The sequence below is a fragment of the Streptomyces pseudovenezuelae genome (assembly GCF_029892565.1).
In the GTDB taxonomy this organism is placed as follows: Bacteria; Actinomycetota; Actinomycetes; order Streptomycetales; family Streptomycetaceae; genus Streptomyces; species Streptomyces pseudovenezuelae_A.
In genome coordinates this window covers 111104-167478 of sequence record NZ_JARXVH010000011.1, presented here as the reverse complement: position 1 = coordinate 167478, position 56375 = coordinate 111104, and the positions used below count along the sequence as shown (strand labels likewise).

55 protein-coding genes and 1 pseudogene (2 of these 56 running past the window's edge) are annotated in these 56375 nt (G+C 71.9%); 31 read left to right on the top strand and 25 right to left on the bottom strand.

Annotated elements, in window-relative coordinates:
• The 3 genes from M2283_RS31830 to M2283_RS31820 form a co-directional block, all read left to right on the top strand.
• A protein-coding gene (locus tag M2283_RS31830; RefSeq protein WP_280879905.1) for an RNA-guided endonuclease InsQ/TnpB family protein crosses the window boundary here: on the top strand, positions 1-499 show its 3' end. The gene continues 695 nt to the left of window position 1, outside the view; only the last 499 of its 1194 coding nucleotides appear in the window; its start codon lies beyond the left edge, outside the window; the stop codon is at positions 497-499.
• Positions 500-582: 83 nt separating this feature from the next.
• Entirely contained in the window at positions 583-771 is a 189-nt protein-coding gene (locus M2283_RS31825) for a chaplin (protein WP_280879904.1), read from the top strand.
• A 238-nt stretch (positions 772-1009) separates the two neighbouring features.
• The gene (locus M2283_RS31820; RefSeq protein WP_280879903.1) at positions 1010-1930 is read left to right on the top strand and encodes an SGNH/GDSL hydrolase family protein; all 921 of its coding nucleotides are present in this window, start codon (positions 1010-1012) and stop codon (positions 1928-1930) included.
• Positions 1931-2046: 116 nt separating this feature from the next.
• Here M2283_RS31820 and M2283_RS31815 read toward each other — a convergent pair whose 3' ends face one another.
• Both M2283_RS31815 and M2283_RS31810 read right to left on the bottom strand, forming a co-directional pair.
• On the bottom strand, positions 2047-2856 hold the full coding sequence (locus M2283_RS31815; protein WP_432423155.1) for a class I SAM-dependent methyltransferase: 810 nt from the start codon (positions 2854-2856) through the stop codon (positions 2047-2049).
• A 21-nt stretch (positions 2857-2877) separates the two neighbouring features.
• Entirely contained in the window at positions 2878-4011 is a 1134-nt protein-coding gene (locus M2283_RS31810; protein WP_280880058.1) for a methyltransferase, read from the bottom strand.
• A 67-nt stretch (positions 4012-4078) separates the two neighbouring features.
• Here M2283_RS31810 and M2283_RS31805 point away from each other — a divergent pair, with 67 nt between their 5' ends.
• The 3 genes from M2283_RS31805 to M2283_RS31795 are packed head-to-tail and all read left to right on the top strand — an operon-like array spanning position 4079 to position 6483.
• Positions 4079-4729, top strand: coding sequence for an alpha-ketoglutarate-dependent dioxygenase AlkB family protein (locus M2283_RS31805; protein ID WP_280879901.1), 651 nt, complete (start codon positions 4079-4081; stop codon positions 4727-4729).
• A gap of 35 nt (positions 4730-4764) precedes the next feature.
• Complete coding sequence (locus tag M2283_RS31800) at positions 4765-6003, top strand: ROK family protein (protein WP_280879900.1); 1239 nt, start codon at positions 4765-4767, stop codon at positions 6001-6003.
• 24 nt (positions 6004-6027) lie between these two features.
• Positions 6028-6483, top strand: a complete 456-nt coding sequence (locus tag M2283_RS31795; RefSeq protein ID WP_280879899.1) for an RpiB/LacA/LacB family sugar-phosphate isomerase — start codon at positions 6028-6030, stop codon at positions 6481-6483.
• Between the two features lies 1 nt (position 6484).
• On the opposite strand, the gene ilvY is transcribed toward M2283_RS31795, so the two are convergent.
• Complete coding sequence (ilvY, locus tag M2283_RS31790) at positions 6485-7354, bottom strand: HTH-type transcriptional activator IlvY (protein WP_280879898.1); 870 nt, start codon at positions 7352-7354, stop codon at positions 6485-6487.
• An 88-nt stretch (positions 7355-7442) separates the two neighbouring features.
• Between ilvY and M2283_RS31785 the strand changes: the two genes are divergently transcribed.
• From M2283_RS31785 to M2283_RS31775, 3 genes are all read left to right on the top strand, one after another.
• Positions 7443-8909: a ketol-acid reductoisomerase gene (locus M2283_RS31785; protein WP_280879897.1), complete on the top strand. Its 1467-nt coding sequence runs from the start codon at positions 7443-7445 to the stop codon at positions 8907-8909.
• Between the two features lie 131 nt (positions 8910-9040).
• Positions 9041-9499 (top strand): hypothetical protein, encoded by a 459-nt coding sequence (locus M2283_RS31780; RefSeq protein ID WP_280879896.1) that lies wholly within the window; start codon positions 9041-9043, stop codon positions 9497-9499.
• A gap of 1 nt (position 9500) precedes the next feature.
• The gene (locus M2283_RS31775) at positions 9501-9974 is read left to right on the top strand and encodes a pyridoxamine 5'-phosphate oxidase family protein (protein ID WP_280879895.1); all 474 of its coding nucleotides are present in this window, start codon (positions 9501-9503) and stop codon (positions 9972-9974) included.
• Between the two features lie 25 nt (positions 9975-9999).
• Here the strand turns inward: M2283_RS31775 and M2283_RS31770 are convergent, their stop codons facing one another.
• Genes M2283_RS31770 through M2283_RS31760 form a run of 3 tightly spaced genes read right to left on the bottom strand, consistent with a single transcriptional unit; the run spans position 10000 to position 12058 of the window.
• Positions 10000-10908 (bottom strand): phosphotriesterase family protein, encoded by a 909-nt coding sequence (locus tag M2283_RS31770; RefSeq protein ID WP_280879894.1) that lies wholly within the window; start codon positions 10906-10908, stop codon positions 10000-10002.
• Positions 10905-11489, bottom strand: coding sequence for a DUF4865 family protein (locus tag M2283_RS31765; RefSeq protein WP_280879893.1), 585 nt, complete (start codon positions 11487-11489; stop codon positions 10905-10907). Before M2283_RS31765 ends, M2283_RS31770 begins: the two co-directional genes overlap by 4 nt.
• An 11-nt stretch (positions 11490-11500) precedes the next feature.
• Positions 11501-12058: a TetR/AcrR family transcriptional regulator gene (locus tag M2283_RS31760; protein WP_280879892.1), complete on the bottom strand. Its 558-nt coding sequence runs from the start codon at positions 12056-12058 to the stop codon at positions 11501-11503.
• 192 nt (positions 12059-12250) lie between these two features.
• On the opposite strand from M2283_RS31760, the gene M2283_RS31755 reads away from it, so the two are divergent.
• From M2283_RS31755 to M2283_RS31745, 3 genes are read left to right on the top strand one after another with little or no spacing between them, the layout of a single operon-like run.
• Positions 12251-12547: an SHOCT domain-containing protein gene (locus M2283_RS31755; protein ID WP_280879891.1), complete on the top strand. Its 297-nt coding sequence runs from the start codon at positions 12251-12253 to the stop codon at positions 12545-12547.
• Positions 12544-13296 carry an ABC transporter ATP-binding protein gene (locus M2283_RS31750; protein WP_280879890.1) on the top strand — a complete coding sequence of 251 codons (753 nt, stop codon included), beginning with the start codon at positions 12544-12546 and terminating at the stop codon, positions 13294-13296. The genes M2283_RS31755 and M2283_RS31750 overlap by 4 nt, the downstream gene beginning before the upstream one ends.
• Complete coding sequence (locus M2283_RS31745; RefSeq protein ID WP_280879889.1) at positions 13293-15854, top strand: ABC transporter permease; 2562 nt, start codon at positions 13293-13295, stop codon at positions 15852-15854. The genes M2283_RS31750 and M2283_RS31745 overlap by 4 nt, the downstream gene beginning before the upstream one ends.
• Positions 15855-15905: 51 nt before the next feature.
• Here M2283_RS31745 and M2283_RS31740 read toward each other — a convergent pair whose 3' ends face one another.
• Together M2283_RS31740 and M2283_RS31735 are read right to left on the bottom strand one after the other, a co-directional pair.
• Entirely contained in the window at positions 15906-16436 is a 531-nt protein-coding gene (locus M2283_RS31740; RefSeq protein ID WP_280879888.1) for an ATP-binding protein, read from the bottom strand.
• A gap of 228 nt (positions 16437-16664) precedes the next feature.
• Positions 16665-16988: a hypothetical protein gene (locus M2283_RS31735; protein WP_280879887.1), complete on the bottom strand. Its 324-nt coding sequence runs from the start codon at positions 16986-16988 to the stop codon at positions 16665-16667.
• 346 nt (positions 16989-17334) lie between these two features.
• Between M2283_RS31735 and M2283_RS31730 the strand changes: the two genes are divergently transcribed.
• Positions 17335-18459, top strand: coding sequence for a PLP-dependent cysteine synthase family protein (locus M2283_RS31730; RefSeq protein ID WP_280879886.1), 1125 nt, complete (start codon positions 17335-17337; stop codon positions 18457-18459).
• Between the two features lie 3 nt (positions 18460-18462).
• On the opposite strand, the gene M2283_RS31725 is transcribed toward M2283_RS31730, so the two are convergent.
• Both M2283_RS31725 and M2283_RS31720 read right to left on the bottom strand, forming a co-directional pair.
• Positions 18463-18933, bottom strand: coding sequence for an SRPBCC family protein (locus M2283_RS31725; RefSeq protein WP_280879885.1), 471 nt, complete (start codon positions 18931-18933; stop codon positions 18463-18465).
• Positions 18934-19064: 131 nt separating this feature from the next.
• Entirely contained in the window at positions 19065-19883 is an 819-nt protein-coding gene (locus M2283_RS31720; protein ID WP_280879884.1) for a DeoR/GlpR family DNA-binding transcription regulator, read from the bottom strand.
• 401 nt (positions 19884-20284) lie between these two features.
• Between M2283_RS31720 and M2283_RS31715 the strand changes: the two genes are divergently transcribed.
• Complete coding sequence (locus tag M2283_RS31715) at positions 20285-22552, top strand: hypothetical protein (protein ID WP_432423154.1); 2268 nt, start codon at positions 20285-20287, stop codon at positions 22550-22552.
• Here the strand turns inward: M2283_RS31715 and M2283_RS31710 are convergent.
• From M2283_RS31710 to M2283_RS31695, 4 genes are all read right to left on the bottom strand, one after another.
• Positions 22522-24948: a right-handed parallel beta-helix repeat-containing protein gene (locus M2283_RS31710; RefSeq protein ID WP_280879883.1), complete on the bottom strand. Its 2427-nt coding sequence runs from the start codon at positions 24946-24948 to the stop codon at positions 22522-22524. The two genes, M2283_RS31715 and M2283_RS31710, sit on opposite strands and share 31 nt — an antisense overlap.
• 108 nt (positions 24949-25056) lie before the next feature.
• Complete coding sequence (locus M2283_RS31705; RefSeq protein ID WP_280879882.1) at positions 25057-25662, bottom strand: Rv1733c family protein; 606 nt, start codon at positions 25660-25662, stop codon at positions 25057-25059.
• Positions 25663-25863: 201 nt separating this feature from the next.
• Positions 25864-26688 carry an MOSC domain-containing protein gene (locus tag M2283_RS31700; protein WP_280879881.1) on the bottom strand — a complete coding sequence of 275 codons (825 nt, stop codon included), beginning with the start codon at positions 26686-26688 and terminating at the stop codon, positions 25864-25866.
• A 43-nt stretch (positions 26689-26731) separates the two neighbouring features.
• Positions 26732-27166 (bottom strand): DUF6643 family protein, encoded by a 435-nt coding sequence (locus tag M2283_RS31695; protein WP_280879880.1) that lies wholly within the window; start codon positions 27164-27166, stop codon positions 26732-26734.
• Between the two features lie 298 nt (positions 27167-27464).
• Here M2283_RS31695 and M2283_RS31690 point away from each other — a divergent pair, with 298 nt between their 5' ends.
• Positions 27465-28742, top strand: coding sequence for a TerD family protein (locus M2283_RS31690; RefSeq protein ID WP_280880056.1), 1278 nt, complete (start codon positions 27465-27467; stop codon positions 28740-28742).
• Positions 28743-28757: 15 nt separating this feature from the next.
• Here the strand turns inward: M2283_RS31690 and M2283_RS31685 are convergent, their stop codons facing one another.
• Complete coding sequence (locus M2283_RS31685; protein ID WP_280879879.1) at positions 28758-29939, bottom strand: glycosyltransferase; 1182 nt, start codon at positions 29937-29939, stop codon at positions 28758-28760.
• Positions 29940-29996: 57 nt separating this feature from the next.
• Between M2283_RS31685 and M2283_RS31680 the strand changes: the two genes are divergently transcribed.
• Together M2283_RS31680 and M2283_RS31675 are read left to right on the top strand one after the other, a co-directional pair.
• Positions 29997-30782: a glutamate racemase gene (locus M2283_RS31680; protein WP_280879878.1), complete on the top strand. Its 786-nt coding sequence runs from the start codon at positions 29997-29999 to the stop codon at positions 30780-30782.
• Between the two features lie 106 nt (positions 30783-30888).
• Positions 30889-31425 carry a hypothetical protein gene (locus tag M2283_RS31675; RefSeq protein WP_280879877.1) on the top strand — a complete coding sequence of 179 codons (537 nt, stop codon included), beginning with the start codon at positions 30889-30891 and terminating at the stop codon, positions 31423-31425.
• 8 nt (positions 31426-31433) lie between these two features.
• On the opposite strand, the gene M2283_RS31670 is transcribed toward M2283_RS31675, so the two are convergent.
• On the bottom strand, positions 31434-32504 hold the full coding sequence (locus tag M2283_RS31670) for an O-antigen ligase family protein (RefSeq protein WP_280879876.1): 1071 nt from the start codon (positions 32502-32504) through the stop codon (positions 31434-31436).
• Positions 32505-32734: 230 nt separating this feature from the next.
• On the opposite strand from M2283_RS31670, the gene lnt reads away from it, so the two are divergent.
• Positions 32735-34345 (top strand): apolipoprotein N-acyltransferase, encoded by a 1611-nt coding sequence (lnt, locus tag M2283_RS31665; RefSeq protein ID WP_280879875.1) that lies wholly within the window; start codon positions 32735-32737, stop codon positions 34343-34345.
• Positions 34346-34413: 68 nt separating this feature from the next.
• The gene (locus tag M2283_RS31660; protein ID WP_280879874.1) at positions 34414-34893 is read left to right on the top strand and encodes an NUDIX hydrolase; all 480 of its coding nucleotides are present in this window, start codon (positions 34414-34416) and stop codon (positions 34891-34893) included.
• A 16-nt stretch (positions 34894-34909) separates the two neighbouring features.
• On the opposite strand, the gene M2283_RS31655 is transcribed toward M2283_RS31660, so the two are convergent.
• Positions 34910-35872, bottom strand: coding sequence for a GlxA family transcriptional regulator (locus tag M2283_RS31655; protein WP_280879873.1), 963 nt, complete (start codon positions 35870-35872; stop codon positions 34910-34912).
• A 105-nt stretch (positions 35873-35977) separates the two neighbouring features.
• Here M2283_RS31655 and M2283_RS31650 point away from each other — a divergent pair, with 105 nt between their 5' ends.
• A complete protein-coding gene (locus M2283_RS31650) occupies positions 35978-36616 on the top strand; it encodes an HD domain-containing protein (RefSeq protein WP_280879872.1) in 639 nt (212 codons plus the stop codon).
• 44 nt (positions 36617-36660) lie between these two features.
• On the opposite strand, the gene M2283_RS31645 is transcribed toward M2283_RS31650, so the two are convergent.
• Positions 36661-37527, bottom strand: a complete 867-nt coding sequence (locus M2283_RS31645) for a LysR family transcriptional regulator (protein WP_280879871.1) — start codon at positions 37525-37527, stop codon at positions 36661-36663.
• Between the two features lie 234 nt (positions 37528-37761).
• Between M2283_RS31645 and M2283_RS31640 the strand changes: the two genes are divergently transcribed.
• Together M2283_RS31640 and katG are read left to right on the top strand one after the other, a co-directional pair.
• Positions 37762-38199 carry a Fur family transcriptional regulator gene (locus tag M2283_RS31640; protein ID WP_280879870.1) on the top strand — a complete coding sequence of 146 codons (438 nt, stop codon included), beginning with the start codon at positions 37762-37764 and terminating at the stop codon, positions 38197-38199.
• A gap of 33 nt (positions 38200-38232) precedes the next feature.
• Positions 38233-40446 (top strand): catalase/peroxidase HPI, encoded by a 2214-nt coding sequence (katG, locus tag M2283_RS31635; RefSeq protein ID WP_280879869.1) that lies wholly within the window; start codon positions 38233-38235, stop codon positions 40444-40446.
• Positions 40447-40737: 291 nt separating this feature from the next.
• Here katG and M2283_RS31630 read toward each other — a convergent pair.
• From M2283_RS31630 to M2283_RS31615, 4 genes and pseudogenes are all read right to left on the bottom strand, one after another.
• Positions 40738-41046, bottom strand: a pseudogene (locus M2283_RS31630) (FAD-dependent monooxygenase); the annotation flags it as partial.
• A gap of 22 nt (positions 41047-41068) precedes the next feature.
• On the bottom strand, positions 41069-41485 hold the full coding sequence (locus M2283_RS31625) for a hypothetical protein (protein ID WP_280879868.1): 417 nt from the start codon (positions 41483-41485) through the stop codon (positions 41069-41071).
• A 121-nt stretch (positions 41486-41606) separates the two neighbouring features.
• On the bottom strand, positions 41607-43178 hold the full coding sequence (locus M2283_RS31620) for an AbgT family transporter (RefSeq protein ID WP_280879867.1): 1572 nt from the start codon (positions 43176-43178) through the stop codon (positions 41607-41609).
• Between the two features lie 5 nt (positions 43179-43183).
• The gene (locus tag M2283_RS31615) at positions 43184-44467 is read right to left on the bottom strand and encodes a metal-dependent hydrolase family protein (protein WP_280879866.1); all 1284 of its coding nucleotides are present in this window, start codon (positions 44465-44467) and stop codon (positions 43184-43186) included.
• A 123-nt stretch (positions 44468-44590) separates the two neighbouring features.
• On the opposite strand from M2283_RS31615, the gene M2283_RS31610 reads away from it, so the two are divergent.
• Positions 44591-45670: an Lrp/AsnC family transcriptional regulator gene (locus M2283_RS31610; RefSeq protein ID WP_280879865.1), complete on the top strand. Its 1080-nt coding sequence runs from the start codon at positions 44591-44593 to the stop codon at positions 45668-45670.
• A 12-nt stretch (positions 45671-45682) separates the two neighbouring features.
• Here M2283_RS31610 and M2283_RS31605 read toward each other — a convergent pair whose 3' ends face one another.
• Together M2283_RS31605 and M2283_RS31600 are read right to left on the bottom strand one after the other, a co-directional pair.
• Positions 45683-47134 (bottom strand): purine-cytosine permease family protein, encoded by a 1452-nt coding sequence (locus M2283_RS31605; RefSeq protein ID WP_280879864.1) that lies wholly within the window; start codon positions 47132-47134, stop codon positions 45683-45685.
• A 114-nt stretch (positions 47135-47248) separates the two neighbouring features.
• Entirely contained in the window at positions 47249-48703 is a 1455-nt protein-coding gene (locus M2283_RS31600; protein ID WP_280879863.1) for a glyceraldehyde-3-phosphate dehydrogenase, read from the bottom strand.
• Between the two features lie 171 nt (positions 48704-48874).
• Here M2283_RS31600 and gndA point away from each other — a divergent pair, with 171 nt between their 5' ends.
• Both gndA and M2283_RS31590 read left to right on the top strand, forming a co-directional pair.
• The gene (gene gndA / locus M2283_RS31595) at positions 48875-50314 is read left to right on the top strand and encodes an NADP-dependent phosphogluconate dehydrogenase (protein WP_280879862.1); all 1440 of its coding nucleotides are present in this window, start codon (positions 48875-48877) and stop codon (positions 50312-50314) included.
• A gap of 80 nt (positions 50315-50394) precedes the next feature.
• Complete coding sequence (locus M2283_RS31590; protein WP_280879861.1) at positions 50395-50877, top strand: hypothetical protein; 483 nt, start codon at positions 50395-50397, stop codon at positions 50875-50877.
• A 24-nt stretch (positions 50878-50901) separates the two neighbouring features.
• On the opposite strand, the gene M2283_RS31585 is transcribed toward M2283_RS31590, so the two are convergent.
• On the bottom strand, positions 50902-51096 hold the full coding sequence (locus M2283_RS31585; protein ID WP_280879860.1) for a PLDc N-terminal domain-containing protein: 195 nt from the start codon (positions 51094-51096) through the stop codon (positions 50902-50904).
• Between the two features lie 158 nt (positions 51097-51254).
• Here M2283_RS31585 and M2283_RS31580 point away from each other — a divergent pair, with 158 nt between their 5' ends.
• The 6 genes from M2283_RS31580 to M2283_RS31555 form a co-directional block, all read left to right on the top strand.
• Positions 51255-52760 (top strand): purine-cytosine permease family protein, encoded by a 1506-nt coding sequence (locus M2283_RS31580; protein ID WP_280879859.1) that lies wholly within the window; start codon positions 51255-51257, stop codon positions 52758-52760.
• Positions 52757-53311 (top strand): cysteine hydrolase family protein, encoded by a 555-nt coding sequence (locus M2283_RS31575; RefSeq protein ID WP_280879858.1) that lies wholly within the window; start codon positions 52757-52759, stop codon positions 53309-53311. Before M2283_RS31580 ends, M2283_RS31575 begins: the two co-directional genes overlap by 4 nt.
• Positions 53308-54015: a GntR family transcriptional regulator gene (locus tag M2283_RS31570; RefSeq protein ID WP_280879857.1), complete on the top strand. Its 708-nt coding sequence runs from the start codon at positions 53308-53310 to the stop codon at positions 54013-54015. Before M2283_RS31575 ends, M2283_RS31570 begins: the two co-directional genes overlap by 4 nt.
• A gap of 23 nt (positions 54016-54038) precedes the next feature.
• Complete coding sequence (locus M2283_RS31565) at positions 54039-55043, top strand: ADP-ribosylglycohydrolase family protein (RefSeq protein ID WP_280879856.1); 1005 nt, start codon at positions 54039-54041, stop codon at positions 55041-55043.
• Positions 55040-55966 (top strand): PfkB family carbohydrate kinase, encoded by a 927-nt coding sequence (locus M2283_RS31560; RefSeq protein ID WP_280879855.1) that lies wholly within the window; start codon positions 55040-55042, stop codon positions 55964-55966. The genes M2283_RS31565 and M2283_RS31560 overlap by 4 nt, the downstream gene beginning before the upstream one ends.
• A 78-nt stretch (positions 55967-56044) precedes the next feature.
• Positions 56045-56375: the 5' portion of a peptidase E gene (locus M2283_RS31555; protein ID WP_280879854.1), read on the top strand. The gene runs 401 nt beyond the window's last position; only the first 331 of its 732 coding nucleotides appear in the window; it begins with the start codon at positions 56045-56047; its stop codon lies beyond the right edge, outside the window.

Sequence of the window (56375 nt, the reverse complement as noted above, 5' to 3'; positions counted from 1 at the left end):
CCGGCAGAAGGCCCGCGAGCGGGTTGCCCGCGTGCATGCGCGGATCGCCGACCGGCGCCGCGACCACCTGCACAAGCTGTCGACCCGGCTCGTCCGTGAGAACCAAACGGTCGTGATCGAGGACCTCACCGTCCGCAACCTGCTGAACAACCACACACTGGCGCGCGCCATCTCGGATGCGTCGTGGAGGCACCTGCGGTCGATGCTGGAGTACAAGTGCGCTTGGTATGGGCGTGAACTCGTCGTGGTCGACCGCTTCTTCCCCAGCAGCAAGCTGTGCGGGAACTGCGGCACGGTCGCGGCGAAGCTGGCGCTGAATGTCCGCGCGTGGACGTGCGACACCTGTGGTGTCGTGCACGACCGCGACATCAACGCGGCACGCAACATCAAGGCGGCCGGGCTGGCCGTCTCGGCCTGTGGAGCCGGTGTAAGACCTCACGGGAGCACTCCTGGCGGGCAGCCGGCGTCGAAGCAGGAACCCCTACAGCGCGAGCCGTAGGAATCCCCCTCCTTCAGGAGGGGGAAGAAGTCAAGAGGAAGCGTCTGACGGCAGCAGCGGTCGGTCTGGCGGGTGCGGCGTTGATGCTGTGTGCCGGTACGGCGAGCGCGGACCCGGACCCTTCGGGAGTCGCCACCGACAGCCCGGGCGTCCTCTCCGGAAACGTCGTACAGGTGCCCGTGGACCTGGACCTGAACGTGTGCGGCAACTCGATCGACATCATCGGTCTGCTCAACCCGGCGGTGGGCAACCACTGCGAGGACGCGGACTGACGAGCCGTACGGACACCGTCGGCACTCACGCCTGACAACGAGCCGTGGGCTTCGCGCCCACGGCTCGTTGTGCGTGTCGTGGGGCGCCGGGCGGACGGCCTTCCGCCTCTACGTTCGAATTTATTGCTGCCGACCCCTGGCCCCCGGGACTTACCGACCGGTATACAAGCTCAGTTGAATGAGCGAGGACTTCACCGGGCCCGTCCCGTTGTGTCGACTCGGATCAGGGGGGATCTTCATGACGCGTGAGCTGAATCCGGCCGCAACGGCAGCCAGTCGCCGCAGGGTTGTGGCGGCCGCGGCGGCGGTCAGTGGTTGCGCGCTCGTCGTCGCTTCCGCGGCACCCGCGGCGGCGCACGGTTCGGGCCACGACCGTCATACGCGGTACGTGGCGCTCGGCGACTCCTACACCGCGGGCCCGAACATCCCGACCCAGGTGGACGCCAACTGCGCCCGCTCCGACCACAATTACCCCTCGCTGGTGGCGGCGGACCGCCGAGGGACGGTGCTCAAGGACGTGAGCTGCAGCGGTGCGACCACCGAGGAGATGTGGAAGGCGCAGGGCACGAACGCCCCTCAACTCAACGCGGTCCAGCGCGACACCGATCTGGTGACCGTCCAGATCGGCGGCAACGACATCGGATTCAGCACCATCATCGGCACCTGCGCCAAGCTCAGCTCCACGGACCTGACGGGCAATCCGTGCCAGAAGTACTACACCTCGTCCGGGTCCGACCAGTTGGTGCTGAACATCCTCAACACCGCGCCGAAGGTCACCCGGGTACTCCGGGCCATCCACGCGAAGGCACCGCACGCGCGCGTGCTCGTCGTCGGCTACCCGGACCTCCTGCCCGACGACGGCAGCGGCTGCTATCCCTCCGTGCCCTTCGCCGCCAAGGACTTCGCCTACCTCCGGGACACCGGGAAGCGGCTCAACCTGATGCTGCGCCTGGTGGCCGGGCTGAACCGGGCGGAGTACGTCGACACGTACAAGCCGACCGTCGGCCACGACATGTGCAAGTCGCCGGCGGACCGCTGGATCGAGCCGCTGCAGCCGGCCTCCCCGGCGGCTCCCGCACACCCCAACGCCAAGGGCGAGGCTGTCATGGCGGGTGCCGTGCTGAAGCGCCTGGAGGGCCGGCACGGGCACGGGCGCTGACGTAGCGGAGGGGCGACGAGAACGCGGGTGGTGACGGTGTCCCGTCCATGGGTCTCGGCGAGCTCGTCGCCATCGGCACAGCGCTGCCGGTGCTGAACCTGGTGTCCGCGGGGCGATCATCGTGCTGGCCTTCGCGCTGTTCGCCGTCGCGCGGTGAGAACGGGCTGGTAGTAGCCGCCGGCCGCGGGAGCGTGCCACTCGACGTCCACGAAACCGGCCGCCTCCACGAAGTGCGTCAACTCCGCCCGTGTCAGCGCCCAGTAGGTCGTCCGCCGCACGCGCACCGCCCACCCCGCGCCCTTCGGCACGAGCTGGAAGTGCTCCAAGTCGTAGCGCTCGCCGTCCTCGTGCCAGTGCCACAGCTGGAAGGCGATCGTCCTGCCGTCGGAGGTCTCCGAGACCTGCGGCGGCGCGGCGGCGGGCCGGGACCGGCGGGTCTCGGCGTAGTCCCGGACGGTGAGAACCAGCAGCCCGTCGTCCCGCAGCACGCGCCGCATGCCCGCGAGTGCCGCCTCGACGTCCGGGCCGGTCAGCAGGTGGGGGAGCGCGTTGTCGGCGCAGAGCACGACGTCGAAGGCGGCGGGCGCGAACGGCGGCCGGCGCATGTCGGCCACGGCCACCCGGAGTCGGGCGCCCCGAGCCGCGCCCTCGGCCGCCGCCCGTGCGGCGGCCACCGGGCTCAGGTCGCTGCCCACGACCCGGTGCCCGGCCCGGGCCAGCCCGATCGCCTGGGTCCCGATCCCGCACGCGCAGTCCAGCACCCGGTGCGGTCCCGACCCGAGGCGACCGCGGACGAGCGCGTCCAGCACCGTCGCCTGGTGCGCCATGCTCGCGTCCCAGTCGCCGAAGATCCGGTGGTAGTCGGGAGCCAGCGCGTCGTAGAAGTCCCGCACGGACGAAACGTCGGAGTCGGACACGCGCCTCACGCTAGCGCCCCCGCTCCCGGCCTACTCCTTGACCGCCCTCAGCACCACGAACTTCGGGTCACCGGCGACGAGTTCACAGTTGCCGAACAGTCGCTTCAGCTTTGCGTGGTACCCCAGGTGCCGGTTGCCGATCACCCACAGTTCGCCACCCGGCCCGAGCACCCGCTGAGCCCCGGTGAACATCCGCCAGGCCGTCGCGTCCGTGGTCGCCTGGTGCGAGTGGAAGGGCGGGTTGTTGAGCACGAGGTCCACGCTGCCGTCGGCCACTCCGGTGAGCCCGTCCCCGACGCGGAACTCGGCGTGTCCGGGCACCCCGTTCGCCTTGTACGTCGCTTCCGCGGAGGCGACGGCCTGGAACGACTCGTCGACGAACAGCACTTCGGTGTCCGGATCGGCGAGCGCCATCGCCGTACCGACGACACCGTTCCCGCAGCCCAGGTCCACCACGCGGCGGGCGCCGCTCCCGGTGGGCAGGTGGCGCAGGAAGAAGCGTGTTCCGATGTCGAGCCGGTCGGCGCAGAAGACGCCCGCGTGGTTGACGACGGTGTGCCCGGACACCGCGCCGACGCCGTCGGGCAGCGCGTAGCTGTACGGCCAGGGGTTGGTCCCGCGCCTCAGGGACGGATCGGGCGTGCAGAAGATCAGGCGGGCCTTCTTGTCCGCGAGGGAGGTGCGGGTCGGTCCGAGGATCCGCTCGAACAGGCGCAGCGTCGAGGTGTGGATCTCCTTGACCATGCCGGTGCCGACGACCACCGTGCCCGCGTGCACCCCGGGCGCCAGCCGGTGCAACTGGTCCTCCAGGAGTGCCAGGCTCTTCGGTACCCGCACCAGGAGCACGTCGACCCGGTCGGGCGGCGGATCCTGGGTGGTGAGCAGCTGCACGGCACCGATCCCGACCCCGGCGCGGCCCAGGTTGGCCCGGGTCGCCTCCCGGGTGAGGAAGGAGTCGGTGACCTGCACGGGTTCGTACTCCGCGAGGGCGGTGACCAGGGCGCCCCAGCGGTCGCCCACGACCACGACGGTGCCGGACAGAGAGGTGCCCTCTTCCGCGAGGTGCCTGAGCAGATACTCGTCGGAGGCGTCCCAGGCACGGAGCCGGTCACGCGGGTCCTCGGGGAAACGGGCCAGCTCGCGCTCGCCCCACGGCGTCGTCATACGGTCGTTCATTGTCCTCAAGGCTAGCGGAGCCGCAGCTCAGGCCCGTTCGGGCAGGATGGAGGCCATGGACGAGGCCGAGTTGTTCCCCCGCGAGCGCACCGAAGTCGCGCCGGGCGCGGTCCACGTACCGCACTGGCTGGACCCCCGTGAGCAACGCGAGCTGGTGGAGGCGTGCCGCGTCTGGGCCCGCCCGCCGGCCGGTCTGCGCACCGTCCGCACCCCCGGCGGCGGCACGATGACCGCCCGCCAGGTCTGCCTCGGCCTGCACTGGTATCCGTACGCCTATGCCCGTACGGCCGTCGACGGTGACGGCGCTCCGGTGAAGCCGTTCCCTGCCTGGCTGGGTGAGCTGGGCCGACGGGCCGTGACCGACGCGCTCGGGCCGCAGCCGACGCCTGCGGACTACGACATCGCCCTGATCAACTTCTACGACGGCGATGCCCGCATGGGCATGCACCGTGACGCCGACGAGAAGTCGGACGCCCCGGTGGTGTCCCTGAGCCTGGGCGACACCTGCGTCTTCCGCTTCGGCAACCCCGAGACCCGTACCAAGCCGTACACGGACGTCGAACTGCGCAGCGGCGACCTGTTCGTCTTCGGCGGACCGTCCCGTCTCGCGTACCACGGGGTGCCCAGGGTGCACCCGGGTACCGCGCCACCGGACCTGGGGCTGACAGGGCGGCTGAACATCACGCTCCGGGTCGGCGGCCTGTAGCCGCCGCACCTGCGGATCATGGGAGACTCGCCTTCATGAGCGGCAAGGCTGACCCCCGGCCGGCGGGGGAAGGGACCACCTCGAGAGCGCGGTTGGACCGCGGGCGCGGTGCGCTCGGGCCTGCGCTGGAGCTCGTACACACCGGGCGTGCGCCGACCAGGGCGGTGCTCACCGCCGAGCTGGGCGTGACGCGGGCGACGGCCGGCGCGGTCGCCGCGGAGCTGGAGGCGCTCGGGCTGATCCGGGTCGATGCCCGGCCCGGTGCGGCGGCCGGTTCGCAGGGCCGACCCTCGCACCGGCTCGCCGTCGCGGACGACGGGCCCGTCGCGCTGGCCGCGCAGGTGCACGCCGACGGGTTCCGAGCGGCCCTGGTCGGCCTCGGCGGCCGGATCGTCGCCACCGCGCCCGGCTGCGAGACCGTCGACGCCGACCCGGCCAAGGTGCTCGGCTCGGTAGTGGAGGCGGGCGCCGAACTGCTGCGCGAGACGGGCCTGCGATGCGTCGGCGCGGGTCTCGCCGTGCCCTCGGCGGTCGCCGAACCGGAGGGCCTGGCCCTCAACCCGCTGCACCTGGCCTGGCCCGCGGGCGCACCCGTGCGCCGGATCTTCGCGGAGTGCGTGCACGCCGCGGGCATCACCGGACCGGCGTTCGCGGGCAACGACGTGAACCTGGCCGCGCTCGCCGAACACCGGCACGGAGCGGGCCGCGGCGCCCGGGACCTGCTCTGCGTGGCCACCGGGCACCGGGGTGTGGGCGGGGCGCTGGTGCTGGACGGCCGTCTGCACACGGGCAGTTCGGGCCTGGCCCTGGAGGTCGGCCACCTCACCGTCAATCCCGAGGGCCGCCCCTGCCACTGCGGCAGCCGCGGCTGCCTCGACGTCGAGGCCGACCCGCTGGCCTTCCTCACCGCCGCCGACCGCGACCCCGGCCCCGTGGTGTCGCTCCTCCAGCAGGCCATCGACCTGATCAGCAACCACTACGACGACCCGTCGATCCGCACGGCCACCGAGACCCTCATCGACCGCCTCGGCCTCGGCCTCGCCGGCCTGGTGAACATCCTCAACCCCGACCGCATCATCCTCGGCGGCCTGCACCGCACGCTCCTGGACGCCGACCCCGAGCGGCTGCGCGCGGTCGTCGCCGACCGCAGCCTGTGGGGCCAGAGCGGCGGCGTCCCCATCCTGCCCTGCACCCTCGACCACAACAGCCTTGTCGGAGCGGCCGAGTTGGCCTGGCAGCCGGTCCTGGACGACCCGCTGGGAGCCCTTGCCTAGGGCCGGTCGCGTAGGCTCCGGGGCATGCGGATCTCCGTTTCCTCGGACATGGACGAACCCGTGGCCCGCGCCCTCGTCGCGGAGCTGCGCAAGCGCGGGCACGAGGTGGTGGCCCACGGGGCACTGGCCCCCGGGGACGACCCGCAGTGGGCCGCGTGCTCGTCGGCCGCCGCCCAGGACGTCGCCGCCGGGACCTCCGACCAGGCCGTCGTGTGCTGCTGGACCGGCACCGGCGCGTCCATCGCCGCGAACAAGGTGCCGGGCGTACGGGCGGCCCTGTGCACGGACGCCTACACGGCGGACGGCGCCCGCCGCTGGAACGACGCCAACGTGCTGGCGCTCAGCCTGCGCCTGACGTCCGAACCGCTGCTCGGGGAGATCCTCGACGCCTGGTTCGCCGGCCAGGCGAGCGAGGACACCGAGGACCGGCGGAACGTGGAGCGCGTCGAGCGGCTCGACCTGGGCAGGGCCACGCCCTGAGTCACCGGCGCAAAGTCACCGGCACGGGCACGGGCATCCACAGGGCCGCCACCGACGGCCGCCGCAGATCCGCCCTCCGCACGCACAGCCCGATCGGGAACGGCTCCGGTGCCGGATCGGCGGGCAGCACCGCCAGCCGGTCCCGCACCGCACTGTGGTCGAGTACGAGCCGGGGGACCACGCCCGTGCCGCAGCCCAGCGCGACCAGCGTCAGCAGCCCCTCGTGGCCGTCCGGCTCGCACGCCACCTCGGGCGTTCTGCCACGGGCACGGAACCACCGGTCGGCCGCGTCGCGCACCAGGCCGCGGTGGGGCAGGACGAAAGGCCCGTCGAGACCGGGGTCCGGCCGGTCCCGGGCCGTGACGAGGACCAGCTCGGTCACCGCCACCGTGCGGCTCACCAGCGCCTCCGGCAGCCGCGCCGGGATCCCCGCGACGGCCGCGTCCACCTCACCCTCGTCCAGCCGGGCCAGGGCGGCCGCCGCGTCGCCGGTCCGCAGGTCGAGCCGGACCTGCGGGTGGGCGGCCCGGAACGGCGCCAACAGGTCGGGCAGCAGCGCCTGGCAGGCGGTCACCGTGGCGAACACCGCGAGACGGCCGGTGAGTTCGGCCGGCGCGGGATGCTCCTCGCGGTAGGAGCGCCACAACTCCAGTGCCTGGACGGCGTATTCGCGATACCGGTGACCCTCGGCGGTCAGCGACACCCCGCGCGGTCCCCGCTCGAACAGCCGATGACCCAGGTCCGCCTCCAGCCGCTGCACCGTGCGCGTGAGCGTGGCCGGACTGACATGGCAGTCGAGGCTCGTCCGCCCGAAATTCAGGGTCTGCGCCAGATGCAGGAAGAGACGCAGCTCCTGATGATCGTCCCGCATCCCCTGACCTCGCCGTTTCACCTCACGCAACGACGCGCTGCACAAGTTGCGCTTGCTGCAACACCTGCCCGGAGCCTACAACTCGACCATGACCACCACGTACACCTCCCACGTCTTCCCCCTCGAAACGATGGACGTGCCCGGAGGCACGGAGACCGTTCTGCGCGGCGGACGGCACCTCTTCCCGCTGCTCCCTCAGGCCTTCGCCGGGGTTCGCCGCGTCGGCGTCCTCGGCTGGGGTCCGCAGGGCCGCGCCCAGGCGCTCAACCTCAGGGACTCGCTGGCCGGTACGGACATCCAGGTGGCCGTCGGACTGCGCCCGGGCTCCGCGTCGGCCGCCGACGCACGGACCCAGGGCTTCACCGAGGAGGACGGCACGCTCGGCGACTGGCTCGCCGTCGCCGCCGACAGCGACCTCGTCGTCCTGCTGATCGCGGATGCCGCGCTCGCGGCGCACCATGAGGAGATCTTCGCCGTCCTCAAGCCCGGGGCCGTGATCGGTCTCTCGCACGGCTTCCTGCTCGGCCATCTCCGGGTGACGGGCGGGGAGTTCCCGCCCGGACACGGGGTGATCGCCGTGTGCCCCAAGGGCATGGGCGACTCGGTACGGCGGCTGTACCGGCAGGGCGAGGAGATCAACGGCGCCGGCATCAACAGCAGCTTCGCCGTGCAGGCCGACCCCGACGGACGCGCCACGGACCTCGCGCTCGGCTGGTCGGTGGCGCTCGGCTCGCCGTACACCTTCCGGACCACCCTCGACAGCGAGTACCGCTCGGACATCGTCGGCGAACGCGCCATCCTCCTCGGCGCCGTCCACGGCATCGTCGAGAGCCTCTACACCCGCTGCCGCCTCGCCGGGGACGACCCCGTCACCGCCTACGAGCGCTCCTGCGAGAACATCACCGGCCCGATCGCCCGCACCATCTCCCACCGGGGCCTGCGCGCCGTACGCGAGAACCTCGACCCGGCCGGCCGTGACGTCTTCGACCGCGCCTACACGGCCACGTACGGTCCGGCCCGCGAGATCATCGCCGAGATCTACGACGAGGTCGCCGACGGCACCGAACTGCGCAGCGTGATCCTCGCCGAACGCCGGCTCGGCAACCGTCCGATGAGCGCGATCGGCGGCTCCCCGATGTGGTCCGTGAGCGACCGGGCGCACGCCCGCCGTGCCGAACACGACGTGCCCGTCGACCCGTTCACCGCCGGCGTGTTCGTCGCCACCATGACCGCCCAGATCGACGAGTTCGCCGAACGCGGCCACCCTTGGTCGGAGATCGTCAACGAGTCCGTCATCGAGGCCGTCGACTCCCTGCTGCCCTACATGCACGCACGGAACGTGGCCTTCATGGTCGACAACTGCTCCCGCACGGCCCGCCTCGGCACCCGCCGCTGGGGCCCCCGCTTCCAGGCTGCCTTCGAGCAGATCGCCTACCCGGCGGCCGAACTCCCCGCGGACGAAGCCCTGTTGACGGCCTTCGACACCCACCCGGCCCACGAGGCCCTGTCGGCGGCGGCGAAGCTGCGGCCGTCGGTGGACATCTCCGTGGCGTAGGTGTTCGGTCCCGCACGCCTCCCTCTCCACCGGCGCCACACACCGGCACCGATGAGTTTCGCTCGCAGCCGCCGTCCTACACGTGACGAGCGCGGACGATCGATGCGATCAAGGAGAGGGAGGTGTGCGCGGTGAACGGACCGGCACGGCAGGAGGCTCTGACGCGATTGGACGTCCTGGTCGGCGAGTGGGAAATCGAAGCGGACTTCCCCGGCCGAACGGCGCCCAGGGGCCGCAGCGTGTTCGAGTGGACCCTGGACGGACGATTCCTCGTGCAGCGCAGCGAGGTGCCGGTCGCCGAGGCGCCGGACACCATGTCCGTCATCGCGGCCGACCCGGAGACCGACGGATACACACAGCACTACTTCGACAGCCGCGGTGTTGTCCGGGTGTACGCGATGACCTTCGTCGACGGGCTGTGGCAACTGGTGCGGGAGACCCCGGACTTCACACCTCTGTCGTTCCGCCAGCGGTTCACCGGGCAGTTCAGCGCCGACGGCAACACCATCCGTGGCGCATGGGAGACCGCGAAGGACACCTCGGCCCCCTGGGAGCACGACTTCGCCCTCACCTACCACCGGAGCCGCTGACATGCCCGCCACCGCAACGCCCGCAGAGATCGCGCGCGGCATCGTCGAGAAGAGCCTGTACATGGTGCTGGCCACGGCCGACCAGGACGGACGGCCGTGGAGCACGCCCGTCTACTTCGCGCACGTGGACTGGCGGGAGTTCATCTGGGTCTCCTCACCGCAGGCCACGCACTCCCACAACATCGCGGTACGCCCCGAGGTGGGCATCGCGGTCTTCGACTCCTCGGCCCCGATCGGCACCGGTCAGGGCGCGTACATGTCCGCCGTCGCCGCGCAGGTGGTGGACGAGTCCGAGATCGAGCGCGCGATCGACGTCTTCTCCCAACGCTCGGTCCACCACGGCGGTTTGGTCTGGACAGCGGCCGACATGGGGGAAGCCTTCGGGCTCACGCTGTACCGCGCGGTCGCCGACGCCCACTGGATCCTGGCCAAGGACGGCACCCCGGACCACCGCATCCCGGCCCACCTCACCTGACCCCGGCAGCTGTCCCCGCCGGCACTCACCGCCACTCGACGGCGAAGGCACCGGCCGGGTTCTCCGTCAGAATCCGGTTCGTCAGGTCCTCACCCAGATCCAGCACGAGGCGCGGTCGTACCCGCCTCAGCAGATACGGCATCCCCGGCCCGCCGTCGACCGACCGCGCCCCGGCGACCACCGTGTCCCCACCGAGCAGCAGCCGGTCGCCGAATCCGGCCTCGGCGAGGGCCCGTACGGCGTCCGGCATACGCCAGTCGGTCGCGTGATGGCTGCGGGACGGGCCGTCGAAGGCCAGCCAGCAGCCGGACTCGGCGGCCCGGCGCTGGACCACGAGATCGGGGGAGCGGTTGAGGTGGCCGAGGATCACCCGGTGCGGCGGCACGCCCAACTCCCCGCAGAGCAGGTCGAGTACGTCGAGCGCGCCCGTGCCCAGCTCCAGGTGAACGGCGATGGGCGCGTCCGTCGCACGCTGGGCCTCGGCCGCCGCCGTCATGGTCCAGCGAGCGTGCGCGTCGAGCGCGTGGAAGCCGCCGGCCACCTTGATCAGCCCCGCCCGCACCCCCGACGTGCCGATGCCGTCGGTGAGTTCGGCGACGAAGACGTCGGCCAGCTTCCCGCGCAGCGCCTTCAGCAGCTCCGGCGCGTAGTGCGCGGCCTGGTGCAACCCCGTCGCGCAGACGATGTGCACCCCGGCGGCCCGGGACAGCTGTGGCAGGTCGGCGACCCGCCGCCCCATCCCGTACGGCGTCCACTGCACGACAGCCGACCCACCGGCCGCGCGGAACGCCTCCAACTCGTCCCGCGCCGCGGCGCCGTCGTTCAGCTCCTGACCGGGCAACTGCGGGCTGCTGAGGAACAGATGGTCGTGCGCGTCGCACACACCAAGGCGCCCCGGATCCACATCCCCGAGAACCGTACGGACCGTGCTCACCACTGCCGCCCGCCCGGTAGCCGGTCCCGACCCGGCGCCGACAGGTGCAGCACCTCGAACACGTCCCCCTCGGCCTTGGGCGCGTCGTGCTCCCAGAGCGAGAAGTGCACCGACTCCCAGCGGCCCGTGTCGACGGCCGTCGCCGCGAGCACCGCCCCGTCAGCACCGGCCAACCGCTCCGTCTCCCGCACCGCGTCCGCCATGACCTCCGCCAACTCCACGCCCTCCGGCACCGGTTGACGCCGTCGCACGGCGAACCGCGCGGGTGAGTCGGCGGCGCCGCCCTCCTCGTACGCCAGACCGGTCCACTGTCGGATCGACGGCCGCCCGAAGTCGTTGCTGAGCCCCTGGAAGGCGCCTCCCCAGAGGAAGGTGTTCATGCCCTCCACGGTGTTCCAGAGGTAGAACGGCGCGTACTGGTTGACCGGCGAGCCGTTCACCCCGCGCTCGCGCACGAGATACGCCTTGATGCCGAGGCCGTCCCAGTCGTCGAGGAGATGGCCTATGCGGGCGACCCGGTCGCGGATGACGGCCATGTCGTAGTCGGCGGGCAGGGTCAACTCGTACTGCATGGCGTGCATCGGATGCCTTCCTATCGCGGTGCGAGCAGGGAGAGCAGGCCTCGGACGGCGGTGTCGAAGGCGGCGGGGTTACCGGAGGCGCGGGCGAGGACATAACCGCCCTGCACGGTCGCGAGGACGGTCGCGGCGATCTCCTCGCCGTCCAGCGATGGCGCGAACTGCCCCTGCTCCTTGCCCTCTTCGACGATCCCGGCGAGCCGCTCCCGGATCAGGTCGAGCGTCTCGTCCACCGGTGCGCGCAGCTCGTCGCTGGCGATGACGTCCGGGTCCATCGTGAGACGCCCGATCGGACAGCCGCGCAGCACGTCACGCTCGCGGCGCAGATATGCCGCGATCCGCTCGTACGGCGTCCCCGGACCGTCGAGTACTCCCTCGGCGGTAGCCCGCAACTCCTCGGCCGTCCGCCGGATCGCAGCCAGGGCGAGGTCCGGCTTCCCCTTGAAGTGGTGGTACATGCTGCCCTGTCCGGCGCCCGCGCGCTCCAGGATCGCCTTGGGGCTGGTGCCCACGTAACCGCGCTCCCACAGCAGCTCACGGGTGGACTCGATCAGTCGCTCCGAGGTGCTCATACACACACTGTACATACCAGTAGGTACAGAATTCCAAGGTTCAGGGAGCAGCGGGAACGAACCGGCGTACTCCCCGGGAGGTACGCCCACTGCCGCTGGCCGTACGACGACCCGGACCCCTCCCCGGAGCCAGTCTCGGTACATCACCGGAAGCCCCCACCGGGGCGCCAGACCTCTTGGAGATGAATCGACATGGAGACCCTTGCGAACTGGAACGGCAACGGACCCGGCCCGTGGATCCTGTTCTTCCCGCTGATCTGGGCGGCCGTCGTGGTCGGCGTCGTCACCCTGCTGCGCCGCACCGTCTGGCGTGGCCGGCGCGGACCGTGGCGCGGCTTCGAGGACACCCGCCCCTCGGGCGACTCGCCCCTCGCCGTGCTGGGCCGTCGCTTCGCGGCCGGTGAGATCGACGAGGACGAGTACTGGCGCCGGCTGTCCGTCCTGGACGAGCAGTTCGGCCGCACGTCGGGCAAGGGCGGTGCCGCATGACCACCGCGACCGCCACGCGGACGGCCGCCCGGGTCGTCGAGGCCGTGAAGGTGTACGGCCGCGGCGACACCGAGGTGAGGGCCCTGGACGGGGTGAGCGTCGACTTCCCGGTCGGTCGCTTCACCGCGATCATGGGGCCCTCGGGCTCCGGCAAGTCCACGCTCATGCACTGCGCGGCCGGCCTCGACACGCTCACCTCCGGCGCCGCGTACATCGGCGACACCGACCTGGGCACGCTGGACGACCGCCGCCTCACCCTCCTGCGCCGCGACCGCGTCGGTTTCGTGTTCCAGGCCTTCAACCTGGTGCCCACGCTCACCGTCGCGGAGAACATCAGGCTGCCCCTCGACCTCGCGGGCGCCGGCAACGGCGACTCGGAGTGGCTCGACGCGCTGATCGACGTCGTCGGCCTGCGAGACCGCCTCCACCACCGGCCCTCCGAACTCTCCGGCGGCCAGCAGCAACGCGTCGCCGTGGCGCGGGCGTTCGCCGGGCAGCCGGACGTCGTCTTCGCCGACGAGCCGACCGGCAACCTCGACTCCCGCGCGGGTGGCGAGGTCCTCGGCCTGCTCGGTCGCGCCGCGCGCCAGACGTCCCGCACGGTCGTCATGGTCACCCACGACCCGGTCGCCGCCGCCCACGCCGACGAGGTTGTCTTCCTCGCCGACGGGTGCTTGGTCGACCGGATGGAATCCCCGACCGCCGACAAGGTCCTGGACCGCATGAAAGCCTTCGAGGTGCCGTCATGAACGCCTCCGTCCGCCTGAGCGTGTCCTCCCTGCGAGCCCACAAGCGGCGCTTCGCCGGCACCTTCCTCGCCGTGTTCCTGGGCGTCGCCTTCCTGGCCGGCACCCTCGTCATGGGTGACACCCTGCGCGCCAGCTTCGACACCATGTTCGGCAACGCGACCAGCGGCACGGACGCCGTGGTCCGCAGCGCCGACGACATCACCACACCGGGCGAGAGCCAGGGCGTACGCCAGCCGGTGGCCACGGACCTCGCCGACACCCTCGCGAAGGTGCCCGGCGTGGCCTCCGCCGAGCCCGAGATCCAGGGCGCCGGCCAGCTCGTCGGCAAGAACGGCAAGGCCATCGGCGGCCAGGGCCCGCCCACCCTCGCCGGCAACTGGATCACCGACCCGAAGCTCAACGCGTACCAACTCGCCGAAGGCCGCGCCCCGCGGAAGTCGGGCGAGGTCGTCGTCAACCGAGGGGCCGCCGACAAGGGCGACCTGAAGATCGGCGACACGACCACCCTGCGCACCCCGGACCCGGTCCAGGTGACCATCGTCGGCCTCGCGACCTTCGGCGGCGAGGACGGCATGGCCCAGGTGACCTTCACCGGCATGACCCGCGCCGACGCCGAGAAGTACCTCACGGCCAGGCCCGGCGAGGCGTCGAGCATCCAGGTGCGGGCAGGGCCCGGAGTGAGCGAGAAGGAACTTGCCGACCGACTGACTCCCGTACTGCCGAAGGGAATTGAGGCCATCACCGGTCAGGAGTCGGCGCAGGAGAACACCGACATGATCTCCAGCCAGTTCCTGACCATCTTCACCACCTTCCTGCTGGTCTTCTCCGGCATCGCCCTGCTCGTGGCGACCTTCTCCATCCACAACACCTTCGCGATCGTCGTCGCCCAACGCACCCGCGAGAACGCCCTGTTGCGCGCCCTGGGTGCCTCCCGCCGCCAGGTCACCGCGTCCACCCTGGTCGAGGCGACCGTCGTGGCCGTGACCGCCTCGGCCGCCGGCCTGGCGGGCGGCATCGGTATCGCGGCCGGGCTGCAGGCGCTGTTCCCGGCGATCGGATTCCCGTTCCCCAAGGGCGACTTGGTGATCAGCGCGCTGTCCATGGCGCTGCCGCTCGCCGTGGGCATCGTGGTCTGCCTCGGCTCCGCCCTCCTCCCCGCCGCCCGCGCCGGACGCACCGCCCCGCTGGCGGCCCTGCGCGAGACCGCCGTCGACTCCTCGGGTGCCTCTCGCGCGCGTGCCGTCGCCGGAGCGGGCCTGGGTGCCCTCGCCGTCGCGGCGACGCTCACCGGCGTCCTGATCTCACCGTCCCTGTGGCTGGCGGGACTTGGCGCCGTACTGGCCCTGGTCGCCTTCGTGGTCCTCGGCCCGGTCGCCTCGTCGACGGCCGTACGCGTCCTGGGTGGTCCTCTCGACAGGCTGCGCGGTGTCACCGGCGGCCTGGCCCGGCGCAACGCCCTGCGCAGCCCCAAGCGGACGGCCGCCACCGCGAGCGCCTTGATGATCGGCGTGGCCGTGGTCGCCCTGTTCACCGTCTTCGGGGCCTCGCTCAAGGCCACCATGGACCAGACCGTGTCCCGTTCGTTCGCGGGCGATGTCGCGGTGAGCACACCGTCGTTCGGCGCCGGCGGCAGCGGACTCAGCCCCCGTCTCGCCGGCGCGGTCCAGCAGCTGCCCGAGGTCGACACGGCCGTGGGCCTGGGCCGCGGGGTCGCCGAAGTCGACGGCAAGGGAAGGGCGTTGACGGTCACCGACCCGACCGCCCTGCGACGCACCTTCGACCTCGGCACGGTCGACGGCTCGATGGGCGCCCTCGGCAGCGACGGCATCGCCATCACCAGGAACGAGGCCGAGAAGCAGCACCTCACCACCGGCGACAAGGCCCAACTCACCTTCACCGACGGCAGGAAGGAGAGCTTCACGGTCCGCGCGGTGTACGGCCAGTCGGAACTCGCCGGCGACTACGTCATCACCCGTGCCGCCTGGGCCCCGCACCGCACCCAGGACTCCGACACCCTGGTCGCCGTCTCCTTCAAGGACGGCGTGAACGCCGACGCGGGCAAGGCGGCCGTACAGAAGGTCGCGGACGGCTACGGCAATCCGGAGGTGCAGACCCGCGACGAGTACGCGCAGTCCTCGGCCGGAGGCATCGACATGATGCTCACCCTGGTCTACGCCCTGCTGGCCCTCGCGGTCCTCATCGCCCTCCTGGGCATCGCCAACACACTGACCCTGGCGATCCACGAACGCACCCGCGAACTGGGCCTGTTGCGAGCCGTCGGCCAGACCCGGTCCCAACTGCGGGCCATGGTCCGCTGGGAGTCGGTCCTGGTGGCAGCCTTCGGCACGGTGGGGGGCCTGGCCCTGGGCGCCTTCCTCGGCTGGGTTCTCGTAGAGGCCTCGGACGGCGCGAGCGACAGCGCTTTCGCCTTCGCGATCCCACCCGTACAGCTGCTGATCGTGGCCCTGGTGGGCCTGGCAGCCGGCGCCCTGGCAGGCTGGCGCCCGGCCAGGAGGGCGGCCCGCCTGGACATACTGCGGGCGATCGCCACGGAGTGACCGAGCGACGGAGCCTGGCGGGGTGAGTGGAGGAGCTACCGGCTCCGCCACTCACCCCGCTACGGCAGACCGAGCGGCAGCATGCCCCGCCCGACGGACATCGACCCCGTGTTCGACGTCCGCAAAACGTTGACCCGGCTTCTCGGTCACCCGTCGCCGCATACGCCCCGGCGTGGCGACCGGCGGCTGCGCGGCGGGCAGGGTGAACCAGACGACCTTGCCCGACTCGCCGTCCGCACGCACCCCCCAGCTCTCGCTCACCGCGGCCACCATGGCGAGCCCGCGCCCGCTGGTGGAGGAGGGGTCCACGTCCCGTACCTCGGGAAGGCGGGGGTCGTGGTCGTGCACCGAGACCGTGAGCCGGTCGAGCAGCAGCTCGATCTCCACGGTGCACAGCTTGTCGGGCTGCGCGTGCCGGTGGACGTTGGTCAACAGCTCGGTCACGCCGAGTGCGGCGTGGTCTATCAAGGGATCCAGATGCCAGTAGCGCAATTGCGCAGAGACGATTCTGCGGACCTGGCCGATCCGCGACGGCAGGGCATGGAGCTCCACCGTGCAGTGCCTGCTTGGGTGACTGATCACGGCTGCGACTCCCCGACTGAGAAGGTCCGGAAGAACACGGAGTTCGGATCCAGCAGGGACCCCGGCAAAAACGGCCGCCTGCTGTCGTGTCCGGCGGGCTGGTTCGCAGCGTTATCGCCGGTAAACCCAGAGTGACGTGAGACCAGCGTGACGCAGGGGGTGCGGTACCGCAACTCGCGGTGGGCCACCCCGCCCTGCCGAGGTCGGCCGGCTGTCCGCCGAGGTGTGTCAGCCGCCGCGCCGCGCGGCCTTGCGCACGGCCTCGATGAACCGGCGGGCCGCGGGCGGCCCCGGTTCGCCGGGGGCGGGATCGTGGTCGCCGAGTGTCAGCAAATACCGCTTGCCGTTGAGGTCCGCGAGCGCCCGGCCGTCCGGCGCGAACCAGGGCTTGGAGGCGCGCACCGCCTGCACCGGTGCGCTGTCGATCTCGCTGCCGTAGCTGGTGAGCAACTCCAGCCGGCCGTCGCTGATCCGGACCTGCCCGGCGCGGGTGAGCGAACGCAGCCGCTTCCCTATCCCCACGCCCTTGGCCGTGAACTCGGGCTCCGCCATGCCGCTCCGCCCCCTCGTGTGCGTCCGGTGCGCCGGACCGTGATCCTGCACGGGTCTTGATCCGGCCGGTGTCGTGATCCAGCTCGTCTCGTGATCCAGTGTGCGCCCCCTTCGATGAAGTCTGCCCGCGCCCGGCGTCGAGCACCAGTGCGCCTGGGCACCGCGACCCCGGCACCCGGAGCACTCGCGCGAATGCGCCCCGTGCGAGGGCGCACTCCTGCCCCAGGGCTGCCTTTGAGCTGCCCAAAGGTGTGTTTATGCAGGTGAGAAGCGTGCGGAAGGTGCCTATGATCGATGTGTCGGCCGCGCGAGGCGCCGTCGGCTCGAAGCATAAGGAGCCCCCGCCGTGACCACCCCACAGCAGACCCGGACCGGCGTGACCCTCGACGTCGACCACAGCGACGCCGCCTACCGCGCCTGGCTGAAAGAGGCGGTCCGCAAGGTCCAGGCGGACGCCAACCGCTCGGCCGACACCCACCTGCTCCGGTTCCCGCTGCCGGATGAGTGGGGCATCGACCTGTACCTGAAGGACGAGTCGACCCACATCACCGGCAGCCTCAAGCACCGACTCGCCCGCTCGCTCTTCCTCTACGGGCTGTGCAACGGCTGGATCCGGCCGGGCCGCCCGGTGATCGAGGCGTCCAGCGGCTCGACGGCCGTCTCCGAGGCGTACTTCGCGGGGCTGATCGGCGTGCCCTTCATCGCCGTCATGCCCCGCACGACGAGCGCCGAGAAGTGCCGGCTCATCGAATTCCACGGCGGGCGGTGCCACTTCGTGGACGACTCGCGCAAAATGTACGAGGCGTCGGCCCGCCTCGCGGCCGAGACCGGCGGCCACTACATGGACCAGTTCACCTACGCGGAACGGGCCACGGACTGGCGCGGCAACAACAACATCGCCGAATCCGTGTTCCGCCAGCTGGAGTTGGAGCGGTTCCCGGAGCCCGCGTGGATCGTGGCCACGGCCGGCACGGGCGGCACCTCCGCGACCATCGCGCGCTACGTCCACTACACCCAGCGCGATACGCGCATCTGTGTGGCCGACCCGGAGAACTCCTGTTTCTTCGAGGGCTGGACCACCGGCGATCCGGACGTCACCTGCGACTGCGGCTCCCGCATCGAGGGCATCGGCCGCCCCCGTATGGAGCCGAGCTTCGTGCCGGGCGCGATCGACCGGATGATGAAGGTCCCGGACGCGGCCAGCGTCGCCGCCGTGCGCGCCCTGGAGCGGGCGATCGGCCGCAAGGCGGGCGGTTCGACCGGCACCGGCCTGTGGAGTTCGCTGAAGATCGTCGCCGAGATGGTGGCCGAGGGCCGCCGGGGGAGCGTGGTGACACTGCTGTGCGACCCGGGCGACCGCTACCTGGACAAGTACTACTCGGACGCGTGGCTGGCCGAGCAGGGCATGGACATCGAGCCGTACGCGACGGCGATCGACTCGCTCCTGAAGACGGGCGTCTGGCCCCGCTGAGGCCTACGAGGCGAGCCGTCGGTCCAGTGAGGTGACCGCGTCCCGGAAAGCGCGCCCGAGAGCCGCCCGTGACCCCTTCAGGACCAGCCGGAGCGGAGCCGACCCGTCCGCGGCGAAGGTCCACCGCACGCGCGTGCCGGTGCCGGCCGGCAGCAGCCGCCACTCCTCGACGAGAGCCCGCAGCCCCGGCGCGTTGCCTGCGTCGACGCGGTAGGCGTACACCTCCGGCTCCTTGGCCGCGAGGATCGTCTCCTCGAAGCGCGTACCGCCCTTGAGCCGTACCTCGCGCCGGGCGCCGTCGTCGAGCGGCCGGGCCCGTTTCACCGCCGAGAACCACTCCGCCCAGCCCGGCACGTCCTCGGCGAGGGCGCGGTACACCGCCTCGGGGGCGGCGGAGATCTCACGGGCGAAGACGAGACGTACGGGCGCGGTCTCGACGAAGTCGAGCCCCACCGGGCGCAGTTGGCGAGCCATGGACGAGAACCCCCTTGGCGGCGGAGGGTGGTTGACCGGGCAGCGTCACGATAGCTGGCGGTCCGTCAGATGTCTGCCCCGCCGGGGGCCCCTCCAGCGGATCATGCCTGCGCCGCGGGCCCGAAACGGGATCAGCTCTCCGGCTCGCCCGCCACCATCAGCCGCCGCAGGTGCTCGGAGATCTCCGCGCGCGCGGAGCCCGGCAGCCCGGCGTCCGTCACCAGCGTGTCGACCTGCTCCAGCGCGGCGAACGAACTCAGGCCCACGACACCCCACTTGGTGTGGTCGGCGACCACCACGACCCGCCGCGCCGACTGCACGAGCCGGCGGTTGGTCTCGGCCTCCGCGAGGTTCGGCGTCGACAGGCCGGCCTCGACCGATATCCCGTGCACGCCGAGGAACAGCACGTCGAAGTGGAGTGCCGCGATCGCCTGGTCGGCCACCGGACCCACCAGAGAGTCGGAGGGCGTGCGCACTCCGCCGGTCAGCACCACGGTGGCCGCGCCCTGCCGGGGACCCGAGGTGCGCTGCGCCGCGTGGAAGACATCGGCGACCCGCACGGAGTTGGTGACCACGGTGAGGTCCGGCACGTCCAGCAGTTGATGGGCCAGGGCGTACGTCGTCGTACCGCCCGACAGCGCTATCGCCGTGCCCGGTGCCACCAGTTGGGCCGCCGAGCGCGCGATGTCCTCCTTGGCCGACAACTCCAGGCCGGACTTGGCCTCGAAGCCGGGCTCGTGGGTGCTCGCCTCCACGACGGGCACCGCGCCGCCGTGCACCTTCTCCAGCACGCCCTGCCGGGCGAGCGCGTCGAGATCGCGGCGGACGGTCATGTCCGACACGCCGAGCTTGCGCGTCAGCTCGTTGACCCGGACCCCGCCCCGGCGCCGAACCTCGTCCAGGATCAGGGCGCGCCGCTGCTCCGCGAGGAGGTTCTGATTCTCACTCACGTACGCTCCGGTCCTTTCGCCAAATGCCGTCCGACACGCCCCGCGCACCCGCTCCGACCACGACGTTCTCCCACACCCCGGTGCGTGGGCGTCCCATCCTCGCACGGGTCGCGGTCACCGGCGCCACCGGTCGCCCGCCGCGCACATGTCACTTACGGCTCACGCGTTCCTCGCTTGTCACACGGATCGGGGAGATTCAGTGACAGGAGGTGTACCGGAGGCCGAAAACGGCCATCCTTATTGCCCGCACGGACAACAGCAGATGGCGCGTCACGGGGGAAGTGCGAACAGTGCAGCGTGCAAAGGAACGTGTACAGGAACGTACTGCGACCAGTGGGCCAGAGCGCCCCGGCGCACAACCGGAAGAGGCCGGAACGGCCCTGGAACTCCTGGTCCACGGCGTGGGCGGCACCACGCCCGAGAAGATGCTCGACGATCCGCGCACGGTGCGGATCAGCGGCGACGGCACGGCGGCCGTCTTCCGGCGCGCCGACGACGTCGACGCGGAGAACCGACCCGACGACCAGCGCGGCGAACCGGTGCCCGAGGCGTACGTCTGGTGCAATCTCACCTCCGGCAACAGCGCCCGCGCCCTGTGGCTCCTGCTGCTGCCGTTCATGGTGGTCAACCTCGCGCACTGGATGCGCCCCACCGCACGGGGCCATCGGCGGTCGGTGCGCCTGTACGGGCTGCTGGTGCGCCTGACCGGACTGACCCTGACGGTGCTGCTGGTCGCGGCCGCCTGCGAGGTCGCGCTCGACCTCGCCGCCTGGCAGTGCGCGGGCACGCACGCGTGCGCCGAGCGCCACACCTGGCTCGGCTTCCTGTCGCCCGACGCCTCGCACCACGGCTGGTGGAGCGACCCCGGCCGCCGGCTCGCCCTCGCGGCCGTCGTGCCGGCCGCGCTCACTTTCCTGCTCTGGTACCTCTCCCGGCGCACTTGGAGCGCCTACGAGTCCCAGCAGCCGATCTCCCGCAAGGCCGAGCCCGAGGAGGAGAGCGACGGCACGGCCCTTGGCCGGCCCGGCTTCTGGTACGGCCGCAGGCTGGTGGCCCGGCTCCGCGCCGCGCACACCGCGGCCGGGCTGCTGACGGTCGCCGCCGCGCTCGCCACGACCGCGGCCCGCTTCGACCGGGACTCCGGCGGCTCCACGTTGCTGGACACGCTGGGCCGGTTCCTCGTCGCGGCGATCCTGATCACCGCCGTCGGCGTGGTGTGGGTGGTGTGCCGTCGCGGCCGCAGCGAGAACTTCATCGACCGGCGCCTCGACGAACACTTGGTACGGCGCCTGCCGCTCGGCGCGCTCGCCCTGCTCGTGCTCTCCGCCGTGTACGCGGGCTGGGCGCGCCCAGGATGGGTCTCCGCCGGCCGTCTGCCCGGTGACACCACCTTCGGCACCATCACCCTCGTCCAGGGCGGCCTGGTGATAGCGCTGGCCGTCGTCGCGCGCGTGCTGCACCGCACGCACCCCGACCCGCGGGCCGCCATGCGCGGCCTGGGCGGACCCGCCGTCGCCATGCTGGCCTGCGCCCTCGGCGGCGTGATGTCCGGCGGGGTCTCCCAGCGGGTCTCCGACTGGCTGGACGGCACCGGCACCTCCATCGCAGGCCCACCGGTGCTGCTGACCTGGCAGGCATCGGTGATCCCCGTACTCATCCTCGTCCTGCTGGTGCTCTGCGGCGGACTCGGATGGCGGGCCTGGCTGCTGCGCCGCGCCGAGATGAGCACCATCGAACTCGACTACGCGGGGGAGCCCAAGGACACCGCGCGCACCCGCAAGATCGCCACCACGCGCGCGATGGCCACGCTCACCGACCGCGGCCCCCTCGTCGTCGCCGTCGTCTCCACCACGACCCTGCTGCTCGGCGCGGGCGCCCTGATCGGCGCGTTCACCACCGACAAGGCACCGGCCCAGGCCGCAGAGCCCTCGTACGCCTTCGTGCACGGCGCCGCCCAGACCGCCCAGGCGCTCGGCTCCTGGCTGATCGGGCTCGGCTTCATACTCTTCGTCACCTGGGGGCGGCGCGCCTACAAGGACGCCTCCGCGCGGCGCACCATCGGCATCCTGTGGGACGTCGGCACCTTCTGGCCGCGCGCCGCCCACCCCTTCGCCCCGCCCTGCTACGCGGAGCGCGCGGTGCCCGACCTGACCTGGCGGATGGCGACCTGGACCCGCGCCACCGGCGGCCGACTCGTCCTCTCGGGCCACTCGCAGGGCAGCGTGCTCGCCGCCGCGGCGGCCTGGCAGCTCAAACCCGCCGTCCGCAAGCGGGTCGCCCTGCTGACCTACGGCTCACCGCTGGAGCGCCTCTACGGCCGCTGGTTCCCGGCCCACTTCGGACCGGCCGCGCTCAGCTCCCTGCACCAGGACGTCGACTGCTGGCGCAACCTCTACCGGCTCACCGACCCCATCGGCGGCCCCGTCGGCCTGCCCGGCGACTGCGGCCCCGAAGTGGACCGCGGCCCACTGAAGGACCCGCTCGGCTACGGCCGCACCGCACTGCACCCGCTGCCCGCGCCCGTCCTGGGCCACTCCGACTACCAGGCGGACCCGGTGTTCGCCGAGGAGCGGGAGCGGCTCCTCGCCCGGCTCAGGCCCGATCTGCCGACCCCGCGCCCTGAGGCCGGGGCTCCGTCTCAGGCCGACTCGGGCAGGTCCTCGGCGTAGAGGAGCGTCAGGTCGTCCGTGCTCGGCTCGGCGAGCTGGGCGACCCGGCTCGCGTGCCGCTCGACCATGCCCTCGAAGGTCTGGCGGGCGGTACGGCCGTTACCGAACGCCGGGCCCTTCGGGATCGCCGTGAAGTACTTCAGCAGCGCCTCCGAAGCGCCCTCCGCCAGCCGGTACTCGTGCTCCTCGGTCTGCTGCTCCACGATCCGCAGCAGCTCCTCGGGGCCGTAGTCGCCGAAGGTGATGGTCCGCGAGAACCGCGACGCCACACCGGGGTTGACGGACAGGAACCGCTCCATCTCCGCCGTGTAGCCCGCGACGATCACCACGACGGCGTCCCGGTGGTCCTCCATCAGCTTCACCAGCGTGTCGATGGCCTCCCGCCCGAAGTCCCGGCCGGAGTCCTCCGGGGACAGCGCGTACGCCTCGTCGATGAACAGCACACCGCCGCGCGCCCGGTCGAAAGCCTCCTGGGTGCGGATCGCCGTCGAGCCGATGTGCTCGCCTACCAGGTCGACGCGGGACACCTCGACCAGGTGACCCTTCTCCAGCACACCGAGGGAGGCCAGGATCTCGCCGTAGAGCCGGGCGACCGTCGTCTTGCCGGTGCCGGGGGAGCCGGTGAAGACCAGGTGGCGCTTGACCGAGGCCGCCTTGAGGCCCGCCTCCTGGCGGCGCCGGCCGACCTCGATCATGTCGGTGAGCGCCCGCACCTCGCGCTTGACGCTCTCCAGGCCCACCAGCGCGTCGAGTTCACCCATCACGGACTGCGAGGACCGCGCGGGTTGCTCCGGCTCCGTGGTGGCGGTGATCAGGGGCTCCTGCTCGCCGGCACGCTGTCCGGGGATGGCGCCGAGCAGACCTGAGGACTGGCCCGCGCCCTCCACGGCCGTCTCGCGCAGGCTCGCGCTCTCGTCGCTGGTGCAGTCCTCCACGACGGGACCCGCGCCGGCGCCGGCGTCCGGGCCGGCGTCCGCGAACTCGTATCCACCGCGCGCGCAGCGCTCCGTGCGGCACTTGCGCAGTGTCGCGCGGCAGCCGTCTATGACATGGAAGCCGTAGCCGCCGCTGCCCGTCACCCGACAGTTGAGGAAGCTGCCGCGCCCGCCCGCCGACACGTAGAAGCCCGCCTCGGCGGGCGAGTCGACCGTGCACCGCTCGATGGTGGGGTCGGCGCCCTTGGTGACGATCACGCCGGTCTGGGTGCCGACCACGGTGCAGTTGTTGAGCGTGCCGCCGCTGCCGTGGTCGCGGAACCAGGCGCCCGTCGCGGCGTCCCGGATCCGGCAGTCGTCGAGCTGCGCGGTGGCGCCGTCGCTCACCGACACGGCCGTGTTGCGCACTTGGGAGAGGTCGCTGTCGACGACGTCCGCGCGTGAGCCGCGGTCCAGGACGAACAGCGCGTCGGGTACGTCGTGCACCCGGCAGGAGTCCAGTACGGCGGTGGCGCCGTCGCTGACCCAGACGGCCGGGTAGTCGCCGGTGCTGTCGAAGATCTCGCACTGGTTGGCGTCCACGCGCGTGCCCGGGTCCCACACCGACAGGCCGTTGCGCCCGAACTGACGCACCGTCGTGCGGGTCAGCGTGAGCACCGAGCGGGAGCGCAGGTCGACCGCGTTCTCCGGGATGTCGTGGATACGGCAGTCGGCAAGCGTCAACACCGCGTCCGTGTCGAGCGAGACGCCGTCCCCCGTGGTGCGGTGCACATCGCAGTCCGTGAGGTGCGCGGTGGCGCGGCCGGTGACCTGGACGCCGCTGCCCCGGACCTCGTAGATCTCACAACCCACCGCTTCCAGCGCGGAGTTCTCCCCGGTCGCCGCCAGGCCCGAGCCCGAGGCGTGGTGGATCCGGCAGCGCTCCAGGCGCGGGTGCCCGCCGCCGCGGACCGAGACGCCCGCCTGACCGGCGGAGACGACCTCGCACTCCTCGAACACCCCGCCCCCGCCGTCGAGTACGGCGATGCCGACGCCGGCCGGGTTGTCGACCGTGCAGCGGCGCACGGTCGGGCGGGCGCCGCCGCGCACCTCGATGCCGGCGGCGGAGCGCGTGACGATCCGGACGTCCGTCAGCTCGGGGGTGCCCTCCTCGACGAGCAGGGCGGGAGAGGCCGCGTCCTGGCCCTCCACGTGCAGGTCCTGCACCACGGCCGAGGCACGCACGGTCAGCGGCACCCCGTCCAGGGGCGCGATCCGCACCGAGCCGGGGGAGCCCTCGGGGCCGCGCAGGGTCACCGACCGCTGGACGACGAGGTTCTCCCGGTAGGTGCCGGGGGCGACGGTGAGCACGTCCCCGTCGGCCGCGGCCTCCAGGGCGGCGGCGAGCGACGCGTACTCACCCGTGCGGCGCCGCCACCTCGATGTACCGGTGTGCGTCACCTGGACCGTGCCCTGTGCCATGGCGTTGCTGTGCCCCCACCTCGTGGTACGCGGGTTGATGCCGACAACGTTCGGCCGGTCCACCGTAGCGTGCGTGCGGCCGGTGGGTTGACCAGTGCCGGAATGCCGTCAACTGCCGGTGCCGGTCCGGCCCCAGTCCGGGCCCGCCCGGTCCCAGGCCTGGTCCCAACGGGCGTACCGGCGACGGACCATGCGCCACACGACCACCCGCCGGACCGCCTCGACCAGACCCGCGGTGAACATGGCGGCGCCGAACCCGGCGAGGACCGCGTGTGTCGTCGCCGTCGCGGAGTCCAGGGGGCGGGCCGTCGGCCGGCCGTGCGCGTCGGTCCATATCCCGAAGTGGTCGCCGCGGTGCGGGACTTTGAGGTTCGCCAGGGCCGCCCCGTGCTGGGCGGTGCCGTCCGGGCCGGTCCAGTCGGCGATGACGCTGCTGCGCACGTCGCGCGACGAGGAGGTCTCGGGATCCGTGTCCATCGGCGAGCGGTTCAGCTCGCGCACCACCGTGGCCGTGACCAGGTGCCGGGCCTTGCGCTGGTCCCGCACGGACTGCTGCAGGGCGTCCTGGGCGACACCGCCGGCGAGGGTGCCGACCACGGGCGCGACGAGCAGGATCAACAGCAGGGCCACCAACGCCAGCCAGGCCTCGACCAGATCGGTCGTGCGGCGCAGCGGATTGTGCCGCCAGCGCCAGAGCCCACCGAGTGTCCGCACCGTCCGCACCCCCTTCCCGCTCCGTGATAACTCCGTCGACCGCCGTTCACGCGCGGACCCGGTCAAAGAGAGAGCGAAATCACCTGCGACCGGGGACCTCTCATGAACTTCTTACGCATCCCCAACGCGCCGGGCCCCGGCCCCGGTTCCCGCACACCGTGCGTTGTCCGGATCTTTCCGCCGACAGTGCCGAAGGGGTGGCTATTCGACGATCGTCACCGGGTCGCCGACACGGATCGTGCCGCGCGAGAGGGGCACGAGATTCTGGCCGAAGACCAGCTTGCCGCCGATACGGCGGTGCCGCCCCAGCGTGTGCAGCGGCTCGCGGCCCCGGCCGGCGGTGTGCTGGTCGGTGGTGGTCACGACACAGCGACCGCAGGTCTTCGCGACGCGGAAGGCGACCTCGCCGATGACGAGGCGGGACCAGTCGTCCTCGGCCCAGGCGGCGGTCCCGGACAGGACCACGTTCGGTCGGAAGCGGTTCATCGGCAGGGGGCCCTCGGCCGGGTGATCGCCCTGCGCGATGAGGGAGTTGAGGGCGTCGAGTGAGGCGGCCGTGGTGGCCAGCAGCGGGTAGCCGTCGGCGAAGGTCACGGTCTCGCCCGGGTGGGCGTACTGCGGATCGACGGGCCGGCGGGTGGTGGGGTCGTCCATGTGCACCAGGCGGATGTCGGCGCCGAGGTAGGCGCTGCACCAGGCGTGCGCGGCCTCGTCCTCGGCGAGGACGCCCTCGACCTTGTCGCGGAAGATCTCCACCGGCACCGTGCCGACCGGCCGGGGCACGAGCACCGTCAGCGGCTCCATGCCGGGTGCGGACATACGAACGCCGCCGGGCACGAGCTCGGCGGCGGCCAGCGCCAGGCGCGGCTGCTGGCGTTGGGTGACGACCTTTCCCCCGGCGTCGATCAGGACCCAGCGCCGGTCCCCGGCCAGACCCCAGGGCTCCACGTCGGCCTGCCGGGGCGCGAGGCCCCGGAACGCCTTGACCGGATGGACATGAATCGACTGCAGTCGCGCGCTCCCCATGACGCCATCGTGCCAGGGCGGACGGCGGGTCGGGGAGGACGCTCTAGTAGCCGCCGCCGCGGTACTGCTGCTGCTGGTTGTTGTACGGGTCCTGGTACGGGGCCGGGCGGGGAGCCGCGGGGCGCATCGCCTCGTAGCCCGTGCCGGGCGCCATCGGGCGCTGTTGCTGCGGCTGCTGGGGACCGGGGTAACCGCGCGGGGCGGTCGACTGCGGCGGGATGTAGGCCGCGGGAGCCTGCTGCAGCGGAGACGGCTGGGCGGCCTGCGGGTAGCCGTACGACTGGGAGGGACCCGCCGGGAGGGCGGGGAGTGCCGACGGCAACGCGGGCAGGTGACTGCCTGGTGCGTCGTAGGCGGCGGGTACCCGGATCGGGGCGATCTGCGGGGTGCCCCGCTCGGCGACGAGCCTGTCGTAGATCGGAGTGTCCGGGAAGGCGGAGTAGTAACCGCCGCCATAAGTGGAGCGGGGGGAGGTCATGGCACATAAGTTAAGCCCACGATGTGCTGGTTGGGGAGACCGATAAGAGGGTTGTTTTCCGTGTCGGCAGTGACGGTGGACCCCCAATGCGAGCGAACTCGGCAAAATAGGGCGCCGACCTGCGTTCGGATCCTGTAAAGACCGAGTTCCGAGCCGGTTACCAGGGGTTGGCCATTGGTGATCCTGTGCTCCTGATGGGAGTTCGCTGTCCCGGGGAATAGGTTGGACGTGTAGAGAACCCGAAGGGCTGCCGGGACACGACCTGGCGCGATGACAGGCGATGGGGGCAGACATGTCAATGCCGAAGGGATCGAATGTGCCGGTGCCGACGACGGCCCTGCGCGTCGAATTGGGCTGGCGCTCCGGGCCGGGCGTGCCGGACGCCGACGCCTCGGCCCTCCTGCTGGTGGGCGGCAAGGTCCGGTCGGACAGCGACTTCGTCTTCTACAACCAGCCCGCGCACGCCTCGGGCGCCGTCCGGCACGAGGGCAAGCGGGACGGCGGCGGCACCATCACCGACACGCTGGTCGTCGACCTCGCGCGCGTGGAGCCCGCGATCGAGACGATCGTCCTGGTGGCGTCTTCCGACGGCGGCACGTTCGGGCAGGTCCCGGACCTCTACATCGAGGTGCGCGACGCCGCCCAGAACACCGTGGCCGCCCGCTTCGACAGCACCGGCGCGAGCGTCGAAACCGCTTTCGTGCTGGGTGAGTTCTACCGCCGCCAGGGTGCCTGGAAGTTCCGCGCCGTCGGCCAGGGTTACGGCAGCGGACTCGAAGGGCTCGCCAGGGACTTCGGCATCACGGTGGACGAACCGCAGCAGGCCGCGCCGACGCCCGCCCCGCAGCCCGTCGCTCCCCCGTCGCCCGCGCCCGTCGCCCCGCCGGTGACGATGCCGCCGCCGCCCGCTCCCTCGGCGACGCCGCCCGCCGCGCCCGTCCGCCTCACCAAGGTGACGCTCACCAAGTCCGCTCCCTCGGTGTCGCTGACCAAGCAGGGCGGCACCTCGGGCGCCATGCGGGTCAACCTCAACTGGGAGGTGCGCAAGCAGTTCTCGGGCTGGGGCAGCAAGCGGGGCCGGGCGGTCGCCAAGCACGCGGACCTCGACCTCGACCTGTGCGCCCTGTACGAACTCACCGACGGCAGCAAGGGCGTCGTACAGGCCCTCGGCAACGCCTTCGGGTCCCTGCACCGTCCGCCGTACCTCCTGCTCGACGGGGACGACCGCACCGGCGCCGTCGAGAGCGGCGAGAACCTCACCGTCAACCTCGACCACAAGCAGGACTTCCGGCGCGTCCTCGTCTTCGTGACCATCTACGAGGGCGCCCGTTCCTTCGCCGACCTGCATGCCACGGTCACTCTGCAACCGCAGTACGGCGCCGCGATCGACTTCTCGCTCGACGAGTGCACCGTCCCCTCCACGGTGTGCGCGCTCGCGCTGATCACCAACACCGGCAGCGACCTGGTCGTCCAGCGCGAGGCCCGCTATCTGGTGCCCGAGCGCGGGGTGAGCCCGCAGCGGACCATCGACTACGCCTACGGGTGGGGCATGAACTGGACTCCGGGCCGGAAGTGACGCTTCCCGGGCTCGCTACAGAGCGTGCTCGTCGGGCACGGCGTCCGGACGCGCGTACGTGCGGCCCTTCCAGGCCGCACCGCGTCCCCGGTAGTGCTGCACCGCGGAATCGACCGTCATGAGGAGGTAGATGAACGCGGTGAACGGCAGCAGGGGAGCGAGCAGGAGCGGCTGGCGGTAGTAGCGGAGCATCGGGACGTAGGTGCCGGTCATCACCAGCCAGGCCAGGCCGCCGACGAGAGCGGCCGTCGTGTCCCCGCCGGCCGCGCCCGCGATCAGTGCCACCGGCGGCACCAGATAGACCAGCGCCAGACCGAGGACCGTACCGAGCAGCAGCAGTGGGTTGTGCCGCAGCTGCGCGTACGCGCTGCGCGAGACCATCCGCCACAGGTCGTGCAGTCGCGGGTACGGCCGCACGCTGTCGACCCGCTCGGCCAGGCCGAGCCAGATCCGGCCGCCCCCGCCCTTGACCGCCCGCGCGAGGGCGACGTCGTCGATGACCGCGTGCCGGATGGCGTCGGGGATCCGCGCCCGCTCGGCGGTCTCGGCGCGCAGCAGCACACAGCCGCCCGCCGCGGCCGCCGTGCGCGTGCGCTCGCCGCCGATTCGGCGGAACGGATACAACTGCGCGAAGAAGTAGACGAAGGCCGGCACCACCAGCCGCTCCCACACGCTCTCCACCCGCAGCCGCGCCATCTGGGAGACGACGTCGAAGCCGCCGGTGCCGGCGGCGGCGACCAACTCCCGCAGGCTGCCGGGCGCGTGCGCGATGTCGGCGTCCGTCAGCAGCAGGTACTCGGGTCCACGCGCGCGTGCCAGGCCGATGCCGTGGCGCACGGCCCACAGCTTGCCGGTCCAGCCGGCCGGGGGTTCGCCGGGGGAGTCGACGGTCAGCGGCAGCCCGCCGTGCGTGCGGGCGAGCTCGCGGGCCAGGTCGCCCGTGCCGTCCGAACTGCCGTCGTCGACGAGGAAGATCTCCGCCCGTCCCGGATAGTCCTGCGCGAGCAGCGACGGCAGGCTGGCGGGCAGTACGGCCGCCTCGTCGCGCGCGGGGACGACCACGCAGACCGACGGCCACACGTCCGGATCCTCGCGGCGCGGCAGCCTGATGTCCGTGCGCCAGAAGAAGCCCTGACAGAGCAGCAGCCACAACCAGGCGGCGAGGGATACGGCGGCGGTCCACGCGAAGGCGCTCACCCGCGCAGTCTGCCCCACCCCACCGGCCGTAAGGGGCCCATCGTCTATCGTGGCCGGGTGAAGATCGCGCTGATGGACTCCGGAATCGGTCTGCTGGCGGCCACCGCCGCGGTACGGCGGCTGCGACCCGACGCCGATCTCGTGCTCTCCCTGGACCCCGACGGCATGCCCTGGGGACCCCGGACCCCCGAAGACCTCACCGAGCGCGCCCTGGCCGTCGCCGAGGCCGCCGCCGCGCACCGGCCCGCCGCCCTGATCGTCGGCTGCAACACCGCGACCGTGCACGCGCTGCCCGCCCTCCGCGCCCGCCTCGAACCCGAGATCCCGGTGATCGGCACCGTCCCGGCGATCAAACCGGCCGCGGCCGGCGGCGGCCACCTCGCCATCTGGGCCACCCCCGCCACCACCGGCAGCCCCTACCAGCGCAACCTCATCGTGGACTTCGCCAATGGCGTGCCGGTGACCGAGGTGCCCTGCCACGGGCTGGCCGAGGCCGTGGAGCACGCGGACGAGCAGGCGATCGACGCCGCCGTCGCCGCGGCCGCCGCCCTCACCCCGGCCGAGGTAACGACCGTCGTCCTGGGGTGCACCCATTACGAACTCGTCGGCGAGCGCATCCGTGCGGCCGTCCAGCGTCCCGTCAGGCCCCCGCTCGTCCTGCACGGTTCCGCGGGCGCCGTGGCCGCCCAGGCGCTGCGCCGGCTCGGCGAGCAGCCCGCCCCGGAGGCCCCGGCCACCGGCACGCTCACGGTGCTGCTGAGCGGACGCGAGGGTGCGCTGCCCGCGCCCGCCCTGGCCTACGCGGAAGGCCGACTGCTCCGGTCGGTCAGCCCGGCACGCTGACCGACGGGCATCAAACGGACGGCCTGGGTCCAGCAACCGCCCGGTCGGCGGAGCAACTCCCCGCGACCCGGTACCCGCGCAGCGAAACCTGAGTAATCTCGTAGGCATGAGGGACCACCCCCACCCCGCGAAGACCCAGCACCCCGACCTCTGGACCGGACGCGCCACCAACCGGGTCCAGTGGCTGCTGGCACTCGGCGGCGCGGCCTGCCTGGCGCTCGGCATCGAGCTCGCCGTCGACTCGGCCTGGAAGTCCGGCGTCGCCCCGCTCGCCATGGCCGTCGTCGGCTGCATCGCGGCCGGACTGCTGGTCATCTTCGGCACCCTCGCCTTCGTCCACGTCGACCTGAAGCTCGACAAGGAGTCCCTCGAAGTGCGCTGCGGCCACATCGGTGTGCCGCGCCGCCGCATCCCGCTCTCGCATGTGGCCGGCGCCGAGTTCGACGCGCACGTCACCCCGCGTCAGTGGGGCGGCTGGGGCTACCGCTGGCGGCCCGAGAAGGGCACCGCCGTCGTCGTACGGCGGGGCGAGGGCGTCGTCCTGCGGCTGTGGGACGGTCACACGTTCACGATCACCGTGGACAACGCGGAGGCGGCGGTACGGGCCATCAAGGACAGCCTGCGGCCCGGCCCGACGCACTGAGCCCCGGGTCAGTCGGGCGTCAGTCGGTCACCGTGTCTTCGTACGTGCGTCTCCCGGTGCGGTGAGTCGTCGGCGAGGGGTCTCGCGGTGGCCAGGCCGGCCAGCAGGCCCGCGCCGACCGACACGGCGGTGAAGCTCAGGGCGTTGCCGATGGAGGCGATCGCCGCGAGTCCCGTGAGAGCCGCGCCCGCCGTGAGTACGACCGGTGTGGGGCGCGGTGAGCGCCACAGTGCGTACAGCACCCAGCAGAAGGCCGCCCCCAGCAGGGCGACGCCCACCACGCCCTGCTCGGCCGCCTGTTGCAGCGGCGCCGAGTGCGGCTTGCCGTCCGAGAGCAGGGTCCGGGTCGCCGTCGTGCTCAGCTCGCCGAAACGGCCCGGGCCGATGCCCAGGCCGGCGTTGTGGCGGGCCTGCTGCAGCGCGTCGTGCCACAGCTCGATCCGGTGCCCGGTCAACTGGGCCGCCAGCGAGTCGTCCAGTCCCTCGGGCACCGCGTTCCCGGCGAGCGCCCAGACCAGACCGGTCACCAGCGCCGCGGCCAGGGCCAGTCCCGCGATGCCGAGTCCTCGGCCGCGCATCCGGCCGGCGGCCAGCGAGCACAGCAGGACGCCGGTGCAGGTGATGAGCCCGGTGGTCGAGCCGACGACGGCCGCGGTCACCGTGATCCCGGCGCCCAGCGCACCCAGCGCGAACCGCAGGGCCGGTGTCTCGGCCGCCCAGGCGGCGCAGCACGCGGCACCGGTGCACAGGGCCAGCAGGGCGGCGGTGGCACCGGCGTGCCCGAGCGGGGCGTAGATCTGCGGACCCGGCGCCAGATGGGGCACGGCCACCAACAGCACCACCCCGGCCAGCGCTCCCGCGCACGGCGCGGCGACCGGCACCAGCGCCCCGCAGATCCGCCCCACGGCATAGCCGGCGGCCACGGCCAGGATCGCGAGCAGCACGCCCTCGGGGCGGCCGTCATGGGCGCCGGCCGTGATCAGGGACCAGGTGGCACAGGCCCCCAGCACCACCACGCCCGCCGCGTCCGAAACGTTTCGTCTCTCGCCGTCCTCCCCAGGACCGGCCACAGACGTCATCCCAGTGGAACCCACCCCGCCCCCACCCGGTCGTCGCCCCCCGACCATCGCTCGGCCCGTCATCCGGCGGTTGACGGAGGCTCCGGCACACCGTAACGGTTGATGGACGTTTTGTGGATGAGTTGGGCAGAGATGCGCACGAACGATGCGGTGGTCGCGCCTGGTGGCGCCCCGTGCCGCCATCCGGACCGCGCTGTCGGCGCCAAGGTCACCCGCCGTACACTCCCGGAGTGACCGCCACCGCAACCTCCGTGGACGAGTCGGACACGTCGCAGCCCGCGGCCGCGCCCGCGTCAGGCGTGGCACGGCTCGTACGCCTCGTCCCGGCCCTCGTCGCCGCGCTCTCCGGAGTGCTGCTCTACGTCAGCTTCCCGCCACGCACCCTGTGGTGGCTGGCCCTGCCTGCCTTCGCGGGTTTCGCCTGGGTGCTGCGCGGGCGCGGCTGGAAGGCCGCGTTCGGTCTCGGCTACCTCTTCGGTCTCGGCTTCCTGCTGCCGCTGCTGGTGTGGACCGGCGTGGAGGTCGGACCCGGACCCTGGCTGGCGCTGGTCGCCGCCGAGGCGGTCTTCGTGGCGCTGGTCGGCGTGGGCGTCGCCGCCGTGTCGAAGCTTCCCGGCCGGCCCCTGTGGGCGGCCGCCCTGTGGATCGCGGGCGAGGCGGCACGCGCGCGTGTGCCCTTCCACGGCTTCCCCTGGGGCAAGGTCGCGTTCGGTCAGGCCGACGGTGTCTTTCTGCCGCTCGCCGCGGTGGGCGGCACCCCGGTGCTCAGCTTCGCGGTCGTCCTGAGCGGCTTCGGCCTCTACGAGGCGGTGCGTCTCGCCGTCGAGGGGCGGCGCACCCGGACCGTACGGCGGTCCGCCGCGGCCGTGGCCCTGCTGAGCGTGGCCGTCCCGGTGGTCGGCGCGCTGGCGGCGCGCACGCTGGTCAGCGACAAGGCCGAGGACGGCTACGCGACCGTCGCGGTCATCCAGGGCAACGTGCCGCGTGCCGGGCTGGAGTTCAACGCCCAGCGGCGGGCCGTGCTCGACTACCACGCGCGCGAGACGGAACGGCTGGCCGCCGAGGTCAAGGCCGGCAAGATCGCCAAGCCGGACTTCGTGCTGTGGCCGGAGAACTCCTCCGACGTCGACCCGTTCGCCAACGCCGACGCGCGCGCCGTCATCGACAAGGCGGCGAAGTCGATCGGCGTACCCATCTCGGTCGGCGGCGTCGTCGAGCGCGACGGCAAGCTGTGGAACGAGCAGATCCTGTGGGACCCCACGAAGGGCCCCACCGACACCTACGACAAGCGGCAGATCCAGCCCTTCGGCGAGTACCTGCCGCTGCGCTCCCTGATCGGCGCGATCAACAGCGACTGGACCTCGATGGTCCGCCAGGACTTCAGCCGGGGCACCAAGCCGGGCGTGTTCGACATGGCGGGCACCAAGATCGGCCTGGTCACCTGCTACGAGGCCGCCTTCGACTGGGCCGTGCGCTCCGAGGTCACCGACGGCGCCCAGATCATCTCCGTACCGAGCAACAACGCGACCTTCGACCGCAGCGAGATGACCTACCAGCAGCTCGCGATGTCCCGGGTGCGGGCGGTCGAGCACAGCCGGACCGTCACCGTGCCGGTCACCAGCGGCGTCAGCGCGATCATCATGCCGGACGGGAAGATCACGCAGAAGACCGGCATGTTCGTCGCCGACCACCTCGTACAGAAGGTCCCGCTGCGCTCGTCCGAGACGCCGGCCACCCGGCTCGGCATCCTGCCCGAGATCGCGCTGGTGCTGATCGCCGCGGGCGGAGTGGGCTGGGCGGTCGCGGCCGGTGTGCGCGGGCGACGCGCCGGTGACGCGTAGCCGTACGCCGGACACACGCTCCCTGTTCGGCGCGGGAGGGGTGCGAACTCCCGGTTAGGGTCGGGGACATGGCTACTCCTGACTTCATCCGTGAGATCCGTGCCTCGGCCGGTCACCAGTTGCTGTGGCTTCCCGGCGTCAGCGCCGTCGTCTTCGACGACGAGGGCAGAGTCCTGCTCGGGCAGCGCGCGGACAACCACAGGTGGGCGCTGATCTCCGGCATCCCCGACCCGGGCGAGCAGCCCGCGCTCGCCATCGTGCGCGAGGTGGAGGAGGAGACGGGCGTCCGGGTCGCCGTGGAGCGGATGGTCGCGGTGCGGTCGGGGAGGCAGGTCACGTACCCCAACGGTGACATCTGCCAGTTCATGGACCTCTGCTTCCGCTGCCGGGCGCTCGGCGGCGAGGCCCGGGTGAACGACGACGAGTCCCTGGCCGTCGGCTGGTTCGCGCTGGACGATCTGCCCGAGCTGACGGACTACCACCACTTCCGGATCAAGCAGGCGCTGTCCGACGAACCCACGTGGTTCGAGCCCGTGACGTCGCAGTGACGTGAGGGGCATGCCCCTATGACGGCTGCGGGCGGGTGGTGGCGAAGCGCCTGCGGTACTCGGTCGGGGTGGTGCCCAGGTGGCGGGCGAAGGCGCGGCGGAGGGTCTCGTCGCTGCCGAGCCCGCTGCGCTGGGCCGCCGAGGTCACGCTGTGTCCGTCGAGGAGGAGTTGGCGCGCGCGGTCGAGGCGGACGCGCTCGACCCAGCGGGCCGGAGTGGTGTCCAGTTCGGTCTGGAACAGCCGGGTCAGGTGCCGGGTGCTGACGGCGGCGGACGCGGCCATGGCGGGCAGGCTGTGGTTGGCGCCCGGGTCGGCCAGCACCGCCGAGGTCAGGGTGCGCAGCAGGTCGCTGTGGGCCGGCGGGGTCATCAGCGCCGTGGAGAACTGCGACTGCCCGCCCGGGCGTTGCATGAAGACGACCAGTTCGCGGGCCGCCTCCCGGGCCACGTCCGCTCCATGGTCGATCTCGACCAGCGCGAGGGCCAGATCGATGCCCGCGCTGATGCCCGCTGAGGTGAGATAGCGGCCGTCCCGGACGTGCAGGGCGTCCGGCTCGACCCGCACCCGGGGATGGCGCCGGGCCAGCGCCTCGGCCTGCCGCCAGTGGGTGGTCGCCCTGCGTCCGTCCAGCAGGCCCAGTTCGGCGAGGACGAAGGCTCCGGTGCACACCGAGGCGACGCGCGGTGCCCGCTCGGCGAGGACGGCGGCCGCCGCCAGCAGCTCCTCCTCCACGGGCGGCACGGCGAGTCGGTCGGATCCGGCGACCACGAGCGTGTCCACCGGTCCCACCTCCGTGGCCGCCACTGTCCGGGCCAGCACCACGCCCGAGGCCGTCGTGACGTCACCCCCACGCGGGGAGACCAGTACGGGTGTGTAGAGGGGATCGGGCCGTCCGGCCTTGATCAGCACCTCCAACGGGCCGCTGACGTCCAGCAGCGTCACGCCGTCGAACACGAGGAAGGCGACCCGATGCGTCATGTCTGAATCTGTGGGTTGTACGGCAGTGAGGACACGGCGCCAGGATAGGTCACGGCGCGATCCTGAAGGAGGTCACCGACCGAACGGCAAGAGGAAGGCAGCACCATGAGTGAATCGATCGCGGACGTACGGATCCCGGGCAGCGCACTGGCACGGGAGGCGACCGAACTGGTGCGGGACGTCGCCTCACCGCTGCTGTTCGACCACTCCCGGCGGGTGTTCCTGTTCGGATCGCTGCGCGGCCGGGAACAGGGGCTGTCCTTCGACCCCGAACTGCTCTACGTGGGCGCGATGTTCCACGACCTGGGACTGACCGAGCGCTTTCGCCGTACCGGCCAGCGGTTCGAGATCGACGGCGCCGACGAGGCCCGCCGCTTCCTGCGCGCGCACGGCATCGAAGGCGAGCCGGCCGACCGGGTCTGGACGGCCATCGCCCTGCACACCACCCCCGAGATCCCGCTGCACATGGCGCCCGAGGTGGCCCTGGTCACCCGCGGTGTGGAGCTGGACGTCCTGGGCATCGGCTACCACGCCGTGTCCGACGAGCAGCGCGCGGCCGTCGTCGCCGCCCACCCCCGCCCGGACTTCAAGAACCGCATCCTCGCCGCGTTCACCGAGGGCATCGAGGACCGCCCCGACACGACCTTCGGCAACGTCAAGGCGGACGTGCTGGCCCACTTCTCGCCCGGGTTCGTGCGCGGCGACTTCGTGGAGGTCATCAAGGGCTCCGACTGGGCCGAGTAGTCGGGGAAGTGACGCGCGTCCGCCCGGTTGCCGACCCGGAAGCGTCAGCGCTGCGTGATGTGGCGCAGGAGCGCGGTCACGGCGGGAGGCAGTTCCCCGCGCGGGTGGACGACGCGCACGGACCACGCCGGTGCGTGCCCGGTGAAGGGGCGGACCGGGAGGTCGGGGAACCGGGCGGCGAGGGACGGCGGCATGATGCACACCCCGAGGCGGTGCCGGACCAGATCGGTGGCCGCCAGCAGGTCGTTCACCTCGAAGGTGACCGTGCGCTCCAGGGACGCCGTGCGGAAGGCCTTGTCGACCGCGTGCCGGACCGCCCAGCCGGGGGAGAAGTCCACCAGCGGCAGCCGAGCCGCCTCGGCGAGAGACACCGGGCCCTCCGGCGGCAGGCCGTCCGCCGCCGGGGCGGTCACCACGACCATCTCCTCCCGCAGCAGCAGCCGGGTCGTCAGACCGCGCTGCACCGGCGCGTCCAGGGCGGCCACCGCCAGGTCGACGGTGCCCTCGCGCAGGGCCTGCGGGATGTCCTCGGCCGGGGCCTGACGCAGCCGTACCACCACGCCCGGGTGTTCCCGGTGGAAGCCGGCCAGCGCCTCGGCGCCGCCGTACAGGCCCTGCATGACGCCGATCGTGAGCTCCCCGCGCAGTTCTCCCTGGGCGAGGTCGACCGCCGTCCTGGCCTCCTCGGCGGCGCGCAGGGTGGCGCGGGCGGCCGGCAGGAAGGCGTGCCCCGCGGGGGTCAGCGACACCCGGTGGGTGGTGCGCCGGAACAGTGCCGCGCCCAGTTCACGCTCCAGGGCGCGGACCGTGCTGGAGACCGCGGACTGGACGACGTGCAGCCGCCGGGCCGCGGCGCTGAACCCGCCCTCCTCGGCGACCGCGACGACGACCTCCATCTGACGAAGGTCCATGGCCTCCTCCCCTCCGTGACTGTCTCGTTCTGGTTGTCTCGTCCCGGCCATCTCATACGCAGATGACCACCAGCTTGAATCATCTGCGCCGGAATTGGGCCCGCCGCGCCCACCGCTCCGTGCGTGCAACGCCGGGGTCCCCGTGGCACAGTCCTGACCGTTGACCCGCACGACACCAAACTTGGGTGATTCGTTTTCTTGAATCATTCGTGTTTATGCCGGTAGGTTGGCGTCATGACCGCATCCCAGCCTCCGACCACCGCAGCCGAGCTGCGCGGTGCCGGCCTGCGGGTGACGGCCGCTCGCGTCGCGCTGCTCGAGACCGTCCGGGGCGGTGATCACCTCGGGGTCGAGGCGATCGCGTCCGGGGTGCGCGAGCGCGTGGGCCACATTTCCGTACAAGCCGTGTACGACGCACTCCACGCGCTCACCTCGGCGGGACTCATACGCCGCATCGAACCGGCCGGCAGCCCCGCCCGGTTCGAGGGACGCGTGGGAGACAACCACCACCACTTGCTGTGCCGGTCGTGCGGCGCCGTCGCCGATGTCGACTGTGCCGTCGGCGACGCCCCCTGTCTGACCGCGTCCGACGACCACGGTTTCTCGATCGACGAGGCCGAGGTCATCTACTGGGGCCTGTGCCCCACCTGTACCAACGCCCCCAGTACCTGAGCAACGTGTTCCCCCCAGTTCGGAAGGATTCCCATGTCTGAGAACCACGACGCAATCGTCACGGACGCGAAGTCGGAGGATGCCGGGGGCTGCCCCGTCGCGCACGGGCGCGCCGCGCACCCCACCCAGGGCGGCGGTAACCGTCAGTGGTGGCCGGAGCGCCTCAACCTGAAGATCCTCGCCAAGGACCCGGTCGTAGCGAACCCGCTCGGCGGGGACTTCGACTACGCCGAGGCGTTCGGTGGCCTCGACCTCGCGGCCGTCAAACAGGACATCGCCGAGGTACTGACCACTTCGCAGGACTGGTGGCCGGCCGACTTCGGCAACTACGGCCCGCTGATGATCCGGATGGCCTGGCACAGCGCCGGCACCTACCGCATCAGCGACGGCCGTGGCGGTGGCGGCCGCGGTCAGCAGCGCTTCGCGCCGCTGAACAGCTGGCCGGACAACGGCAACCTCGACAAGGCCCGCCGTCTGCTGTGGCCGGTCAAGAAGAAGTACGGCCAGTCCATCTCCTGGGCCGACCTCCTGATCCTCACGGGCAACGTGGCGCTGGAGACGATGGGCTTCGAGACCTTCGGCTTCGGCGGCGGCCGCGCCGACGTCTGGGAGGCCGACGAGGACGTGTACTGGGGTCCCGAGACCACCTGGCTCGACGACCAGCGCTACACCGGCGACCGCGAGCTGGAGAACCCGCTCGGCGCCGTCCAGATGGGCCTCATCTACGTCAACCCCGAGGGCCCCAACGGAAACCCGGACCCGCTGGCCGCGGCCCGCGACATCCGTGAGACCTTCCGCCGGATGGCGATGAACGACGAGGAGACCGTCGCCCTCATCGCCGGTGGCCACACCTTCGGCAAGACCCACGGCGCGGGCCCGGCCGAATCGGTCGGCGACGACCCCGAGGCCGCCCCGCTGGAGGCGCAGGGCCTGGGCTGGAAGTCCACCTACGGCAGCGGCAAGGGCGGCGACGCGATCACCTCCGGCCTCGAGGTGACCTGGACCACCAAGCCCACCCAGTGGAGCAACGACTTCTTCGACATCCTCTTCGGCTACGAGTGGGAGCTGACCCAGAGCCCCGCCGGCGCCAACCAGTGGGTGGCCAAGGACGCCGAGGCGATCATCCCCGACGCGCACGACGCGTCGAAGAAGAAGCTCCCGACGATGCTCACCACCGACCTCTCGCTGCGCTTCGACCCGATCTACGGTGAGATCTCGAAGCGCTTCCACGAGAACCCGGCCGCGTTCGCGGACGCCTTCGCCCGCGCCTGGTACAAGCTGACCCACCGTGACCTGGGCCCGAAATCCCTGTACCTCGGCCCGGAGGTCCCGGGGGAGACCCTGCTGTGGCAGGACCCGCTGCCGCAGGCCGAGGGCGAGGCCATCGACGCCGCCGACGTCACTGCCCTCAAGGCGAAGATCCTCGCCTCCGAGCTGACCGTCTCGCAGCTGGTGTCCACCGCGTGGGCGTCCGCCTCCACCTTCCGGGGCAGCGACAAGCGCGGCGGCGCCAACGGCGCCCGTATCCGCCTGGAGCCGCAGCGCGGCTGGGAGGCCAACGACCCCGACCAGCTCGCGCAGGTGCTGCGGGTCCTCGAAGGCATCCAGCAGGAGTTCAACTCCGGCGCCAAGAAGGTCTCCCTGGCCGACCTGATCGTCCTCGGCGGTGCCGCCGCGGTCGAGAAGGCCGCCAAGGACGCCGGCGTCGACGTGGAGGTCCCCTTCACGCCGGGCCGTGTCGACGCGACCGAGGAGCACACCGACGTCGAGTCGTTCGCCGCGCTGGAGCCGACCGTCGACGGGTTCCGCAACTACCTCGGCAAGGGCAACCGCCTGCCGGCCGAGTACCTGCTGCTGGACCGGGCGAACCTGCTCACGCTGAGCGCCCCCGAGCTGACCGTCCTCGTCGGCGGCCTGCGTGTCCTGGGTGCCAACCAGGGCCAGTCCACGCACGGTGTCCTCACCGACAAGGTCGGCACGCTGACCAACGACTTCTTCGTGAACCTGCTCGACCTGGGCACCACGTGGTCGTCGACCTCCTCGGACCAGCAGACCTTCGAGGGCCGCGACGCTTCCGGCGCGGTCAAGTGGACCGGCACCCGTGCCGACCTGGTCTTCGGCTCGAACTCCGAACTCCGCGCGCTCGCCGAGGTCTACGCGAGCGACGACGCGAAGGTGAAGTTCGTGAACGACTTCGTCGCCGCCTGGGTCAAGGTCTCCGACCTGGACCGGTTCGACCTCGTCTGATTCCGACCGGTTCGCACTCCTGACGTCCGGGTCGGCCCTCGTGGGCCGACCCGGACGTTCGCGTTGCGGTGGAGACCTTCCTACGTCGTCAGCGGTCCAGGACCGCCTTGAGCGCCCGCGCCAACTCCGCGCTCGCGTCTGCCGCGTCCGCCGGAGGGGACGTACGCGCCACGCGATGTACCCGTCGGGGCGCACCAGCAGACAGCCGTCCTCCTCGATCTCGCTGGACCGGTCGTCGCCGGTGCCCCAGGTACGGATCCGGGCGATCTCCTCGCCCGCGATCGACGTACAGAAGACCGTGTCGCCCATCAGGTGCCGGGGAGTTCCGGCGGCCAGCGCCTCTTCCTCGACGCCGAGGTCGCGCAGCGCCTCCAGGGTGCGCTGGTTGGTGATGTGGGCGCGGGGGGTGTTGGCCACCCACCCGTACTTGTTGATCATCGTGACCCGTATGCCGTAGGCGGCGAGCAGCAGCGCGGCCGTCCCGCCGGCCGGGCCCGGTCCTTGAAGGCGCGCGCGAAGCGGCTGACACCCAGGCCGGCCGCCGTGGCGAGCTCCGCGAGCGGCAGTGGATCCGCGAGCCGCGCCTCCATCAGATCGCATACGGCCGTGAACTGACGGTCCGTCAATCTTGTTGCGCGGGGCTGCTGTTCACCGTCGGCGCGGCGTACGTTGCTGTGCCGCCAGGCCAGTTGACCAGCGAGCGCGAGCTCCAGTTGGTCGGTATACGTGCCACGCCGTCCAGCGCCAGGACCAGTTGCTCCAGGAGTGGGTCGGTGACGCCGAGTTCCTCGTTGAGGCGCACCGGCCCGTGGTCCTCGCCGACGGCCGCGCGCAGGGTGTCGTCCGCGACGTACACGTGCACGGTCTTGAGCGGGCCGCCGAGTTCGACGTCCAGGGTGGTCCCGGCGGGGTGGAGGAACATGCCGCCCGGCGGGACGCGGCTGACCTCGGTGAGTCGGCGGCGCCCGCGGCGGACCGTGACGGGGCCGTCCAGGTGCAGCACCCACGGCAGTCCGAGGATGCCAGGGGTGTCGTCCACGCCAAGTTCCCGCATCGGCTTCAAGCCCCGCTCCCACCTGCGCCTCGGGTCCGCCGCCTGGGGCGGACCGGTACTTCATGGTGCGCAGGTGGGAGCCCGGAGAAGGCGCGGGGCGGGGCGATCACTTCAGACCGATGTGCGCCCCGGGTCCCAGCGGCAGGTCGAAGCCGTAGAAGATGCCCAGGATGATCAGCCAGACCGCGAGGAACGGGACGACGAACACCGAGAGCCGGGCGATGAGGGTGCCGAGGCGGGCGTCCGGTTCGTAGCGGCGCAGCAGGGCCAGGAGCAGGAAGACGTACGGGTTCATCGGCGTGATGATGCCGGTGGCGGAGTCGCCGATGCGGAACGCGGCCTGGCTGAGCGCCGGGCTCATGCCGAGCAGCATGAACGCGGGCACGAAGACCGGTCCGACCAGCGACCACAGGGCCGAGCCGGAGACGATGAAGAGGTTCAGACAGGACGCCAGGAGCACGAACGCCACCAGGACCCAGAAGCCGGTCAGGCCGATGGAGTTCAGGCCGGCGGCGGCCTTGACGGCGAGCAGCACGCCCAGGTTCGACCAGTTGAAGAGGGCGATGACCTGGGCGGCGACGAACATCAGGACGATGTAGCCCGACATGCTCTTCACCGACTCGGACATGGCGGTGACCACGCCCTCCGCGCCCGACACCGTCTTCACCGTGAAGCCGTAGGTGAGCCCGGCCAGCAGGAACGCGCCGAACAGCACGGGAACGATGCCGGTGAGCAGCGGCGAGGGCACCAGCGCCCCGCCCTCGCCGCGCAGGGGCGCCCCCTCGGGCAGCCACAGGGACAGCACGGCGCCCGCGTAGAGGACGACGACCAGGCCGGTGACCAGCAGGCCGCGCCGCTGGACCGGGGTGAGGGTCAGGTCCTGCTCCTCGGGCTCGTCGTCCCCGGGTTCGTAGGCCGGCAGTCGCGGTTCGAGGACGTGGCTGATGAGGAAACCGCCGAGCAGGCCGAGCACGATGCTGCTGGAGGCGGTGAAGTAGTAGTTGACCAGGATGTTCAGGTCCAGGCCCTGGGCGGCGGGCAGGACCGAGGCCGCCTGCTGGGTGATGCCGATGTACAGGGCGTCCAGCGAGCCGATGGTGAACCCGGCCGCGTAGCCCGCGCCGACACAGGCGAAGCCGCCGATCAGACCGGCCACCGGATGCCGTCCGGCGGCCTTGAAGACCACGGCCGCCAGCGGCGGGAGCACGATCGCGGCCACGTCGCTCATCATGTGCGCCTGGCAGGCGACCAGCGCCACCAGATAGGGCAGCACCTTCCGCGGGGCGCGGGCCAGCGTGGCCCGCATGACCGTCTCCAGGAGCCCGGTCCGCTCCGCGAGGCCCACCGCCATGATCATGATGAGCACGGCGCCGACCGGCGGGAACGTGGCGAAGTTGATGACGAGGTTCTGCGTCAGCCAGCTGATCCCCGCGCCGGTGAACAGCCCGGTGATCGGCTTGGTCTCGTCGGTGCCGGGGACCGTGACGGTGGTGTCCGCCAGCGACAGCGCGGTCGACACGACGGCCAGGACCAGGAAGAGGCAGGTGAACAGGACGATCGGGTTGGGCAGCGCGTTGCCGACCCGCTCGATCAGCGCCAGTACACGGTCGATGCCGCGCCGAGGTCCCGTTTCCGGGGACTTGCTGTCCGGGGCGGGCAGTTCGGTCAGTGAGGACATCGGCGCTACCGCCTTCCAGCGGGGCCCGCGGCGGGCAGGAGGTCCTTGCGTACGACGCCGTCCTGGACGACGCAGACTACGTTCGCCGGATCGCCCAGGACACCGATGTCCCGCAGCGGGTCGCCGTCGCAGAGGATCAGGTCGGCGGTGCGGCCTGCGGTGAGGGTGCCCAACCGGTCGGCGACACCGAGGAGCTCGGCGGAGGTGCGGGTCCCGGCGACAATGGCCGCCATCGGGTCCATGCCGAGGTCGACGAGGTAGCTCAGTTCCATCAGGTTCACGCCGTGCGGGCCGACGGCGGCGTCGGTGCCGAGCGCGATCCGGGCACCGTACTCGATGGCCCGGGCGATGTTCTCCTTCGTGATGCCCGACCAGCGGGTCTTCTTCTGGTAGTGGAAGTCGGGCATCGTCTCCTTGTCGATCCCCGCGTACACGGTGGACAGCGTCGGGACGACGAACGCCTCCCGCTCGCCCGCCAGGTCCAGGGCCCGCTCGTCCAGCCCGTAGCCGTGCTCGATGCTGGTGACGCCGCCGCGCAGGGCGTTGAGGATGCCGGCGTTGCCCTGGGCGTGTGCGGCGACGGGCTTGCCGCCATGCCGCCGGGCCTCGTCGACCACGGCCCGGATCTCCTCCTCCAGGAGGCCCTCGTCGTCGGGCTGGTCGTAGGGGCTGCCCATGCCGCCGGTGGCGCAGATCTTCACCAGGTCGGCGCCCTCGCGCAGCACCCGGCGCACCGCGAGCCGGGCCTCGTCGGCGGTGTCGGCGATCTCCGACATCCCGGCGCTGAGGTCGGTGCCGTCGGGCAGGCGTACGTCGGCGTGTCCGCCGGTGTGGCTGATGATCCGTACCGCCGTGCTCAGCCGCGGTCCCACCACCCGGCCGCTCTCCACGGCCGTGCGGAACCCCGTCGACAGACCGCCCAGGTCGCGGGCGCTGGTGACACCGGCGTCCAGGGTCTGCCGCAGCCGCGTGACCGTGTCCAGGGTGACCAGGACCGGGTCCAGTTCGGCGCGGCGCCCGGGCGGCGAGCCGTGCGCGTAGGCGAGGTGCACGTGGCAGTCGAAGAAGCCGGGCAGTACGGTCCGGCCGGCGGCGTCGACCACACGAAGGTCCGCGGGCCGGTCGGCCGTCGTAGGCTCGGTCGCGGCGGGGCCGGCATAGGTGATCGTGCCCTGGGCATCGACGGTGATGACGGCGTCGTCGACCGGCGGCGAACCGGTCCCGTCGACGAGCCTGGCGCCGTGTATCCGCAGAGCGGTCCGGGCTTCCCGGGTGGTGGGGTGCGTCATGGGGCGCGGTCACTCCTCCGTGGTCGTGGGCAGGGAACGGAGTGTGAAGTGCGCGGGTCAACCGGATGTCACCATGCAGAATTCGCGTCGGATCCGTGCGACGCGTGCAGAGAAGTGCCGCCCATGGACGTGCAGGATCGTGCCGCGGTCGAACTCGACGAGCTCGACCGCGCTGTCGTGCACGCGCTGCAGATCCACCCCAGGGCGCCCTGGACGCTGGTCGGCGAGGTCCTCGGGATCAACTCGGTCACGGCGGCCCGGCGCTGGCAGCGGCTGCGCGAGGCGGGCCTGGCGTGGGTGACCGCGTACCCCCGGTTGTCCGACGCGCGGTTCGTCGTGACCGCGGTGGTCGAGGTGGACACCGACCCGGGGCGCGCCGAGGACGTGGCGCGCGTCCTCGCCCGGGAACCCGCGGTGGCGAACATCAAGCTCACGGCCGGCGGACGCGATCTCGTCCTGTCCGTGCAGACCACCGGCCTGCACGAGCTGGGCTGGCTGACCACGCGGCTGTTCCAGAGCACCCCGGGAGTACGGGCGAGCCGTACGAACGTGTCGACCGGACTGCCCGCCGAGGGCAGCCGATGGCGGCTGCGGAGCCTGGACGACGTGCAGTGCGCGCGCCTGGAGGCGGCGATCCCGCCGGCCGTCGTCCCCACGCCCGCCGCCGAGGCGCGCTGGGACGACCTGGACGCGCACCTGCTGGAGCTGCTCAGCACGGACGGGCGGATGTCGCTGCGCGACCTGTCGGCGGCGGCCGACACGAGCATCACCACCGTCCGCCGCCGGGTGCAGTCGCTGCTCGCGGCACGGCTGTCCCTGCGCTGCGACCTGGCCCGGCCGCTGTCGGGGTGGCCGCTGTCCGCCGTGTACTTCGCCTCCGTGCCCGGCCAGCACGTGGAGGAGACCTGCCGGGTGCTGGCCGGGATGCGGGAGGTGCGGGCGTGCGCGATCACCGCCGGGCCGCACAACCTGGTGATCGACGTCTGGCTGCGCGACCTGCGGGACGTGCACTCCTTCGAGGCCCATCTGGCGCGGCGGATCCCACGTCTCACGGTCGACGACCGCTCGGTGGTGCTGAGCACGGTCAAGCACATGGGCCGGCTGCTGGACGAGGACGGCCGCTGCGTCGGCGTGGTGCCGCTGCGGCATCCGCGGGGACACCGTGCCGCCGGCGCCGGGCAGATGACGGTCCCGGCGCTGTAGCCGTCGGGGTCGTCAGGGCTCGCGGTGCTCGTGCGCGGACCGTTCCAGTTCCTCGGCCTCCGCCTCCGCCAGCCGGGTCTCGGCCGCCACGTCGATCGACCGGGTCAGGAACCAGTAGAGGATCGCGGAGACCGGCAGTCCGACGAACAGGGAGATGTCGGCGCCGTCGAGCGCGTCGGCGATGGGCCCGGTGTAGAGCGTGCCCACGGAGAAGAACGGGATCATCACGGCGAAGCCCACGAGGTAGGCGATGATCCCGTGCCAGCCCCAACGCCCGTAGATACCACAGGGGTTGAAGATCTCGGCGATGGCGTAGTGGCCGCGGCGCACGATGTAGTAGTCCATGAGGTTCACCGCGGTCCAGGGGATGAAGAGGTAGAGGACCAGCAGCAGGAAGTTGTTGAAGTTCGTCAGGAAGTCGGAGGTCGCGGCCATGGCGCCGATCAGCGAGAGGGCCGCGGTGAGGCCGATGGTGAGCAGCCGGACGCCGACCGTGGGGCGGACCCGCTTGAAGGAGTCGATGGCGCTGATCAGGGTCAGCGAACCGCCGTACATGTTGAGCGCGGTGACGGAGATCAGGCCGAGCGCCGCGAACAGCAGCACGATCGCGCCGAAGCCGCTGAACACCTTGTCGCCGGCCGCGTTGATCGAGCTGACCGTGTCGAAGTCCTTGCCCGCCCAGGCGGCGAGCAGCGTGCCCAGGACCATCAGCCAGATGCCGCCGAGGGCCGAGCCGAAGTAGGTCCAGTAGAAGGTCTTGCGGACCGTCACGCCCGGCGGGAGGTACCGCGAGTAGTCGGAGACGTAGATCGCCCAGCTGATCTGGTAGCCGGCGACCACGCCGAACTGGGCCAGGAACGGCGTCCATTGGAAGCCGCCGAGGTCGAAGGAGCCCGCCGGGTAGTGCAGGGTGACCAGGACGCCCACGGTGAAGATCCCGAAGACGACGAGGAAGGTGTACGTCAGGAACTGCTCGGCCTTGTGGATGACGTCGTAGCCGACCAGCGCGATGACCAGGGCGACCACGGTTACCACGGCCACCCACGGCTTCACGCCGCCGTGCACCGTGGTGTGCAGCGCCTCGCCCGCCAGGATGGTGTTGAAGACGTTGAAGCCCGCGTACTGGACATAGGCGAACAGCCACACCAGCAGGGCGCCGACATAGCCGAACTGGGGCCGCGACTGGATCATCTGCGGCAGGCCCAGCTGCGGGCCCTGGGCCGAGTGGAAGGCCATGAAGAAGGTGCCGATCACGGTGCCCGCGACGATCGCGATCAGCGACCAGATGAGGTTGCCGCCCTCGGTGATGCTGATCAGGCCGACGGCGAGCGTGGCGATCTGCGCGTTCGACATGAACCACAGCGGGCCCAGGTGCCACAGCTTGCCGTGGCGTTCGTCGAGCGGGACGTAGTCGATGGAGCGGGTCTCCAGACCCGACACCCTGGGCTCTGCTGATGTGGTCATGACGCCTCCAGAGTGTGGATCCGTCTCTGAGGCCACATTCATGCCCCGGCCATGTCCGGTCAAGCGGTCATTACCGACCCTTGACCGGACAGGTGTCGAGGTCGGACGCCGAGGTCAGACCGCCGGGCTCGGGAACGTCGGATATTCCACGCCGGAGACGTGCTGGACGACCCGGACGACCTGGCAGGAGTAGCCGAACTCGTTGTCGTACCAGAGGTAGAGGATCGCGTTGTCGCCCTCGACCTTGGTGGCGCCGGCGTCGACGATCGAGGCGTGGCGCGAGCCGATGAAGTCGCTGGAGACCGCGTCGGGAGCCGTGGTGAAGTCGATCTGGCGCTTGAGCGGAGAGGTCAGCGAGACCTCACGGAGGTGGTCGAGGACCTCCTCGCGGCACGTCTCGCGGGAGAGCTGCAGATTGAGGATCGCGATCGAGACGTCCGGCACCGGGACACGGATCGAGCTGCCGGTGATCCGCGCCTTGAGGTCGGGCAGCGCCTTGGTGACGGCGGAGGCGGCGCCGGTCTCGGTGATGACCATGTTGAGCGGCGCGGAGCGGCCCCGGCGGTCGGCCTTGTGGTAATTGTCCAGCAGGTTCTGGTCGTTGGTGAAGGAGTGCACGGTCTCCACGTGACCGCGCTGCACGCCGAACTCGTCGTCCATCGCCTTCAGCGGCGGCACGATCGCGTTGGTGGTGCAGGACGCGCAGGACATGATCCGCTCGTCCGGCTTGACGGTGTCGTGGTTGACGCCGTGCACGATGTTCGGGACGTCGCCCTTGCCCGGCGCGGTCAGCACGACCTTGTCGATACCGGGGCGCAGATGCTGCGAAAGGCCTTCGCGGTCACGCCACTTGCCGGTGTTGTCGATGAGGATGGCGTCCTTGATGCCGTACGCCGTGTAGTCGACCTCGGACGGGTCGTCGGCGTAGATCACCTTGATCGCGTTGCCGTTGGCGAAGATCGTGCCGCTCGCCTCGTCGACCGTGATCGTGCCCTGGAACTGGCCGTGGATCGAGTCGCGGCGCAGCAGCGAGGCGCGCTTGACGAGATCCTCGGGGGCCCGCCCGCCGCCCCCGCGCACCACGATGGCGCGCAGCCGCAGACCGTTGCCGGAGCCCGCCTTCTCGATCAGCAGCCGGGCGACCAGGCGCCCGATGCGGCCGAAGCCGTAGAGGACGACGTCCCGCCCGTCGCCGCGCTCGATCTTGTTGGCGCCCGTGGCGCCGGCGACGGCCTCGGCGGTGAACTCCTCGACGGTCAGGCCGCGTTCGTCGTCGCGGTAGGTCGCGGCGAGCATGCCGATGTCGATCTGCGAGGGGCCGAGGTCGAGCGTGGTCAGGGCGCGCAGGAAGGGCAGCGTCTCGGTGACCGAGAGCTCCGCGCCGGCGATCTGCCGGGCGAAGCGGTGGGTCTTGAGGATGCTCACCACCGACTTGTTCACCAGGGAGCGGCTGTGCAGCAGCACGGTGACGTCCTGCTCGCGGTGCAGCTTCCCGATGATCGGGATCATCGACTCCGCGGTCTCCTCGCGGGTCTTCCAGTTGGTGAACGAGTCGTCGTTGACAGTCACAGAGTTCTCTTTCGAGCTAGGCGGCGCTCATATGCTAAACCCCTGGTCGTTCGGTCGTTCAGGCGGGGGTTCCGGCCGGAATCGAGACGAACCGGCCGCCGCTGCGTACCTGCGGGGGGCGGGGCCGCCCGCCCCGAGACCGTCGCCGGACCGATCCAAGGGACGTAGAGCATGAACGCAAGCGCAGCCATCGGTGTGACCGGCCTCGGTGTGATGGGCCGCAATCTGGCCCGGAACTTCGCCCGCAACGGCTACACCGTCGCCGTCCACAACCGCTCCGCGGGCCGCACGCACGCGCTCGTGGAGGAGTTCGGTCACGAGGGCGCGTTCGTCCCCGCCGAGTCGCCCGCGGAGTTCGTGGCCGCCCTGGAGCGTCCCCGGCGGCTGATGATCATGGTGCAGGCGGGCGCCGCCACCGACGCGGTCATCGGCGAGTTCGCCCCGCTGCTGGACGCCGGCGACATGATCATCGACGCGGGCAACGCCCACTACGCCGACACCCGCCGCCGCGAGGCCGCCCTGCGCGAGCGCGGCCTGCACTTCGTCGGCACCGGCGTCTCCGGCGGCGAGGAGGGCGCGCTGCACGGGCCGTCGATCATGGTGGGCGGTTCGGCGGAGTCGTACGCCGTCCTCGGCCCGATGTTCGAGAAGGTCAGCGCGCAGGTCGACGGCGAGCCGTGCGCCGCGTACATCGGCAGCGACGGCGCCGGGCACTTCGTGAAGATGGTCCACAACGGCATCGAGTACGCCGACATGCAGCTCATCGCCGAGGCCTACGACCTGCTGCGCCAGGTCGCCGGCTACACCCCGGGCGAGATCGCGGACGTCTTCCGGCGCTGGAACGAGGGCCGGCTCGGCTCGTACCTGGTCGAGATCACCGCCGAAGTGCTCGCGCACGTGGACGCGGAGACCGGCGCCCCCTTCGTCGACGTGGTCGTCGACGCCGCCGGGCAGAAGGGCACCGGCCGCTGGACCGTGCAGACCGCCCTCGACCTGGCCTCACCCGTCACCGCCATCGCCCAGGCCACCTTCGCGCGCGCCGCCTCCGGCCAGAGCGAACTGCGTGCCGCCTACGCGGGCCTGCCCGGCGGCACCCGTCCCAAGCTCAGCCGCACGGAGGCCGAACGCTTCGCCTCCCAGGTCGAGCACGCCCTGTACGCGTCGAAGGTCATCGCCTACGACCAGGGCTGGAAGATGATCCAGGACGCCGCCGCCGAGTACGGCTGGAAGATCGACCTCGGCACGGTCGCCCGGATCTGGCGCGGCGGCTGCATCATCCGCGCCTCCTTCCTCGACCGCATCCGCGCCGCCTACGCCGCCGACCGGGACCTGGTCAGCCTGCTCGGCGAGATGGAGTTCGCGATGGAGATCACCGACGCGCAGGTGCCCTGGCGGGAGACCGTCTCCTCGGCCGCCCGACGCGGGGTGCCGGTCCCGGCCTTCTCCGCCGCGCTCGCCCACTACGACACCCTGCGCGCCGGCCGCCTGCCCGCCGCCCTGCTGCAGGGCCAGCGCGACTACTTCGGCGCCCACACCTACGGCCGTACCGACCGCCCCGGCGCCTTCCACACCCACTGGGCCGCGCCCGGTCGCCCCGAGACCACGGCCTGAGCGACCGGACTCGACCCGGCCTGCCTTTCCTCGCCGGCTCCGGGCGTGACCATCGCCCGGAACCGGTCGTTTCCGATGGCATGATCCACTTCAAGAACGGACTCGTCACCGCGGCCCTCGCCCTCGCCGGTCTCGCGGTCCTGACCGCCCCGGCAGCCCACGCGACCGACAACGTCCCCTGTCACAGTCCCACCAAGCGCAACCTCACCGACCCCGGCACCGGCCGCAGCTGGCCGGGCACCGAGGTCCGCTACTGCAACCTCACCCGGGGCCACGTGCCCGTCTACGCGACGCGCTCGCCGGGTGCCGCCGTGGTCGGCTACCTCGAACAGGGCGGCGCGGCCAACTGGTTCGTCACCGAGATGAAGGGCCAGACCTTCCGGGACGGGTCCGCCGAGAACTACTGGTGGGGCAGCACCATGGCGGACAACGGCCGTTGGGGCTGGGTCCCCGAGGTCTACTTCGCGGGCGGCTCCAACAACGAGGACGACGCGGGTCTGCTCATGCCCGGCTCCTACACCTGCGCCAACGTGTGCCCGCCGCTGCCCTTCTGGGCCCGCTGACACCCCGGACCGCCGCCGGCCGGTTCAGCCGGCCGGCCGCTTGCCCAGGTTCCGCCAGGCGATGCCGCCGAGGACCGGGGCCGCGAGCACGAGCAGCAGCCAGACCGCCTTGGGCAGATGACGGACCCGCTCCGTCGGCGTCCTGACGCAGTCCACCAGGGCGTGCAGGCACAGCGCCAGGACCGCGGCGTAGAGGGCGAAGGCGACAAGGGTCGACATGAGGCTCTTTCCTTCTCTTTTGTCCCGGCGCCGCCCAGGCGCCGGGCTCCTGCTCGTTCGCCCTTCGATCGGACCGAGCCGCACGATCGGTTCACTCTTGACGCCTTCGCACACCCGACCTAGCCTCGACTGAACACGTCTAGACAGGTAGGTCGACGATGGCGGACTCGCTGGACTCCACCGACAACAGATCCTCCGGCCGACAGCTCCAGGTGGAGACGCACGGGCTGGACGTGATCGGGGACGCCGAGCGCAAAGGCACTCCACGGACACTGTTCTGGCCCTGGTTCGGTGCCAATGTCTCCATTCTCGGGCTGAGTTACGGCGCCTTCGCGCTCGGCTTCGGGATCTCCTTCTGGCAGGCGCTGATCGCCGGCGTCATCGGCATCGTCTTCTCCTTCCTGCTCTGCGGATTCATCGCGGTCGCCGGCAAGCGGGGCTCCGCGCCGACGATGGTGCTCAGCCGCGCGGCCTACGGCGTGCGGGGCAACCGGCTGCCGTCGGTCATCTCCTGGGTGCTCACCGTCGGCTGGGAGACCGTCCTGTGTTCCCTCGCCACCATGGCCACCGCCACCGTCTTCGAACGGCTCGACTGGGGCGGCGGCACCGGGACCAAGGTCGTCGCCCTGATCGTGGTCGGCGCGCTCACCGTCGTCGGCGGAGTCATGGGCTTCGACCTCATCATGCGGCTGCAGACCGTGATCACCGTGGTCACGGGCGTGCTCACCGTCGTCTACATCGCGCTGGTCGCCGACCACATCCACTGGCACACCGTCAGCGCCCTCCCGGCGGGCTCCGCCCAGGAGTTCATCGGCGCGCTCGTCTTCATGATGACCGGCTTCGGGCTCGGCTGGGTCAACGCCGCCGCCGACTACTCCCGCTATCTGCCGAGGAGTTCGTCCAGCCGGGGCGTCATCGGCTGGACCACCTTCGGCGCCTCGGTGGCCCCGCTCCTCCTGCTGGTCTTCGGCCTGCTCCTTGCCGGTTCCTCGACCAAGCTCAACACGGCCGTCGCCGCCGACCCGATCGGCGCCCTCACGACCATCCTGCCCACCTGGTTCCTGGTCCCCTTCGCCGTGGTCGCCGTCCTCGGCCTGGTCGGCGGCGCCGTCCTCGACATCTACTCGTCCGGCCTCGCCCTGCTCTCCGCGGGCCTGCGCATCCCCCGCTACCTGGCCGCGCTGGTCGACGGCGTCCTGATGATCGCGGGCTCGATCTACATCGTCTTCGTCGCCGACGACTTCCTCGGCCAGTTCATGGGCTTCCTGACGACGCTGGGCGTCCCCATCGCCGCCTGGTGCGGCATCATGCTCGCCGACCTGCTCCTGCGCCGCCGCGACTACGACGAGGGCGACCTCTACCGCCCCCGCGGCCGCTACGGCGACGCATCCCTCACCGCGCTGCTCCTCACCCTGGTCGCCACGGCGCTGGGCTGGGGCCTGGTCACCAACGCCGCCGCGAGCTGGCTGGACTGGCAGGGCTACCTGCTCGACCCGTTCGGCCTCGGCGGCAAGTCCGGCGCCTGGGCGTACGCCAACCTCGGCGTCCTCCTCGCCCTCGCCGTCGGCTTCCTCGGCACCCTGGCCCTGGGCCGCGCCCGCGTCCACACCCAGGAGGCACAGGCACCGAGCCCGGCGACGGGGGAGGGGGTGCCGGTCGCATGACCACCCGCACCGGCCTGCTCACCGTCATCGACATGCAGCGCGTCTTCGCCGAACCCGACAGCCCCTGGGCCACCCCGCGTTACGCGGAGGCCGCGGCGGGCGTACGAAGCCTGCTGCCGGCGTTCGGCGACCGGGTGGCCTTCACCCGTTTCGTGGCCCCCGCGGAACCCGAGGGCGCCTGGCGCGCGTACTACGAGCAGTGGCCCTTCGCCCTCCAGCCGCCCGACGCGCGCCTGTGGGACCTGACCGACGACTTCGCCGACCACCCGGGCCACGTCGTCACCGCCACGACCTTCGGCAAGTGGGGCCCCGAACTCGCCCGGCACGCAGGCCCGGACGGCCGCCTGGTCCTGGCCGGCGTCAGCACCGACTGCTGCGTCCTGTCCACCGCACTGGCCGCCGCCGACGCGGGCATCGAAGTGCTGGTCGCCGCCGACGCCTGCGCGGGCGTGGACGACGACTCGCACGCCAAGGCCCTGCACGTGATGGACCTGTACCGACCCCTGATCCGGGTGACGACCGTCGCCGAACTGCTCGGGGCGGCCGGATGAGCGGAGTCCGCCTCAAGCACCAGCGGATCACCGAGGTCCTGGCCAAGGAGATCCGCAGCGGTCGCCGCCCGCCCGGGGAGCAACTGCCCGGCGAACACGCCCTGGCCCAGCGGTTCGGGGTCAGCCGTACGACGGTCCGCGCGGCCCTCGCCGAACTCAGCGAGGCCGGACTGATCGCCACCCGCACCGGCAAGGGCTCCTACGTCCTCTTCGACGGGCGCCCACTGGACGACCGGCTCGGCTGGGCGCGCGCCCTCGCCACCCAGGGCATCGACACGCGGGTGCGGACGGTGGCCGTGCGGGGGGTGCACGATGAGCAGCTCGCCGACCAACTCGGCCTGCACAGCCCGGAGTTCGTGTGCGTGGAGCGGACCCGTGAACTGGTCGCCGATGCCGTGGTGGTGTCGTACGAGCGCAGCTTTCTGCCGCCCGTGCCCGGGATCAGGGAGCTGCCGGAGCGTGGTCTTGAGCGGGAGTCCCTCACCGACGTGATGGGGCGGGCCGGGCTGCGTCCCGATCACGGCGAGCAGCGACTGGGCGGTCGGCGGATAGACGCCCGCGAGGCGCAGCTGCTGCGCCGGGCGCCGGGGGACTGGTTCCTCGACACGCGGCGCACCAGCCGGGCGGCCGACGGTTCCTTCGTGGAACATGTCGTGAGCCTGCTGGATCCCGACCACTTCCGGCTGACCGTCGAGTTCGGCTGAGCACCGCACCGGAGAACACCACCATGACCCTGCAGAGCCGCGCCGCCGGTGCCCTCTACGGACTCGCCCTCGGGGACGCCCTCGGCATGCCGACACAGATGCTGTCGCGCCCGCACATCGTCGCCCGCTACGGCCCCCTCCTCGCCGGCTTCCAGCCGGCCGACGCCGACCATCCGCTGGCCGCCGGGATGCCGGCCGGCGCGATCACCGACGACACCGAACAGGCGCTGCTGCTGGCCCGGTTGCTGATCGAAGGCGGCGGGCGGATCGACGCGGCCGAGCTCGCCCGGCGGCTGGTCGCGTGGGAGGACGACATGCGGGCCCGCGGTTCGCTGGACCTGCTCGGGCCGTCCACCAAGCGGGCCGTGGAGCAGGTGCTCGCCGGGGTCCCGGTGGACGAGGTCGGCCGCTTCGGCACCACCAACGGCGTCGCCATGCGCATCGCTCCGGTGGGGATCGCGGTGCCCGCGGCCGACCCGTCGGCGCTGGTGGACCGGGTCGTCGAGGCGGACCGGCTGACCCACGACACCGGTGTGGCCCACGCGGGCGCCGCGGCGGTGGCCGCCGCTGTGAGCGCGGGACTTGACGGGGCGTCGGTTCCGGAGGCGATCGAAGTCGGCGTGTCCGCCGCCCGGTTGGGGGTGGAGCGCGGTCACTGGGTGGCCGCCGCCGATGTCGCCGAGCGGATCGTGTGGGCGACCGGACTGGTCCGGGGCCTGCCGATCGGCCAAGTCTGCGACCGGGTCTACGCGTTGGTCGGCACGAGCCTCGCCACGCAGGAGTCGGTGCCCGCCGCCTTCGCGATGCTCGCCGCCAGTCCGGACGACCCTTGGCGGACGGTACGGCTCGCCGCCTCCGTCGGCGGCGACTGCGACACGATCGCCGCCGTCGCGGGTGCCGTCGCCGGCGCCTGCCACGGCGTGGACGCCTTCCCGGCCGACGCGCGCGCCACCCTGGTCCGCGTGAATCCACGGCTCGACCTCCACGGCACGGCCGCCGCGCTCCTCGCCCTGCGGGAGCGGTCGTGAGCCGGCTGTTCCACCTCGGGAACGCTGTCGTGGATCTGGTCCTGACGGTGCCGGCACTCCCCGAACGCGGCGGTGAGGTACTCGCCACGCGCACCGAAACGACCCCCGGCGGTGGCTTCAACGTGATGGCGGCGGCAGCCCGGCAAGGCCTGCCCGTCATCTACGCCGGCGCCCACGGCACCGGCCCCTTCGGCGACCGTGTCCGCGCCGCGCTGCGCGCCGAGGGCGTCGACGTCCTGCTCCCGCCACGTCAGGCGCCCGACACAGGCTTCGTGGTCTGCCTGGTCGACGCAGAGGGGGAGCGGACCTTCGTCACCAGCCCCGGGGCCGAGGCGACCCTGACCGCGGTCGACCTCGCCGAACTCCGTCCCGGGCCGGGGGATTTGGCGTACGTCTCCGGATACGGCCTGCTGTACGAGAGCAACCGGGCAGCCCTGACCGGCTGGCTGACGGGCCTGTCCGAGACGGTCACCGTCGTGGCCGACCCGGGCCCGCTGGTGGGCGAAATCCCGGTGGAGGCCCGTGAGTTGCTGCTGGCCCGCGCCGACTGGTGGAGCTGCAACGCCCGAGAGGCGATCCTCCTCACGGGCACCGACACTCCCGCCGAGGCGGCCCACGCCCTGTACGCCCGCCTCCCACGCGGTTCCGCCCTGGTCCGCACCGGCCCGGACGGCTGCCTCCTGCACCACGACGGCACCCTCACCCACATTCCCGGCTTCCCGGTGCACGCCGTCGACCTCAACGGCGCGGGCGACGCCCACACCGGCGTCTTCATCGCCTCCCTGGCCCAGGGGCTGACCCCGCTCCGGGCCGCCCGCCGGGCGAACGCGGCGGCGGCGCTCGCGGTGACCAGGAGGGGGCCGGCGACGGCGCCGGACGGCATGGAACTGGACGGGTTCCTGGCGGGCCGGGATCAGGACTGAGCGCGTCTGTCCGATTGCGTCCGGGGCCCGTGTCCCGGCATGGTGCCCGCACACCTCTTCCGCTCAGGAGGCGCTTCCGTGGCAACCGTTCCCCCGCACCGCATAGCCCTCCTCGGAGGCGGCTTCACGCTCGACGAGGACGGTCTGCTGGACGACTGGCTGCTCGACCACGCCCGCGGTCCGCACCCCAGCGTCTGCTTCCTGCCCACCGCCAGCGGAGACGCCGCGAGCTACTCGGAGTGGTTCCTCCAGGTGTTCCGGTCACGCCACGCGTGCGAACCGTCGGTACTGCCCCTGTTCCGAAGGGAGTTGGACGACGAGGCCCTGCGCGCCTTCCTGCTGGCCCAGGACGTCGTGTACGTGGGTGGCGGCAACACGGCGAACATGCTCGCGGTGTGGCGCGTGCACG

Coding starts and splice junctions, on each gene's coding strand:
- M2283_RS31690 (WP_280880056.1), top strand. CDS start 27,465: ATGCCGAAGGGATCGAATGTGCCGGTGCCGACGACGGCCCTGCGCGTC.
- M2283_RS31810 (WP_280880058.1), bottom strand. CDS start 4,011: ATGACGACGCCGTGGGGCGAGCGCGAGCTGGCCCGTTTCCCCGAGGAC.
- M2283_RS31785 (WP_280879897.1), top strand. CDS start 7,443: ATGACCACCACGTACACCTCCCACGTCTTCCCCCTCGAAACGATGGAC.
- M2283_RS31650 (WP_280879872.1), top strand. CDS start 35,978: ATGAGTGAATCGATCGCGGACGTACGGATCCCGGGCAGCGCACTGGCA.
- M2283_RS31760 (WP_280879892.1), bottom strand. CDS start 12,058: ATGAGCACCTCGGAGCGACTGATCGAGTCCACCCGTGAGCTGCTGTGG.
- M2283_RS31775 (WP_280879895.1), top strand. CDS start 9,501: ATGCCCGCCACCGCAACGCCCGCAGAGATCGCGCGCGGCATCGTCGAG.
- M2283_RS31610 (WP_280879865.1), top strand. CDS start 44,591: ATGGACGTGCAGGATCGTGCCGCGGTCGAACTCGACGAGCTCGACCGC.
- M2283_RS31745 (WP_280879889.1), top strand. CDS start 13,293: ATGAACGCCTCCGTCCGCCTGAGCGTGTCCTCCCTGCGAGCCCACAAG.
- M2283_RS31825 (WP_280879904.1), top strand. CDS start 583: ATGCTGTGTGCCGGTACGGCGAGCGCGGACCCGGACCCTTCGGGAGTC.
- M2283_RS31615 (WP_280879866.1), bottom strand. CDS start 44,467: ATGACGCACCCCACCACCCGGGAAGCCCGGACCGCTCTGCGGATACAC.
- M2283_RS31735 (WP_280879887.1), bottom strand. CDS start 16,988: ATGGCGGAGCCCGAGTTCACGGCCAAGGGCGTGGGGATAGGGAAGCGG.
- M2283_RS31580 (WP_280879859.1), top strand. CDS start 51,255: ATGGCGGACTCGCTGGACTCCACCGACAACAGATCCTCCGGCCGACAG.
- M2283_RS31655 (WP_280879873.1), bottom strand. CDS start 35,872: ATGACGCATCGGGTCGCCTTCCTCGTGTTCGACGGCGTGACGCTGCTG.
- M2283_RS31660 (WP_280879874.1), top strand. CDS start 34,414: ATGGCTACTCCTGACTTCATCCGTGAGATCCGTGCCTCGGCCGGTCAC.
- katG (WP_280879869.1), top strand. CDS start 38,233: ATGTCTGAGAACCACGACGCAATCGTCACGGACGCGAAGTCGGAGGAT.
- M2283_RS31795 (WP_280879899.1), top strand. CDS start 6,028: ATGCGGATCTCCGTTTCCTCGGACATGGACGAACCCGTGGCCCGCGCC.
- M2283_RS31805 (WP_280879901.1), top strand. CDS start 4,079: ATGGACGAGGCCGAGTTGTTCCCCCGCGAGCGCACCGAAGTCGCGCCG.
- M2283_RS31645 (WP_280879871.1), bottom strand. CDS start 37,527: ATGGACCTTCGTCAGATGGAGGTCGTCGTCGCGGTCGCCGAGGAGGGC.
- ilvY (WP_280879898.1), bottom strand. CDS start 7,354: ATGCGGGACGATCATCAGGAGCTGCGTCTCTTCCTGCATCTGGCGCAG.
- M2283_RS31700 (WP_280879881.1), bottom strand. CDS start 26,688: ATGGGGAGCGCGCGACTGCAGTCGATTCATGTCCATCCGGTCAAGGCG.
- M2283_RS31725 (WP_280879885.1), bottom strand. CDS start 18,933: ATGGCTCGCCAACTGCGCCCGGTGGGGCTCGACTTCGTCGAGACCGCG.
- M2283_RS31800 (WP_280879900.1), top strand. CDS start 4,765: ATGAGCGGCAAGGCTGACCCCCGGCCGGCGGGGGAAGGGACCACCTCG.
- M2283_RS31590 (WP_280879861.1), top strand. CDS start 50,395: ATGATCCACTTCAAGAACGGACTCGTCACCGCGGCCCTCGCCCTCGCC.
- M2283_RS31820 (WP_280879903.1), top strand. CDS start 1,010: ATGACGCGTGAGCTGAATCCGGCCGCAACGGCAGCCAGTCGCCGCAGG.
- M2283_RS31565 (WP_280879856.1), top strand. CDS start 54,039: ATGACCCTGCAGAGCCGCGCCGCCGGTGCCCTCTACGGACTCGCCCTC.
- M2283_RS31670 (WP_280879876.1), bottom strand. CDS start 32,504: ATGACGTCTGTGGCCGGTCCTGGGGAGGACGGCGAGAGACGAAACGTT.
- M2283_RS31755 (WP_280879891.1), top strand. CDS start 12,251: ATGGAGACCCTTGCGAACTGGAACGGCAACGGACCCGGCCCGTGGATC.
- M2283_RS31710 (WP_280879883.1), bottom strand. CDS start 24,948: ATGGCACAGGGCACGGTCCAGGTGACGCACACCGGTACATCGAGGTGG.
- M2283_RS31640 (WP_280879870.1), top strand. CDS start 37,762: ATGACCGCATCCCAGCCTCCGACCACCGCAGCCGAGCTGCGCGGTGCC.
- M2283_RS31575 (WP_280879858.1), top strand. CDS start 52,757: ATGACCACCCGCACCGGCCTGCTCACCGTCATCGACATGCAGCGCGTC.
- M2283_RS31765 (WP_280879893.1), bottom strand. CDS start 11,489: ATGCACGCCATGCAGTACGAGTTGACCCTGCCCGCCGACTACGACATG.
- M2283_RS31750 (WP_280879890.1), top strand. CDS start 12,544: ATGACCACCGCGACCGCCACGCGGACGGCCGCCCGGGTCGTCGAGGCC.
- M2283_RS31585 (WP_280879860.1), bottom strand. CDS start 51,096: ATGTCGACCCTTGTCGCCTTCGCCCTCTACGCCGCGGTCCTGGCGCTG.
- M2283_RS31675 (WP_280879877.1), top strand. CDS start 30,889: ATGAGGGACCACCCCCACCCCGCGAAGACCCAGCACCCCGACCTCTGG.
- gndA (WP_280879862.1), top strand. CDS start 48,875: ATGAACGCAAGCGCAGCCATCGGTGTGACCGGCCTCGGTGTGATGGGC.
- M2283_RS31570 (WP_280879857.1), top strand. CDS start 53,308: ATGAGCGGAGTCCGCCTCAAGCACCAGCGGATCACCGAGGTCCTGGCC.
- M2283_RS31605 (WP_280879864.1), bottom strand. CDS start 47,134: ATGACCACATCAGCAGAGCCCAGGGTGTCGGGTCTGGAGACCCGCTCC.
- M2283_RS31695 (WP_280879880.1), bottom strand. CDS start 27,166: ATGACCTCCCCCCGCTCCACTTATGGCGGCGGTTACTACTCCGCCTTC.
- M2283_RS31620 (WP_280879867.1), bottom strand. CDS start 43,178: ATGTCCTCACTGACCGAACTGCCCGCCCCGGACAGCAAGTCCCCGGAA.